Genomic DNA, 57,671 nt, shown 5'->3' with positions numbered 1-57,671 from the left:
CAGTACCAAGGGCAATTATGGGGGATATGAGAGAGTTAATACAAAGGCAGGGATAAAAAATGATGATAAAAAAGGGTGCGTGGGTAAGAATCCATGAAATTATATTAAAGCCAGAGGAGAGATCAGGTAACCTTCCCCAGGATACAAAGCAGGTTCCACTGGAAATGTGGGTGAAGGGATTTTTGGAGGAGCCGGCCGCCGTGGGGGACTTAGTGAAGGTTAGAACGATTACAGGCCGGCAGGTGGCTGGTAGACTCATTGAAGTAAATCCCTTTTATGACCATGACTTTGGTAAATTTGTACCTGAATTGCTTGAAATCGGAATTCAATTAAGGGGAATGCTATGGGAAGGTGACCAAAATGAGTAAAGAGATAAGCTATGAAGCCGTCATGGGAAGACGGGGAGATATAATGAAAAGGGCTGTGGGAATCGACTTCAGTGTTTTTGAATATGACACCATTGCCTTTGATTATGAAAGAATGATGCGAGAAACCGGCTATACTCTTCAGGAAATGCAAAAAATTCAAGGAGAAACGGGAGTGGGCAATACACCGCTACTGGAGCTGAAAAATTTAACCCAGTTGGCCAGAAGGCTCTCCCCCAAGGGAAGGGGAGCCAGAATCTTTATTAAAGATGAAGCGGCCAATCCTTCCGGTAGCTTTAAAGCTCGTCGAGCCGCCAATGCTGTTTATCATGCTAAAAAACTGGGGTATAAAGGGGTAATTGCTGCCACCAGCGGTAATTACGGTGCAGCGGTGGCCAGTCAGGCTGCCATGCATGGCTTAAGAAGCATTATTGTTCAGGAGTGCTATGACAGTCATGGTAAGGGACAGCCTGAAATTATTGAAAAAGCCAGAAAATGTGAGGCCTATGGGGCCGAAGTGGTTCAGTTAACCGTAGGTCCTGAGCTATTTTACGTATTTTTAAGGCTTTTGGAGGAAACTGGGTTTTTCAATGCCTCCCTCTATACACCCTTTGGCATTGCCGGAGTAGAAACCCTAGGGTACGAATTGGCCGTGCAGCTTAGGGAGCGAGAGGGAAGGGACCCCGATGTGGTGGTCTGTACCAATGCAGGGGGCGGAAACCTGACGGGAACTGCCAGGGGGCTTCTAAAGGCTGGAGCAGAAAAGACAGAAATCGTCGGGGCCAGCGTAAATTTAAAGGGGCTTCATATGGCCAGTGATTACGATTTCAATCGAAAATCCTTTACAACAGGCCATACGGGCTTTGGAATTCCTTTCTCCACATGGCCCGATCGGTCAGACGTACCCCGATCTGCCGCAAGGCCCCTGCGGTATATGGATCGATACCTGCTGGTGAACCAAGGGGAGGTCTTTTATATGACAGAAGCCCTGGCCCAATTGGAAGGGCTGGAACGTGGACCCGCAGGCAACACCTCCTTGGCAGCGGCCTTTAGCCTGGCCCAGGAGCTTGACCAGGATCAGATTATTGTGGTTCAGGAAACAGAATATACGGGGGCGGGGAAACATATACAGCCTCAATTGTCCTTTGCCAGAGAGAATGGTGTTGAAATCAGCCTTGGTAACCCTGAAGAGGAAGTACCGGGTAAAAGTATTATTTTACCGGCCCATCCAGGTTTGCTAAAGGCCCGGGAGCTGGATATGAATCAGCTTAGAAAATCCTATCTTAAAAACTGTATAGAACAAAATCAGCTCAAAGAGATAACCAAAGGGGATCTTGACTTTTTGATTATTGACAGTAAATCAGATGAAGCTTTGGTATTGGAAGTGTTGTCGAAGAATGAAGTGGTGGTTAAATAAACCAGAATAACAACGGAGGTGTCGTAATGAAGCGAGGGGATGACTTTCAAAGCAGAAGAAGCCATCTGGCTAATCTCAGTGAAGCGGAGCTGGAAAAGAGGTTTTGGCAGCTGGCAGAGGAAATTGTAAATCCAATGATTGAACTGGCCTATCGGCATACCAGTCCTTCCATTGAACGTTCTATTTTAATGAGAATGGGCTTCTCCAGTATAGAAGCCAAGGCCATTGTAGAGGGCGTTATGGATCGGGGCCTGATGGGAAAGGGAGCAGGTCATGTGGTGTATCGGCTGGCCAGGGAAAAGGCCATGGAAATTCGAGCTGCAGGCCTGGAATTGGCCCAGGGAAGATTGTGGGATGAAGCCTGCACCCTATTTAAAGGAGGTGCCCGGTAATGGAGCTAAAGCACAATGAGAAGCTTGATATAAAAAATCTACTGAAGGATTTAGAAAACTACCGACCCAAACGAAGGGGCTGGGTATGGCGAAAGCATGAAACAAATCAAGAAATGGGGCCCTTTGTCTACCAAAATACCTCAGAGCCTTTAAAAAGTAGTGTCCCGCTGCCGTCAGCCAAATATTTTGGTGATATTGACCCTCAGCCCGATGAGGTCATTACAACCGAGATAGCTTCAGGACGTTTTGAGGATGATATTAGGAGAATGAGGATGGCCGCATGGCATGGGGCTGATCATATTATGGTAATTCGAACCGCCGGCCAAAGCCATTTTGATGGTTTAATAGAGGGTACTCCCCAGGGAATCGGAGGAATTCCCATTACCAGAAAGCAGGTTCGTGCCCAGCGAAAGGCCCTGGATTTGATTGAAGAGGAGGTTGGCAGGCCCATTAACTATCATTCCTATATCAGTGGTGTGGCTGGCCCAGAGATTGCTGTCATGTTTGCGGAAGAAGGGGTTAATGGCGCCCATCAAGACCCACAGTACAATGTACTGTATCGTAATATCAATATGATACGATCCTTTGTTGATGCCGCTGAGGCTAAAAGGGTAATGGTCTGGGCAGATATAGCTCAAATAGATGGGGCCCATAACGCCAATGCCACCGCCCGTGAAGCCTGGAAGGTAATGCCTGAGCTAATGGTGCAGCATGCGATTAACTCGGTATATTCAGCCAAGGTGGGTATGAAAAAGGAAAATATCTGTTTATCGACTGTACCCCCGACAGCCCCCCCGGCTCCATGCTTAACCCTTGACCTTCCCTATGCTGTTGCCCTGAGGGAACTCTTTAGGGAATACAAAATGCGGGCTCAAATGAATACTAAATATATGGAATCATCGACTCGAGAAGCCACTGTAACCCATGTTTTGAATCTTCTGGTATCAAGGCTGACCAGGGCCGATATTCAGTCCACCATTACTCCCGATGAAGGAAGAAATGTACCATGGCATATTTACAACATGGAGGCCATCGATACAGCCAAGCAGGCCCTGGTGGGGATGGATGGTCTGATGGAAATGATTTCTCTGAAGGAGGCCGGACCCCTGCGGGAAAAGGCTAGAGAATTAAAGGAAAGGGCAGTGCTTTTTATGGAAGAGGTTCTGGCCGCCGGAGGCTATTTTAAGGCGGTTGAAGAGGGCTTTTTTGTAGATTCCGGCCATTACCCCGAAAGAAACGGTGACGGGATCGCAAGAAAAATCGATGCTGGAATAGGAGCGGGAACAATTTATGAGCGGGATGAAGATTATTTTGCCCCGGTATCGGCCCACTTTGGATACAATAATAAAGCCCAGTATGGATTAACAGAACAGGATGAGCCGTCAAAGGTAATTGATGGCTGTACCTTTGAGCGACCGGAAAAAATTCCTTATATTGATGAGCTGGATGACAGTGATAATGTAAATGTCAGATTAGAAGAAACCAGAGAATTAAGGGAATCCAGCAAAATAAAGCCAGAGGTAGAATGGGCAGGGGACGGCTATGTGATGTTAAACCTCTTTTTACCAGTGGAAAAACGAACTGCTGAATTTGCCGCCATAGAAATGGCTAAAAAAATGGGACTGGAGGATGTAGAGGTCATTCATCGTGAGGTAATGCACCCTTCAGAAGGGACCCGGATTGAATTGAAGGGAAGAGTGCCCTTTACCATTGATACAGCCAGCCTGGTGATTCCCCCTGAGCCTGTTGAAATGTCAGAGGATGAAATACGGACAGCTATTGAAAATGAACCGATGAAGGTTGTGGCGGGAACCGTTGGCGAGGATGAACATTCCGTAGGCTTAAGGGAGATTATTGATATTAAGCATGGTGGAATTGAAAAATATGGAATTGAATGTCATTACTTAGGTACCTCGGTTCCAATTGAAAAGCTGGTGGATGCAGCCATTGAATTAAATGCCGATGCAATATTGGCTTCTACCATCATTAGTCATGACGATGTTCACTATAAAAACATGAAAAAAATCCATGAATTGGCCATTGAAAAGGGGATTCGAGAAAGGATTATTATTGCCTGCGGCGGTACCCAGGTAACTCCGGAGCTGGCTGTTGAGCAGGGGGTTGACGGAGGCTTTGGTCGAGGAACGAAGGGGAGCCACGTGGCCAGTTTCCTTGTAAAAAGAAGAAGGGAAATAAAAAATGAAAATTGATGTTTTAGTAGCAGAGATTGGCAGTACAACCACAGTGGTAAATGGATTTATGGGAATTCATGGCCCTGAACCGAAGTTTATCGGTCAGGGCCAGGCCCCAACCACCGTCCTGGAAGGGGATGTTACTGTCGGTTTAAAGGGGGCCATTGAAGATTTAAGGCAAGGCCTTAAGGTTGATACCATTGATTATAATGAAATGCTGGCCACCAGCAGTGCTGCCGGAGGACTAAAGATGACTGTCCATGGGCTGGTTTATGATATGACCGTCAGGGCAGCCAAGGAGGCCGCTTTGGGGGCAGGAGCCCTGATTCATCAGATTACCGGGGGAAGGCTGAAAAGAACGGATTTAAAGAAGTTGTTGGAAATTAACCCCAATATTATTTTAATAGCGGGAGGGGTCGATTATGGAGAAAGGGAAACGGCCCTTTACAATGCAGAAAAGATTGCTTCATTAGCCTTAAAGATTCCTGTAATTTATGCTGGGAATATCGAAAATCAAGAGGAAATACGGGAAATTTTTATGGAAACCGGTCAGCAGCTCTACTGCGTAGAAAATGTTTACCCAAAGATTGATTTATTGAATATTGAGCCCACTCGGGCCGTCATTCAAGAGGTATTTGAAGCTCACATTGTTCATGCCCCGGGAATGGCCAAGGTTCGAGAAATGGTAAAGGGCCCCATTATCCCCACTCCGGGAGCCGTCATGGAGGCTTCAAAGCTATTGAAGGAACGAATTGGTGATTTAATCACCTTCGATGTGGGGGGAGCTACGACGGATTTACACTCTGTGACCGAAGGCAGCGAGGAAATCAATCGAATTTTAATTAGTCCTGAACCCCTGGCAAAAAGAACGGTAGAAGGAGACCTGGGGGTTTTTGTAAATATGAACAATATTGTAGAGCGGATCGGGAGAGATAGGCTTCAGCAGGAGCTGGGCTTCGACTTAGAGGGTGTTATGACTGAATACAGGGCGATTCCCAAGTCTGAAGAGGAAATAAAATTTGTAGAACGACTTACCCAAGAAGCGGTAGAAACAGCCCTTCAGCGGCATGGCGGTAAAATCAGGAATTTATATGGTCCTGGGGGAAAAACCACGATAGCAGAAGGGAAAGATCTGTCTAATGTCAAATATATAATAGGAACAGGCGGAGCCCTGACCAGATTGCCCAGGGGTAAAGAAATACTGACACAACTAGTAAAGAAAAAGAGACAAAACCACATGTATCCTACAGAAGAAGCAAGGGTTTTAATAGATCAGCATTATATCATGGCTTCTCTGGGGGTTTTGGCCAAGGCCTATCCTGATCCCGCCTTTAGTCTGTTAAAGAACAGTCTGGGGCTTTAAAACGGGAGTGAGTAAAGTGAATCCACGAATAAACATTAACTTAAGAAAGCTTCAGCATAATGCTGCCACCATGGTAAAGCTGTGTAATCAGTTTGATATCCAAGTGGCTGCCGTTACAAAGGGGGTATGTGCCCATCCAAGGATTGCTGCTGCCTTAGCAGCTGGTGGGGTCCAATATTTGGCTGATTCGAGAATCGAGAATTTTTATAGGCTTCAGGAGCTTCCGGCGGAAAAGATTTTCCTCAGGCTGCCGATGGTTAGCCAGGCCCTGGAGGTGGTAAAATATTCAGATATCAGCTTGAATTCGGAATTAAAAACTATTAAGGCCCTTAACCGGGCCGCTGAGGATCTGGGGAAGGGCCACCGTATTATCATTATGATCGATTTGGGGGATCTTAGGGAAGGTATATTCCATGAGGAGGAGCTAAGGGAGCTTCTTAAGGAAATTAAGTCTTTAAGGCATATTCAAGTGGCCGGTGTGGGGACCAATTTAACCTGTTTCGGAGGGGTAATTCCCGATGAGGTCAACTTAGGGCGGCTGATCGACCTTTCCAGGGTGGCAGAGTCGGTTTTGGGGTACCCGATGGAAATTATCAGTGGAGGTAATTCCAGTAGTATTCATTTGCTGCTGGAAAACCGAGTGCCAAAGGGAATCAATCAATTAAGGCTGGGAGAGGCAATTTTGTTAGGAACTGAAAGTGCCCGGGGAAATTCAATTCAGGATACCTATCAGGATGCTTTGCAATTGGTGGCGGAAATTATAGAAATTAAAGAGAAGCCTTCGGTTCCTATCGGAGTGATCGGCAGGGATGCCTTTGGAAATATTCCTGTGTTCGAGGAGCGGGGTACCTTGAAGCGGGCCATATTGGCCGTTGGAAAGCAGGATACTGCCACCCATCCGGTCTATCCCCTGGATACTTCTATCCAGGTATTGGGGGGCAGCAGTGATCATTTAATTATTGATTTAACCCATTGCCGGCATCCCTATGGGGTGGGGGATGAGGTTGTATTTAACTTGAGCTATGGAGCCATGCTAGCTCTAATGACCAGTGAATATATTACTAAACATTTTATTGAATCAGTTTAGGAACCCTTAAAATTGAATATTTTTTCCCTTTCTGCAATAATCATTTATTGAGGAGGGAAAAAGGCTATGAAGCTAATGTTAGAATTGTCTGATCAAGCCTATGAAATAGTTCATGCCCTTGCAGAGGCTGAAGGTTTAACGGTAGAGGTATATCTTACCAGAGCGATTGAGGGGGGGAGGCTTCAAGGAGAGGAAGCCTTTAGAAGGTTTATGATTATGGAGCTGAAGGGCCTGCTTGAAAAAATTGAGCAGAGAAAAGGGTATTTTAAAAACAATAACAAGCAGAGAGGCCTTCGATTCATTGCCCATAATCAAATCAAAAAGGGAGTCCCCCCTGAAATAGAAAAAATGATAAAGGATTATCAGAAACGAGACTGGCTTGAAGGGGATCATTTTTATCTCATCATGGAAGAAAATCGTTTGGCGGGATATGCAGGCTTTAGTAGCCATAGTGAGGCAATGCCCTATGGAAGCTATTTGTTTATCTATGATCTGTATGTTATGCCGGCTTACCAGCATAAGGCCGGTTTAACTCAGCTTGCCGCCGCACTACAGGCCCTGGTTAAAAAAAATGCCTATCAGTGTATAGATATCAGCAGCCTTTCAACAAATTTAGAGGAGCATCATCTGTCCTTAATGGGTTTTTTACCCTTTGAGCAAACAGTAGTGTTAAAAGGAACCATTCAGCCTGGCAAAACAGCGATTAAGCCAAATGCCCTTAAGAAGGTGTCATTACCTAAAAACTGGATGGCCTTTGAAGACAGCCTAAGCCTTGGCAGATCCTATCCGATAGATTATTGGGTAAAAAAATACCAACGAGATAAGAAAGCAATCAGCTTAAGAGCCTATACCATGGAAAAATCCAAACTGATATTAGCCAGGGAGGAAAAAGAGGAAGGCAAAGCCATAAAGTATACTGTTTTTGTGGAAGCCAACAGACTTTTTGATCAGGCCTATCTGGATTTGTTAAAAAAGAACTTAGTTTCCCTATTGTCTAGGGAAGCCAAGGAGCGGATAATTCAAATTCAATTGCCACAGGAAATGGATTTTCAGCTAGAAAATCAAGAAATTAGAAAAGTTGGCTGGTATCGAAAAATCATTCATTAGCAATAAAAAGCTTTAAAGGAGCAGCGTTGGCTGCTCCTTTTTGTAAGCTTAAAGTATTGCCAGAATCAGCAAAATAAAATATAGCGTCTGAATGTAGTCTTGGTTTTTTTTCAGGTCGTCCTTCAGGGTTTCATTTTCTCTGGCTAATCGCTGAATTTCACTATTTAAACTATCTACTTGGTTGATTTCCTCCTTTAGGACCTCATACCTTCTGAGCTTTTCCTCAAGATCCTTAACTATATTTTTGGAATTTAAAAGCTCGTATTCCATGGTCATAAGCTGTGTTTCAGAATGACTCAATTGTGTCCTTAAGCTCTGAAGCTCCTGGGACTCTACAATGGTGCGTTCAACTACCGGATGTATTTTTCCCTTGACGTCAGGTGAAGGAGCATCAGCAGCCTTATTGGTCTCCTTCGGTATGAAGTTGTGATTTATCAACTGATATTTCATCATAATCCATGTCACCTCCCAAGCCTAAAAACTGAATTCCCGGATACAGGGTACCGTATAAAAATTGTCCCTTGATTTCCTTTTCCTCAGCTAAATTGCTAATATAACGATAGCGTTTAAAATGTTTCAATTTACTTCCTTTAATATTTTCAGGTTTAGACCAGGTTTTCCCATTATCCATTGATATGGCCCTGGTCAGATGATTAAATTGAATCCAAATAAGGTAGAGCTGATTTTGCAACAGAATCAGTTGGGGAAAGGAGCAGTTTAAGGGTTTAGAAAGGGTTTTTCTTTGGGTTTGGGTTTTAATGGAGTCAGATTCCATACGGAGGTATTGAACAGATAGGGTATCCTGTTCATAATCACTCCAGGTTAGGTGCAGGGTTCCACGCTGATCCATCAGGCAATCCATGTAGAGCTTTGTACTTTTGATATCTGTCAGCTGCTTTGGTTTAAACCAGCTATTTTCTGAAATATCATAGCCGGTAAAATAAATCTGCTCGTGTCTTCCTACAAGGGAGCTATAAAACAGGAGCAAAGGACTATTCTCTTTTCCATTCGTCAATAAATTTATCGGGTTGACATATTTATTAAAGCTCAAATCAGTAATGTTGCTTTTAACCCACTCATCTGTATCTGCCTTTAAAAGATAATGATAAAGGGTTGTTTTTTTGCCGTGATTTAGCATAAAAACAAGATGGGTTTGTCCGAGGATAGATTTAATTCTGCAGCTAAGAACTTTTTCTGATAACGGATGCTGAAATACCTCCTTGCTTTTCCACGTACCCTTAAAAAGCCAATGGTAATAGACAAAACCGTTGGTATGGCAGCTTACCGCATGAATGCTGTCATCCGGGGCTAAATCGACATCAAAGCTATGGCAGGCCATGGAAAAAACCTGGTTTTTTTCAGCCCATTGGCGATTTTCATTGGATGAAATGTAGTATAAGTCCTTATGTTGATCTAAATAAAGGTTATATCTTTTTGCTTTCGTGGTTTGTAATAAATACTCATGTCTACCAATTAAGGGCATAGAATCACTTCCTATTAGATTTTAGTAAAATATATGCAATTTCAAAATAAAAATTACTGATAACTAGCACCTAAAAAGCGACCGATACATATTTTACATTAAGCGAAGATGTAGATAAACAAAATAATTTTAATAAAGAAGGAGTTGAGTTTAATGTCTTGCAGAAACAATACAGATGCAGTTGTCCAATCAATAGATGATAAATGTTGTGTAGCTGATACCGGTTGTTATTTTGACGGCTGTCTGGACAAAATTGTTGGTGAATGTATTTTTGTTGACAAGGTTTATGATTCTGTAACCTTTAATCTCTCAGGACTACAGCCTGCTTCCAAGGTTTGCTTTAGCAATCTGCCCGCATCAAAATGCGGTCCTAAATCTAGAATTGTCAGAGTGCTGGATATAAGAAGCAGAAAGTTTTTTAATCCTAACAACATTAACGATCCTAAGAATCTAACCATTACTCCCAAAACCACCTTGTCGGGAGCACAATTTGTTACCGATGAAAGGGGTAATCCGGTTGTCGTACCTGGGCCGGCTGGTTTACTACAATATCTTATTTATACCGACACTGAAGAATGTGACGAAGAAGGTCTGGGAACACCTATCTTTGGTTCTCAGGAAATTACCGTTACCGGATCAGTATTAGTGGAAATTGATGTAGAATTCATCGACGCCTTGGGAAATACGCAAACAGCTACATTAACTGGAAGGGTACCGGTTAAACAAGTCTTAACAAACTTCTTTGAGCTTTGTATGCCTTCAGTATTCGATTCTTCATTCCTGCCTCAGTTTACAGAGTTTTGTAATATTTTATTCCGGGCCAGACTCGCTACCCAGAGTATTACAAGAGATATTAGCTTTAATCCTGTTACCGGTGAAGTACAGGTTAACCTGATTTTGGCCCTGTGCCTTACCTGTGAAAAGAAAATTAAGGTGCCTGTACAGCTATGTGTACTCAGTACAGGATTCTGTAAGCAAACGCCAAGGGAAAGACCGATTTGCGGAGATGAATTCCCACCATTATTCCCGCCGCAGGTCAATGAACCCTTTGTATCGATCAATAGAGAACAAGATTAACTATTATTATTCAAATCTGGTATCTTGGGATGCCAGATTTTTTTGTTTAAAAGAGCAGTCCTACGTAACATTGAACATAGAAAACAAAAGGAGGCCTACCATAAAAGGAGAAGGTAATTTAAAGATAGATATAAATTAATAAATCAAAGCTGAGGGCATTATAAATTGCTTGTAAAATTAAACCATAGAATGATATAATTAAAAATATGTAGGTAAAATAGGTAAAAAGTGATGATGTTTGCTAGTTTTGTATATGCTAATCAAACCTATTACCTCTAAAATTCTGGAAGTATGTGGTAGTAGGTTACGAGTAACAAATTTAATTATAATAACATTAAGACGGATTATGTCTTAGTATTTTTAGGAATTGGATGCTAATTTGGCGAATTGATTTTATATTTCTTAGTCATTAAAAAGAACAGAAGAAAAAGTATAAATACTTAAATAACATTTTATTTTAATTAAAGTAACGCTATATTAGATTATCAAATGTTAGATGGTCAATACTTAAAAAAGTTTGGGGGAGGTATTTTGCTTAAGCTGCTTAGTAGTATAACAAGTTTATTGGTAATTTTCTTTATAGCTAAAGGATTTATTAATTCTAAGAGTAGTGAGAACAAAAAAAAATCTGATAAGAAATGGGTAGATGTAATATTTATTCAATATTTATTAATATTCGTTTTAGGAATATTAGGCATTTTTTTTCTAATATTTCAATTGGTGAAAAATCAATAAAAAAATAATTGACGGGGAAGGTATTCTTTTATATAAAGAATTTGTTATTAATCTCTATATAATATATTTTACATAGAAAGAGTATTTAAAATAAAAATAATGGCAAGTTGAACATAATATAGCTTGATAAAGGAGGAGACTACTTTATGCATTTGATTGGATTAGCTGCAGCTATTGTTGCCTTTATAATATATTCTTATTATTCATATAAGACATCTGAAAACGATAAAGAACGGAAAAAGATAAAAAGAAGTATGATTACTATAGGGGGGGTTTGGATTTTTTTGTTATTCTTACTTAGCATACCCATTTTATTTATAATTATTGTAGGAAAACTTCAAGGTAATTACTAAAAAATGGATGAAATACTGTTCATACATTTTTCGATTACGAGTTGTTATGTCATATGTATGAAGGTTTTATTGATGAAATAATGGTGATTAAGGAGACGTCAGGCCAATGTCATAAAGCCTTCTTTGATAGTTCTTTTAAATATATTTGTAAATCTCCTGTTGTTATTAAAATCACCTCCAGTGATAAATTTCTATTAATACTTTTTTTAGTACTGTACTCATAGAAAATACTCCTTCCTGGTTTAATTTTTATTAGTTAATTATTACCAGAAAAGAGTATTTATTTCACTTAAGTCCAGATTATTTTACACTACCTTTCGAAAAATAAATCGTGTTCAAATCCCATTTTATATAAATATATACATATAAAACTACTGCAACAATGCTACAATGATAATTTTCGTTATTAAAACTTAGACCCTTTTATATACTATATTAAATCTTTAATTTGTTTAAAAATAGCATTACAATTATGAACATTAGCTGATACTACTGCCCCTTTCACTGCAAATGACGAATATGGAATTGCAACGTCAGTAAATGCAAATAGTAAATCAAGAAATGCAGCTTCATAATCGCTAGCATAAAAACTTTGGATACTATTTGCCAATCCAACGGATGTAAGTGCAACAAATGATTGAATCGCAGATAAACTCTTTGTTGTGCCAGCTAACGTCATTGCTTCAGATAAATCAAAATTAAAGTTAGTACCGAAAGTATCAGCATTTTTAACATTATACTTAAAGTCCTCACCTTTATTAATAATATATCTATCTGATGAATTGGAATATAAAAGTCCTCCAGAATATAAACTATCATTTTTTATTGATAAGTCAAGATAAACAAGATGATTTGATGAAGTTACCACATCTCTTCTTTTAAAAATATAGGTACCAAATATGCTACTTCTAAATGTTTCTTCAAATTCTTCCTCTATCGATGTAGGTGTAATAATATTGGAATTGTCTTCAATAGTACTTAAATCTATCTCTATTCGACTATTTGTTATTTTACGAAAAATACCATTGGCTTTTTCTTCTCTTATTAACTTATTGTTTATTTTATCAAATATTGTTACTATTATTCTGCCGTCTGCAGTTGTTCTTTCAACAACTTTTTCATTTCCATTATCGACAACAACCCTTATAATACCCTTATCACCTGCTATTGAATAGCTATAAGTTTCTAAATTATCATTACTTGCAAACGTTGGTAAAATACTAACTAGTAATAATATAACTGTTAATATTGATATACTAGCTTTATTTGTTTTTTTCATTTAAAATTCTCCTTTGCTTTTAATTTTTAAACTATAAGCGCTTATATTTTATTATATAATATCATAAGCATTTAGTGAACTTTGTGAGGGTGTAAGATTATTTGTGTAAAGTAGATTTATGATATAATCTACCTAATTCAAAATGGAGGCTTACACTATGGCTAAGAAAAAACGTAATCCCGCTTCTGACGAAGTAATGAAGTATCTGTTTCAAAACTATGAGATCAAGTCTGCCCTGGACATTCAGGAGGCTCTTAAGGACATGTTTGCTGATACCCTGGAGGCCATGCTCGAAGCAGAGCTGGATGATCACCTTGGCTACGCCAAAAATGCTAACAAACAAGCGACCACCAGTAACCGCCGTAATGGTCACAGTACCAAAACCGTGATCGGTCAGTTGGGAGATACTCAGATTAATGTTCCAAGAGACCGGGAAGCCTCCTTTGATCCTGCCATCGTTCCTAAAGGCCAGAAGGATGTCGCAAGAATTGAAGAAAAAATCCTGGCTATGTACGCAAAAGGACAATCCCAAAGAGATATTGAAGCTACAATCCAAGACATTTATGGCTTTGATATCAGCCATGAAACAGTTTCAAAGATTACAGACAAAATTATTCCCCTTATCAAAGAATTCCGTAATAGAGCGCTACAAAGGTGCTACCCCTTTGTATTTGTAGATGCCATGTACACACCAGTAAAAACAGAGTCAGGTACGGGCCAGAAAGCCCTTTATAACGTGATAGGAATTGATCCAGAGGGTCGTAAAGATGTTCTAGGATTTTGGTTATCCGAAGATGAAAGCAGTAGACACTGGCTACAGATACTAGAAGAAATCAAGAGCCGTGGTGTAGAGGACATAATCTTCATTTCTTTAGATGGGCTTCCAGGGCTAGAAGAAGCCATAGGAGCCATCTATCCTAGTGCAATCCAACAACGGTGCATTGTTCATCTCATGAGAAATAGCACCAGATATATCCCCCGTAAGCACTGGGCTGAATTTGCTAAAGATATCAAAGGAGTCTATCGAGCGGTTAGTTTAGATGAAGCTAACAGCTTATTCCAAGACTTTGAGACTAAGTGGAAAGAATACGCTGCCGCGTTAGCGGTATGGAGAAACAGCTGGGCATCGGTAGAAAATCTCTTTAACTATCCCAGTGATATTAGAAAAATCATCTATACAACCAATACCATAGAAAGCTATCATAACCAATTAAGGAAGGTAACCAATCGAAAAGGAGCCTTTCCCAGTGAGACAGCACTCTTCAAGTTGGTCTATCTTAGAGTCACCGATATTAAGAAAACATGGGATCGACCAGTCCAGAATTGGGCAAAAGTACTCAATCAGCTAGTGGTATTATTTAAAGACAGAATTACCCAACATCTACGATACTAGGCAATAACTTTACACAAATTTCTTGACAGGTCCAACTTTGTCGAAAGTTGATATAATCCACAAAAAATATATTAAATTTTATGATTTTTTAAAACTTACAACATATAATTATTTATTACGTTACATATTTGCTATAATAGTCTTTACTCTCTATTTTTTTGAATTTAACATTACCAGACAACTTAAAATATACCATGATTGAAAATACATTAAATAAGATATTTCCATAGAAGCGCTATTGGAAAAGCAACATCATCATTAAATCTATTATTTCAAGAAACCCCAGAATCAAATGGGAGGATGATGAAGAACTAATAAAGAAGCATTATGGTTTATTTTAAAAAGTTATCCGACTTTTTCAAATACACCAGTGAAAAATCATTAAAGAATAGATTTTTTCGGGATAACTTAAAAGTTTGTATAAGTTCTGTGAGAGGTTTGAGGTGAAATTCCTCTTATCTACTCAACTAACGAGGAATTGTAAATATTATGCAATATTTGTGCCCAAATATAGATGACTGGCGACTCTGGAAAGTTAAAAGAGGTATAAGGAAAATCTAAGAAAGCTTTGTGAACAAAAGGTGTTGAAATAAACGTAACATTGGAAAATAAGCTGTAATCGATTATAATAATAAATAGCACACAGAAAAACAAAAGGAGGCCTTTCATAAATGGAAAAAGTAATCGATTTAAGGAGTGATACAGTTACCCTGCCCACCGAGGAAATGCTGGAGGCCATAGGTCAGGCAAGCCTGGGGGATGATGTTTATCGAGATGATGCCACTGTCATTCGGTTGGAAAAAATGGCGGCAGAGCTGGTGGGGAAGGAGGCGGCCCTGTTTGTTCCCTCCGGCACCATGGGCAACCTAGTGGCCGTTATGACCCATACTACTCCAGGTCAGGAGATTATTCTTGAAGAAAGCTGTCATATCTATCTTTATGAGGTGGCTGGTATTGCTCGTTTGGCCGGGGTACAGGCCAGACCCATTAAAGGGATCGACGGAATCATACCCCTTAAGGAAATTGAAGGGGCCATTAGAAGTGAAAATATACATTTTCCCGAAACCGGATTAATCTGTTTAGAAAACAGCCATAATATGGCGGGAGGAACCGTAGTTCCCCTGGAAAAAATGAAAGAGATCTACGAATTGGCTAAGTCCCATGGAATTCCACTTCATCTCGATGGAGCCAGAATTTTTAATGCAGCCCTCTATCTTTCGGTGGAACCTAGGGAAATAGCCAAGTATTGTGATTCCCTTATGTTTTGTCTTTCCAAGGGATTAAGCGCCCCGGTGGGCAGTTTGCTGGCGGGAACAAAGGATTTCATTGAAAGGGCAAGAAAGAACCGTAAAATGTTGGGTGGTGGCCTGCGCCAGGCGGGTGTTTTAGCTGCACCCGGTATAGTTGCTCTTGAAAAATACCGTCACTGGCTCCAAAAAGATCACGACCATGCCAGGGTATTGGCCCATGGTCTTAAGGCCATTGAGGGAATTCAGGTGGCGGTGGATCAGATCCATACCAATATTGTCAATGCAGATTTTTACCATACCGGATGTTCGGTGGCATCTTTATTGAAGGACATGTACCATAAAGGCATTTGGGCCAATGGTCGAAACGACCGAATGATTCGGTTCGTCACCCACAGGGGAATAACGGAGCAGGACGTTTTGAGGGCAGTTGATATTATAAAAGAGATATTAGAAGAAAAGTCGGGTGAGTAACATGGATTTATTTGATATGGCCAAAGAGAATCTTATGGAAAAACAGGCCCCCCTGGCCGAACGGATGAGGCCAAAAAAAATTGAAGAAATTATGGGACAAGGACAAATTTTAGAAAAGGGAAGGTTCTTACATCGTTGTATTCGATCGAAGCGACTGCCGTCAATTATCCTGTATGGTCCTCCTGGCACAGGAAAAACTACTATTGCCAAGGCGATTGCCAATGAAATGGAATCAGAATTTTTTCAGTTAAATGCTGTGACATCGGGAGTAAAGGAAATAAGAGAGGTAGTCGATAAGGCCAACAGTCTGTTGGGAATGTATCAGAAAAGCAGTATATTGTTCATCGATGAAATTCACCGTTTTTCAAAAAATCAACAGGATGCGCTGCTGCCCCATGTAGAAAAGGGACTATTGACATTGATTGGTGCTACAACTGAAAATCCCTATTTTCAGGTCAATGGGGCCCTGTTGTCCAGAACAACTGTTTTGAAGCTGGAGCTGTTGGATAAGGAGGAAATTATTAAACTATTAAAACGAGCCCTGGCAGATGCTAAGCAGGGTTTGGGAGCTTATCCTGTAGAGATTACAGAGGAGGCTCTGGACCATATTGCAGATATTGCCGGTGGTGATGTACGCAGGGCCTATAATGCCTTAGAGGTGGCAGTCCTTAGTACACCCTATAATGAAAACATGAAGATCCTTGTTGATCTTGAGGTGGCTGAGGAATCTATTCAAAAAAGGGCTTTACAGTACGATAAGAACGGCGATCAGCACTATGATGTAATTTCGGCCTTCATTAAAAGTATTCGAGGCAGTGATCCCGATGCGGCCCTTCACTATCTGGCAAAAATGCTCTATGGCGGGGAAGATCCTGAATTTATTGGTAGAAGACTCATTATTTCTGCTGCTGAAGATGTGGGCAATGCTGATCCCTACGCCTTGCAGGTGGCCTTGGCCGCCCATGAGGCCGTCACAATTCTCGGTCTGCCTGAGGGAAGAATTCCCCTCTCCCAGGCAACGGCCTATTTGGCATCGGCACCTAAAAGCAATGCTGCTATCATGGGAATTGATGCTGCCATGAGGGATGTAGAGACTTATAAGACCACCGTACCCAATCATCTGAAGGATGCCCATTATGGAGGGGCTAAAAAGCTGGGACACGGAAAGGGTTATTTGTATGCCCATGATTATGAAAACAACTATGTTGTCCAGCAGTATTTACCCGATGAGCTTCTGGGAAAAAAATATTATCACCCTACGGAAAACGGTTACGAAAAAACAATCAGGCTGCATTTAGCCTCACTAAAAAAAGAGTAGAGGATACAGATATCTGTCACTAAAGAGAAAGATGTGGGAAAAACCACATCTTTCTCTTTAGTTTATCATATAAATTTAACATAATTTGAAAAACCTCCCCCTAAAGCTGTAACCGAGTTTGCCGATTTCTCATATAGTAATAGTAAAATTGCATTTCATCTTGCAATAGGGGGAATCATTTAATGGAAACAAAATACTATTTAGCAGTTTTTGATTCTAAAAACCATGCAATTTATGTTCATCAGCTCTTAAGGAAAAAGAAAATTGAAGGTTTTGAATTGGTCTCAACTCCGTGTAAGATCAAGTCAGGCTGCAGCTATTCCATTAAATTCAGTGACTTTGAGCTGCATAGGGTATTGACAGAAGAGGCGGCTTCAATCAATAAAAAAATAGCTGCCTTTTACGAAGTAAATCGCAGCTATGGAAGAAGGAGCATAGAAAAAATTAATATATAGATCATTTAAATAGATTCTTTATACGGCTCATAAAGCCTGGACTTAGGTCATTAAGGTGGGTGAGGCGACTTTCTATTTCCATGATATGTTTTTTAAAGAATACCATACGGTCTTCAATTTCATAAATTCTTTTTTGATAGTTGTTCAGTTCTTTTTGGAGCAATAATTGTTGGCTTTCTATTTCTAAAAGCTCTTGATTAAGATCTGCCAGCTCTGAATAGAATCCTTCAATTTTATTGGTGTCAGTTTCAATATCCTTTTCTTCGGAATGAATAGCTGGAATATGAATTTTCTTTGCCTCAAGCTTTTCTACCTCCAGCATCATCTGATTGATATATTGCTGTACTCCCTGTACCAAATCCTTTAGGCTGGCATCCACCTCGATTTGTGAGACAGACTTCGGTTCCTCCAATGGAGGTTCGGCAGGTTCAGCTTCTAAGGATGATTCAGTTAAAGGGGTATTAATGATATTTACTTCTGTTTCAGCTTGATCATCGGTTACTTCAACGGTCAAATTACTGTTTGTATCAGATGAACCCCCTGAATCATCTTCATTTTGTAAATCAGAAGAGGCAGGCAGACTTTGGGGCGGTTCAATGGGATCGATTGACTTGAACAGCTTGGTACCAATAATTTTAATCTGATCGGTAATTTCACAATAGCACTGACTAATGGCGATGCTGATTTTTTCAAAATCATTATTGGTAATATATTTAACCATTATTGGATTATCGATTTTGTGGTAACGATGGTTGGTGGAAGGAGACCAATGGGTGCCAAAATCTCCTGAATATATTTCAACAATTTGATTGGTTTGTCTGGTTAATACCATTAAAGTCGATCCATCCTGAATTAAAACAGGAGAAAGGCTGTTGGAATTAGGGTCAGACAAGGTTTTGGTGGTACCCCATTTTGACTTGTAGTTAACAACATTCAGCTTTCTTTTATATTTGACAGTAAAATTGTTTTCCTCAATGGTACACCAAACCAGGTGCAAATTGTCCTTATTGTCAATTAATATATGGGGGTGACTATGGTCCTCCTGGAGGCTGGTTACCATCTCAGGGCTGCTCCATTTTTTATTAAAGGCATTGAAAAAATTATAGTAGAGCTGATGATTATTCTTATAAAGCACCTTATAAATTAAATGCACATTCCCCTGACTATCAAAATCAATTTGAAGCGGAGAGGGGTATTTTCCAGGAAGATAATTAGAAACGGTTTTTTTATTGATATTTTTATCATTCCAATACATGTGCTCGATAGAGGCTACCATAGGATTTGTAAGGTTTGTCTTATTGCAAAATACATGGGTTTCCTTATTTTTGATTAAAATAAGCAAATTTTTATAGTGGTTAGATTTAATGTCAAGTTTCGAAATTTGTCTATGGGACCACTGGTTTTTTTGCCGAATATAGTATAAAAGCGCACCATCTTGATCAATACAGATCAAGTGAATGTAATCATTTAAGTCAATTGTGACTGAAAAGTCCAGCATTCCTTTGGGGGTGATGATCTCTTCATCCATTACTTGATTATCTTCTGAAAAAAGCTTGGCAGATATTGTCCTATCTTTATTCATGTAAAACAGATATGCTAAATTTGCCCTTGTCTTGAGAAGGTAATTTTGAGGAATGGGTAATTGCATCTTATTCACTTCCTTTAATCAGATTTTAAATAAATTATCACCAATATCAACTTACTCCATATTATGATATCACTAGCAAATTTATTATTGATTTGTATTTTCTGGAATGAAAGTAAGGGGGGTAAAACATGTCATTAATTTTTGATCCAAGTCCAGGAAGTGAAATTTCACTGCAACAGGATCCGTATTTTCCAGATTTTAAAGCAGAATGTGTAATTGTTGACAAGGTGTATTTCAGTTGTCAACAACGTGAATGCTTTGATGAAGTATTTGTATCTATACCAGAGGGAAAGTTCCAATTTGTAGAGATTATCTTTAATCCAGGAACAATTGTTCCTAACACTTTAGTAATTACGCCGATACCTAACAGACCTAATTTCAGCAGAGTTCGATTTCGGGTCTCTATAACCTTCTTATTAAAAATTAGAGATTGTGAAACTGGAAAAGTCATTACGGTTGAGGGTGAATTGCCAGAAATTCTTAAAGATGTTATTTTATTTGTACCGGAAGCCCGGGATGAATTTACATTCCAAATTGTCATTGAAACAGCTTCCCAGGTCCTTAGCGAGCCAGTTCAGGATAATTGCTTCTTTTCTTTTGCAGTTGGTACATTTATTATCATCAAGGTTGTAGGAAAGGTACAGCTGCTGATTCCTGCCTTTGGCTTCTGCCCAGAGCCACCAGAATGTGAGGAATTCCAGCCAGACGATATTTGTGTTATCTTTGAGACAGCACCATTCCCAGAGTTTTTCCCACGACAGCTTGAGGATATTGACAGCGAAGACTTTTTCTAAAGAAAAAAGAAAAAAAGTGATAAAAAGCTACCAAAATTGGTAGCTTTTATTTGTAACACATTTATTGCCAATACATATATTGATACTGTATAGAAAATTAAATCGATTATAGCAAGGGGGTACTACGATGTCATTAATTTTTGATCCTAGCCCAGGGAGCCCGGTAACGCTTCAACAGGATCCATATTTCCCCGAATTTAAGGCGGAATGTATTATTGTTGACAAGGTATATTTTAGCTGTCAACAAAGGGAATGCTTTGATGAAGTGTTTGTACCAATTCCCGAGGGTGATTTCCAGTTTTTAGACATTACATTCAACCCAGGAGAAATAGTTAAAGAAAGCTTGGTAATTACACCAATACCTAATCGGCCTAACTTTAGCAGAGTTCGATTTAGAGCTAAGATTACCTTTACATTAAAGGTAAAGGACTGTAAAACAGGCCACGTACTTAATATTGAGGGAGAATTACCCGAAATTCACAAGGACATAATTCTCTTTATTCCAGAGGCAAGGGATGAGTTTACATTCCAAATCGTTATAGAAACTGCCTCGCAGGCTTTAACTGAGCCAATACAGGATAAATGCTTCTTTATCTTCGCTGTAGGCATATTTTTCATCGTGAAGGTAGTAGGAGAAGTACAATTGCTGATTCCTGCCTTTGGCTTCTGCCCAGAGCCACCAGAATGCGAAGAATTCCAGCCCGACGACATTTGTATTATCTTTGAAACGGCTCCGTTCCCAGAATTTTTCCCTCGTCAGCTTGAGGATATTGACACCGATGCTAACTTTCTATAATTAAAAGAATCAATAAAAAACTGCCCTATTTCAGGCAGTTTTTTATAATTCATAGGAAAATTCTCACTTGTATTTTTACTATTTAGTGATAAACATTTGAGTGTAGTAGCCGTTGTAAATTCCAATTCCAATATGAGTGAAGTTTGGATTTAAAATGTTATTTCGATGACCTTCAGAATTCATTAAGCTGGTATGGGCATCCTGTACGCTGTAATTTTTAGCAATATTTTCTCCAGCTGCACGATATTGAATACCAAAGTCACGCATCATATCAAAGGGGGACCCATAGGTTGGAGAGGTATGGGAGAAATATTTGTTATCATGCATGTCTTTAGATTTAATTCTGGCTACGTTTGCCAGGCTCACATCTACAGTTAAAGGCTTTACACCTGCTTGAGCTCTTGCTTGATTAACAAGTTCAACCATTTGGGCTTCTTCAGCAGAAAGGCCTTGGGTATTAGTTTCAGGCTGTTTAGCTTGCTCTTTCGGTTGTTCTAAAGCAGGCTCTTCAACGGGCTTGCTTGGAGCAGCAGGTTGTGATGGCGCTTCAACTTTATTTTCCGTTACTTTTTCGGGCTTTGCAGTTTCTACTTCAGTAGTTTCTTCAGCGGGGGTAATGGTGGGATTTAAATTACCTAATGTAATTTGATAACCATTTCCGGATTTTACAATATTACAAGTATTAGATTTTGACGAGTTGTTTAGGGGGATTGTAGTTAATTGGGCATTGTTGTCCTTAATAAGGGACTCTAGGTTTGTTTTGGAAAGATTAGAAACAACGTTGTTTGCATTTGTGTTGTTGCAAACAGTGGCTGCACTGGCTGTTGCCGCTGTACCTACTAATAGGGCAGTCACCATGGCAGGGACGATTACCTTTCTTGATAGTTTGTTAATTAACATTCTATCTCCTCCTTTATTTAAGCTTGTACTAAATGATACAGTAATATAGCACTCCATTCAATGCATAAAATATGGTATCGGGGTGAAATAAAGGAAAGGGAGTAAGGGCATGTATAAAATCATTTGTCTTTCCTCAGTTGATTATGATTGGATGTTTCAAAGGCCGCAGCAGTTAATGCGGGAGCTGGCCAGGCAGGGGAAGGAGGTTATCTATTGTAATAAAACCCAGCGGAAGGATCGCATATTGGAATTTCGTGAACCTAATCTGACTATATGCCATGATCTAAAGGGGCTTTTAAATCAAGGAATGACAGCAGATGTGGTTTGGGTGGTTGATCCCCAATATAACAAGTATAAAGGCTATTTTAAAGAAAAACTATTTATTTACGATTGTGTTGATGACTTTCCCTATTTGATATTGCACCATCATCGAATGCTAAAGGCAGCAGACTTAGTCATTACCACCTCAGGTCCTCTTTTTAAGCAGATTCAACGCTATCGAAGGGATGTACATTTGGTTCCGAATGGCTGTGACTACTATTATTTTAACGAGGAGGCAGGTCGGCTCAAGGAAAAGCGAGCCAGTGACGAGCCAAGGAAAATCGGCTATATTGGAGCCATTGCCCCCTGGGTTGATATGGAGCTATTACAGGAGGCAGCAGATTATTATCACCATGCCTGCTTTGTACTAATCGGAGCGCAGCTTAATGGCAGTAAGATTCCCGAAAGGAAGAATATACAATATTTAGGTCATCAGCTCTATGAAACGATTCCCGGTCATTTACAGGCCATGGATGTGGTCTTAATACCATTTAAAAACAATCAAACGACCCGGGCTACTAATCCGGTGAAGCTATATGAATATTTGTCTTTGGGTAAGGCCATCGTCAGTGTTTCATTGCCAGAAATTGCCCCTTACCGCCAATACTTGTATATGTCAAGGTCACGCCAGGAGTTTATCCATAACATTCAATTGGCATTGGATGAAAACAATCCAAACCTGGTTCAAGGGCGAAAAGAAATTGCGAAGCAGAATTCCTGGCAGAAAAGGGCGGATTACATAGACGAAATCATTGAACAATACCTTGAATAGTAGGTGAGGTAATGAAAATATTATTTTGTATAAGGGATGATTACTTAAGTAATATGGCTGGGGATACCATTCAATTTCTTAAAACCCGCGAATATTTAAGTAAATTAGGGCTATCCGTCGATGTATCCCATAATCCCTATGAAAACCTTGAAGCATATGATTTAATTCACCTGTTTAATACCATCCGAATTGCAGATACCTATCGTTTTTATCGAAATGGAATCAAATATAAAAAGAAGATTGTTTTAACCCCAATCTATTGGAACTACTTCAGACATATGCCCTCAAAGGAAAAAGGAGAGGTGGAGCAGGTTTATTGGAATGAGGGCAATAGACAGCGAAAGGAGGTTTTTCTTGGGGTTAATTATATCCTTCCCAGTGCTGAAGCAGAAATGCGCCAGATAGAGATTGATTTTAATGTACAAAAAGATTATTCAGTCATTCCCAATGGAGTAGATCAACAATTTATTAAGGGTGACGGAAAGGCCTTTTTAGGAAGGTATTCCATTGATTATTTTGTGCTTTGTGTCGGAAGGGTCTGCAAGCACAAAAATCAGTTGAGCTTAGCTAAAATCACCCATCGTTTAAAGGTGCCCTTTGTTATGGTAGGGCCGGTTAATCATTTAGGCTACTACTACGAATGTATGAAGGCAAACCCAGATATTATTTATCTTCCCTCCATTGCTCATGAAAATTTGGCTGAAATTTACCATGGAGCAAGGGTCCACTGCCTGGTGAGCTGGTATGAAATTCCAGGATTGGTTAATCTGGAGGCAGGGCTGGCGGGCTGCCATGTATTAACCACATGGGAAGGAAGCACAAGGGAATACTTTCAAGATTTGGTCAGCTATGCCGACCCTCACAATATAGACGAGATAGAAGCCAAATTAGTTCCATTGTTAAAAAATGAGAATAAGAACATCCCTTTGCAAAATCATATTCAAAGAAATTATCTTTGGGAAGATGTTGCAAAGGGTATCTTAAAAGTCTATGAGAGGCTTATAAAAGCTTAACCAAATATCCCTTCACGGCATAATCTATAACAGAACAGTATGAGAGGAGCTTGTTCATGAAGGGATTAATATTAAGCGGTGGAACAGGAAGTCGTATGATGCCCTTGACAGCACAGTGTCCTAAGCAGATGCTGCCAATTAATAATAAGCCAATCCTGTGTTATTTAATAGAGATGTTTAAGGATGTCGGTATTGACGAAATTGTTATCGTCGTTGGTGATACCTACCCTAAAATACAAAAAATTATTGGCGATGGAAGCCAATGGGGGGTAAAGGTCCAATACAAATACCAGTCCTTACCCTTGGGCCTGGCCCACTGTGTGAAGATTTCTCAGGAGCTGTTGGGGGCTGAGGATTTTGTCATGGCCCTTGGCGATAACTTTTTAAACAGCTTAAACCTAAGGGAGGTTATTGCTTCCCACTATGAAAATCAAAACCAGGCAACACTGCTTTTAAAGTCTGTCAAGGAACCTCAGCGTTATGGGATTGCCTATTTGGAAAATCAGAGAATTATAAAGGTAGTTGAGAAGCCCCAACAATCCACCAGTAACCTGGCAATCTTGGGGCTATATGTCTTCGACCATAGAAAAATTTATGGAGCCATTGAAAGAATTAAACCGTCGAAGAGAAATGAGCTGGAGATTACCGATGCTATTCAGCAGCTTATGTTGGAGGGGGGAGCTGTGGGCTATTACCAGATGCATGAACCATGGCTCGATATAGGGACCCCCATCGACCTGTTTGAAGCCAATGTTCAACAGTTACAGTTGCTGAAGCCACAGGTCTTGGCCGAGGTTGGTGAAGATAGTCAAATATCTGGAAGGGTTAGAATTGACCAAGGGGTCAAAATTTCTAACAGCCATATTGCCGGTCCTGCATTAATTGGTCAGGGGGCGGTAATTATCAACAGTACCATAGGAAGCAATACGGTCATAGGTGCTGGATGCCATGTAGTTAATAGTCATATTGGGGATTCTTTATTATTGGAGAATACCTACATTTATGATCAATCAACTGACATGGCAGGTTATATTTTCGGTGAAAACAGCATTATTCAAGTAAAAGATAAAAGTGAGCTAAAAAAATAAAAGACTATTCCAGTGGAAGGGGGCATATAATGAATCTAATTCATGGCGTTGAAATAAAAGAGCTTGATTACCGGTGTGATGAACGGGGACGTCTAATAGAGATTTTGAGAAATGATGAAGCTATGTTCAATGGTTTTGGTCAGGTTTACTTGACTACTGTTTATCCTGGAGTGGTGAAGGCTTGGCATTATCATAAATTACAGGAGGATCATTTTTTTGTTGTAAAAGGAATGCTGAAGCTGGTGTTATACGATGATCGACCTGACTCAGAAACAAAGGGAATGGTAAATGAGATTTTTATGGGGGAATATAAGACCATTCTGGTTAAAATTCCTCCTATGGTTTATCACGGCTTTAAGGGGATAGGCATTGGAGAGACCCTTGTACTCAATATTCCCACCAAGGCCTACAATCATCAGCAGCCCGATGAGTATCGAATTGATCCCCACGAAAATCACATACCATACCAATGGGAAAGGAAAGATGGTTAATGAAAATTGTAGTAACTGGCGGAATGGGCTTTATAGGAAGTCATTTTGTCAAGAAGCTGGTGAAGGAAGAATCCCAATGGGAAATCATTAATCTTGACAAATTAACCTATGCAGCCAACCCCCAAAATGTAGAAGAAATTTCGAAATCAGCCAATTATCAATTTGTTAAGGGAGACATAGGTGATGTAGCCCTGTTAAATGAGATCATTACCCCAGAGGTTGATGCAATTGTCAATTTTGCTGCCGAATCCCATGTTGACAGAAGCATAACAAATCCATCGGTTTTTATTAGAACAAATGTATTAGGAACCCAAGCGCTGTTGGAGGCTGCTGTGGAAAAAAAGGTTAAACGCTTTGTTCAGATCTCCACCGATGAGGTCTATGGCTCCATTAAAGAGGGGAGCTTTTCAGAAAAATCCTTTTTGAATCCCAGCAGTCCCTATTCGGCCAGTAAGGCAGCAGGGGACCTGTTGGTTTTAGCATACTATAAGACCTATGGTATTCACAGTAACATTGTTAGGGGGGCCAATAATTATGGACCCTGCCAGTTTCCGGAAAAGCTGATTCCCAAAACAATTCTTAAGGCAGCGGAGAATGAGAAAATACCCATGTATGGGGACGGCCAACAGGAAAGAGAGTGGATTTTTGTAGAAGATTTCTGCCATGCAATTAAAACTGTTTTAATGGGAGGAGCGGCAGGTCAGGTTTATAATGCCGGCAGTGGCTTAAGGCTAAAAAATATTGACTTAATTAAAATGATTCTTAATAAGTTAGGTAAAAGTGAAGCGCTGATACAGTCAACGGCCGATCGACTTGGCCATGATTACAGATATGCAATGAATAATAAGAAAATTAAACAGGAGCTTGGCTGGGCACCACAGTATGATTTTGACAAAGGCCTTACTAAGACCATTGAATGGTATATAAGCAACACACGATGGTGGGGTGAGGTAAAATGAAGCTCTGCGTATTGGGTGGCACCGGCCAGCTGGGAAATGAAATCAACAAGCTTTTTCAAAATTACGAGATCATTAACCTGGGGAAAGGTGATTTTGATATTTCCAATATGGATGAAACCTATCGAAACCTTAAAGACATTGGCCCCGACACAATTATCCATGCAGCAGCCTTTACTAATGTGGATCGATGTGAAGAACGACAGGAAATTGCTTATCAGGTTAATGGTCAGGGAACAGAAAATGTAGCAAAGGCGGCGGCTGCCCTAAAAAGCAGAGTGATTTATATTAGTTCTGATTATGTATTTGACGGTAAAAAGGGAAGCCCCTATAATGAGCAGGACAGGCAAAACCCCATCAATATTTATGGAAAATCAAAATATATGGGAGAGATTGCTATACAAAAACACCTCGATAATTATCATATTGTCCGATCTGCCTGGTTATATGGCTACAAAGGGATGAATTTTGTGAAAACCATTATCAAGCTGGCCAACGACAATTCCCTTGTTAAGGTGGTAAATGATCAGAGGGGGTGTCCGACCTTTTCCTATGACCTGGCCATGGCCCTGAAGGAATTAATAGAAAACAGGGCAGCGCCTGGTATTTACCATTTGGTCAATGAGGGAAATTGCACCTGGTATGAGTTTGCGGAAGCAATTTTAACGCTAAGTAATATTCAGGCTAAAATTATACCAATCACTACCGCAGAGATCCATCGAAAGGCGCCTCGTCCCGAAAATTCCAGCTTGGACAATAATTCTACCATTAAGCTGCGACACTGGGAAGCGGCACTAAAAGAATTTTTAAAGGAATATCAAAAAATAAGGTAGGGGCTTCCCTATCTTATTTTTTGGTGGAATTTCTGTATATTCGGATCTCATCCAACGAATTTTATGAGAAATGGTACCTTGAATTGGGGGGCGTCATAAACTGTAGTGAAGTATAGCGAAGTTGCTGGTAACCTTAACCATATATTCACAATAAAAATTTCAAGAAGGTGATGTGTTTGAGATTACTTTATTTATCTACAGGTATAGGATGGCCCTTTCAATGGCTTGATACAGCAGTTAATCATGGAATTATAGAAGGAAAGATAGATGGTCATGCATTGGATATCAGAAATCTGCCAAATCAACAGGAAATTGTCAATTTTGCCAATGCACATCAGCCTAAATTGATTATTACTATGAATTCCAGTGCTTTATCCTTGGATATTGTCACCCAGCTTAGACGTTCAGGCTTCCGTGTGGCACTATGGTGTACGGACGATCCCTATGACAATGATTCAAGTATTAGGCGGGCAAGGTTTTTTGACTTGGTTTTCACCACTGAAATTGCGGCGGTTCCCCATTATCGATCGGTTGGATGCCGCATTGTTCATTATGTACCCCTGGGAGCCGATACAATGCATTACAAGCCTATGTCGGTGGAACCCAAGTATCAAAGTGAAATTTGTATATTAGGAACTGCCTTTGATGTGCGTCTGGCGGCAGTTGACTATATGGCTTCTTATTTAAACAGTAGAAATACCTTAATAGTAGGCAATATGTGGGAAAGGCTTAACCACTACCCTATGCTTCAGAACAAGGTCAGAAGCGGTGTATTTGACCCCAATGAGGCGGCCAAATACTATGCGGGGGCCCAAATTGTCATTAATATTCATCGGGCCTTTGACTGCCGTTATTTAAATCGTAATAGCAGAAGAATTCAAGGGCTGTCTCCCAATAACCGGGTTTTTGATGTGGCTGCCACGAAGACCTTCCAGATTATCAGCTATCGTAGAGATATATCCAAATATTTAAAAAATCATGTTGAATGTGAAGTCGCCATGAACAGTAACGAAATTATCGCTCTGTGTGACAAATATCTGAGAAATAACCGAATTCGTGATATCGCTGCAGAAAAGGCCTATAAAAAGGTTATGACCCATTATAAGATGAGCGATAGTCTGCACAATATATTGAATTTAGCCGGTGTGTAGACACAAGAATGAATAAAAGCAGAGATCTTATTCTCTGCTTTTATCTTATTTTATTTCTATAGCGATTTAGGCGCCATTCTATGGTGGCCTGGGGCAGGTGATTTACATTAAAGCCCGGTGTCACAATATCATTAATTGCATGACCAAAATCGAGGGCAATTTTACGACATTCACTGGCAACCTTGACACAAAGGGGAACCGCCGGAATGCCTGTTGAGGCCAGCATGACATCAAAATGATGTTTTTTAGATTGAATGAGATAATAGATTTGATTTAATTGTGAGATTCCGTCTAAGTTATAGGTAGCTACAACATTTAGACCTAAGGATTTCATAATAGGTGCCGCCTGCCTGGCAACTCTGCCTACAACAATTACCCGCTGGTTTTTAAAAATTTGATATAGGGGCCCCTTGCCTTGATCGTGAAGGTCCCAGTTAATTCGTGCATTACAAATGAGGGGCAGATGAATTTGGTGTTTTTCCAGTATTTTTTCTATTAAAGGAGCACAAAGAGGTACTTCCCGATTATCTGAAAGACCGACAATATTAGCCATTTTTATGGACTTTAGCATTAAATCCCTTATCTTAGGATTCACCTTAGGAACTCCGGCATAATCATAGGTAGATATGCTTGATTGATAGTTTGGAATCATTTCATAGCCCATTGTAAAAGCCTCACCATCGCCGATCCTTACCAGAGAGAATCCTCGCCTTGTTGCCAGTGCATTCTGAATATGTGCCAACACCTCATCCAATGAAAGAAAATTCTTCTCATACTGATGCAATGTATTCCCTCCTTTTTTACTTTCTACTGGTATAATATTCAAAAAAAAGAAAATGGCACTCTAGGTTATTAAAGAATATGATAAACAAAAAAGAAATTTAAGGGGGAATAGGCTTGGTTAGCATTATTATACCTGTATATAATCAATTGCATTTAACTAGAAATTGCATCAATCTTATTCAACAGCATACTGAAGGAGAATATGAAATTATTGTTGTTAATAATGGCTCTACCGATAGAACGAAAAAGGTTTTAGATCGTATACGAAATATTAGAGTAATCCACAACCAATACAATGAGGGCTTTGCAAAGGCCTGTAACAAAGGTATTACCAGGGCAAGGGGAGATTTACTGCTGCTTTTGAACAATGATACCCTGGTTGGGCCCAAATGGCTTAGCAATATGAAAAAATGTATTTTAAGTGATCCCATAATTGGAATGGTGGGGCCACGTTCTAACTTTGTGGGGGGGCTGCAATTGATCAGAGGGCCAAGGCTGGAGCATCAGCTGGAATTTACCAGGCGTTTTAATCAACATAATCCTGAAAAGTGGTTTGATTTAGATTTTCTGTCTGGCTTTTGTCTTTTAATAAAAAGGGAGGTAATTAATCAAATTGGGCTGCTGGATGAACGATTTGGAATTGGCTCCTATGAAGATAACGACTATTGTACCCGGGCCCGAAGAGCAGGCTTTCGCCTGGTATGCGCCGGCGATACCTTTGTTTATCACCTTGGGAGCCAGACCTTTAAGGGGAATCGATTAAATGATGTTAAGATTGGAGCAGAGAATCATAAAAAATATATAGATAAATGGGGTTCGATTTAAGCCATTTAAAAAGGGGGATCTAGCTTTGAAAATTGAGGATAGAGGCTTACTGTCTGCCGATGAAGTGATCGCTTATATAATGGAAGCCTATAGGGCCAAACGTGGGCTTTCGATTGTCAGACTGGGAGATGGAGAAGCTTTAACATTAGCCCAGGATATTGTACTGCCCAGTAAAGAAGTGGCTGAAAGGGGTTTTTTAGCGTATGCAGGTGTCAAGGTTCCTGATCTTAAGGCAAGGGATGAGCTGGCAGCGGCGGTAAAAAGGGCAGATGTGGTAGGGGTAGCCATGAACGAATTGCCGGATTTTACCCCCCTTTTGAATCAAGTCTTTGAGGCCCATCTAATAAACCCGGAAAAGATGACCCTAACCAATGCCTGCATTAATTATTTTTTGTTGGAAAAGGATCGCTTAAAGCATTTCCTAATGACGGAGCCAAGGCCCAGGGTTTTACTAATAGGCAATGTCATGCAGTTTTTATTGCCGATACTTAAACGGAATCAAATACCGGTGGCAGGATTAATTCGGCCTGTCAGGGGAGTAAAGGATTGGGAACGGGTTGCTGACCTTGCTGTGCGCCATAGATTTGATGTTGCTCTGGTTTCTGCTGGAATTGGAGCGGTCATGATTTGCGAAAGAATTGCCAGGGAAACAGGGAAAATTGCCCTTGACTTTGGCCATGCAGCCAATGAGGTTGGAAAGCGAAAATTCTTATAAGCCTGAAATCACCCTTTGAGTCCGTAAAGCATAGAGTAATAGCGGAAGGAGAAAAAGGATAAATAATACAGGGTTATAAAAGATGATTCCTTTACAACTACATACATGTAAAGGAGGTGAAAAGAGATGGCAATTTATCGGTTTGTAAGTGATGAGTTTAACACCTATGTTAGAATTCCTCCTGCTGCCTTTGTGGCAGGAAAGCTAGCTGAAGATATTGGCAAAGCATTTTCATTTTGGCCACAAATCGTCAGTGAAAACCTGGGTCCAGGAAGTCAACCACAGTATATTTGGGCAACTGATCCAATCAGCCAGCTTGGGGCTCTCAACGGGGAGCAGCAAAACTTTGGCAGGGCAGCAACCCTAACTGGCCTAACATTATCGGCAGATAGAAATCTTCCCTTCAACATAATGGTTTTTGCTGATAATGCCTATATTGGTAAACTTAAAATTAGTGCCATGATTTCAAATGCGTTGACAACTATTACATTAATAGATATACCTGATGAAGGTTTCTCATTGAATACTAGCTTTAAAGAGGAGGAAGCACCATATAAATGGCATAATATTACTGCATTTTCAGGGGAAGTTATAATTCCATCGAAGGCCACTGGGGTAAGATTTGATTTGGAAATTGAAGCTCTAAATTATGCCCAGGTAAATGGTACACCAGCCTCCAATCCGGCGGGTGTTCAGTTTTTACTAGAATTATATAATCTTCCTGAAAATCTTACAGTAAATAATGTAATACCCAAATCATTGTATCTTTAATGGCTATACCGATTTTTATTAAATTATTTTTTCAGACGATCAATTGCCCTTACCCCCTAATGGGGTAGGGGCAGATTTATGCAATGATTTGCTGAAATTTAAAGGAAAAACAGCCGGAATATAGAATATAGTTAGTAGCAAAATCGAGGCGGAATAAACCAAGGCTTAATAAAATCAACAGAACAGGTTAAAAAGGTTACTCTGTGGAAAAATTAACCAATAGAGGAGAAGCGATATGGAGGAAATTTTAATTGACAGGCCTAAATTACAGGATAGGGAGCTAATAATTGATTTTTTTCAAAGAGTACTTCAAGATACCTTTGAAGCAAATGGAATTACAGATTTAATAGAGACCTTTGAGCAGGAAATTAAAAATAAAACAAGATTTTTAGATCAAGATTTTGAAAGCGGTGGTAAGGAAAGATATTTTTTGATTGCCAAAGAAGGCGAAAAGCTTATTGGCTCTATTGAATACGGTAAACCCAATGAGCTTATCATTTCTGGCAGCAATGGAGTATTAGAGAACACCGTTGAAATAGGAACTGTGTTTGTACAACCGACCTATCAAAGAAGGGGAATTGGCAGTCTTTTGCTGGATTCAATTTTTGTGGAATTAAAAGAGGCGGGTATAACAGAATTTTGCTTCGACAGTGGATACAAAATTGCCCAGCGTGTATGGCTTAATAAGTTTGGAAGGCCTCAATATCATTTAAAGGACTATTGGGGAAAAGGAAGTGACCACATGATATGGAAAATGAAACTAGAAGATGTACTAAAAAAGGAACAGTCATAATATCATTTTAAGTATAGATTCAGAAGAATTGGAGGAGGTAGCGATGAATTATAAGAATATTGTATTTGATCTTGGGAATGTATTAATTGATTTTAATCCTGAAAAGTATCTGATGAGCAAAATTCAAGAGGCTGAAAGGGTTTCTACCCTCCATAAGCTGATTTATTTAGGGGAAGAATGGCAGATGCTTGATAGAGGAACCTTGACAGAGGAGGAGGCTATCAATGTCCTTATTCAAAAGAGCAGCCAGCATCGTCATTTAATAGAGCTGGCTTTCGACAATTGGTACGAGATGCTGACTCCCATACAGGATACTGTGGAAATAGTAAGGCAGCTAAAGGAGGCCGGCTTCCAAATTTATTATCTGTCTAACTTTCAAATGCTGGCTTTTGAAAATATAAGAGAAAAGTATGACTTCTTTGAACTTTTTAATGGAGGGATCGTGTCTTATAAGGAAAAACAATTAAAGCCAGAGGAGGGTATCTATAGAAGGCTTATGGAAGAATATGATATTAAACCAGAGGAATCAATATTTATTGACGATCTAAAGGCAAATATTGAGGGAGCCAGGAGGCTTAACTTTGAAACAATCCTATTTCAAGGCCCCCGGAACCTAAAGGATGAATTAGCGAAGCTGGGTATTATTTAGGTTCAATAGATCGGCAGTAAATTAAACGTCAGGTATATACTTAATTTTGGCTGAAGGGATATGTTGTCTATGGGAGCATATCCCTATTGTTATGCAAAATAGATAAATTTAAAAATGAATAAATATTTAAAAGTAATGTTGACAAAAATAGTAGGGTATAATATACTAAAATCGAATTCCAATCAATTTACTTGGGATTAAATTAAGGGAGTGTTTAAATGAGACTTTCAACAAAGGGTAGATATGGATTAAAGGCAATGTACGATCTTGCTATTCATTATGGTGATGGTCCCATTGCTTTAAAGAATATAGCAGAGCGACAGCGAATTTCTGATCATTACCTGGAGCAGCTAGTAGCTGTTTTACGCAAATCAGGTTTAGTTAAAAGTGTTCGTGGAGCCCAGGGAGGCTATATGCTTGCCAGTCACCCCGAAAAGATCACGGTAGGAGAGATCATTAGGGCACTGGAGGGACCCCTTGGTCCATCGGAATGTGTGTTAGAAGAGGATGCGGCGGTCTGTGAGAATGCAGAATGCTGTGTCACCCGTGTTGTATGGGAAAAGATTAGAATCAGTATAAGTGATGTAATTGATTCAATCTCCCTGCAGGATATGGTAGATGATTATCATAAGATGAACAGCAATCGAGATCATCAAATGTTCTATATATAAAAAAACCATCGATGAAAAAGCTTAAGGAGAGGATATTCATGAAAAAAAGAGTTTACCTTGATTACGCTGCCACAACACCAATGAAGCAGGAAGTACTGGATGCAATGATGCCCTATTTTAATGTGAATTATGGGAATCCATCCAGCATTCATGGCTATGGCAGAGAAAACAAGGCCGCAGTGGCTAATGCCAGAGAAACAATTGCAAAAACCATAAATGCAGGTGTTGATGAAGTGTTTTTCACCGGTGGGGGATCAGAGTCAGATAACTGGGCAATAAAAGGCGTTGCCAAGGCCCTTGAAAATAAAGGTAAGCACATTATTACAACCAGTATTGAGCACCATGCGGTACTACATACATGCCAGTACTTGGAAAAGGAAGGGTACGATGTAACCTATTTAAAGGTAGACCAGTATGGGCTGATTGATTTGGAAGAACTTAAAAGTGCCATTCGACCCGATACCATCTTAATCACCATTATGTTTGCCAATAATGAGATTGGTACCATTCAACCAATTAAAGAAATTGGTGAAATAGCCAGGGCTAATAAAATTACCTTTCATACCGATGCGGTTCAAGCCTATGGAAATGTAGCCATCGATGTAAATGAGCTGGGAATTGATTTAATGTCACTTTCTGCCCATAAAATATACGGGCCAAAGGGGATTGGTCTGCTTTATATTCGAAAGGGTACTAAAATACACCCGTTGATCCACGGCGGTGCCCAGGAAAGAAAGAGAAGGGCCGGAACAGAAAATGTACCCGCCATTGTGGGCTTTGGGAAAGCGGCAGAATTGGCCTTTGAAAATTTTGAAGCCCATATTGAGCGCCTTACAGGATTAAGAGATCGGCTAGAGGCTGGGTTGATGGAAAAAATACCCTATACCCATTTGAATGGTCATCCCACAAAACGCTTACCCGGTAATTTGAATTTATCTGTACAATACATTGAGGGGGAAGCACTGCTATTAAGTCTTGATATGGTAGGAATTGCCTGCTCAAGTGGGTCAGCTTGTACCTCGGGGTCTTTAGATCCTTCCCATGTATTAATGTCTATAGGATTAACCCATGAGGTAGCCCATGGTTCACTGAGATTTACTTTAGGTGACTTTACAACTAAAGAAGATGTTGATTATGTAATCCAGCAATTACCGCCTATTGTTGATAGATTAAGACAAATGTCACCCCTATATGAGTCAATTAAAGGAGGAATTTAATATGTACAGTGATAAAGTAATGGATCATTTTATGAATCCTAGAAATGTAGGGGAGATTGAAGATGCCAATGCAGTTGGGCAGGTAGGAAACCCCAAATGTGGTGACATTATGAAAATGTACCTTAAAATTGAAAACGACAAAATTGTTGATGTAAAATTTAAAACCTTTGGATGTGGATCTGCCATTGCCACCTCCAGTATGGCAACAGAAATGATAAAGGGAAAGACAGTGAAGGAGGCATTACAATTAAGTAATCGGGCTGTGGCCGATGCCTTGGATGGACTTCCTCCTGTAAAAATGCACTGCTCAGTTTTGGCGGAACAGGCGGTTAAATCAGCCATCTACCATTATGCAAAGGAAAATAATTTGTATTTTGAAGAATTAGAGGGCTTCGACCCGGATGAAGATCATGATCACCATGATGATTTCGCTGAAGAGCATTAGAAAAATGAAAATGCTAGTTTAAAATGCAAGGATTCCCTTGCATTTTTTTTATAATATAAATTAAAAATAAAATAAGGGTTAGAAAAGAGGGATTAAGGTGAAAATTACAGGACAGCTTATCGGTTTACCAATTTTAAACGAGGAAATAGAAGCTCAATATTTAATAAAGGAGCCAATTTATTTTACCAGTCCGTTAAAGCTATGGGGTTTTTTGATCCAGGGCGCCGAGGGGGGAAAGAAAAAATGGGCTGTCAATATAAACCATATTAAAAAGATCACAAAGGACGGCATATGGATTCAGCATAGAGATGATATTATTAATGTAAAGGGGTACCCCGAAATATTGGCAGCCTGTAATAACAACCATGGAATCATTGGATATGATATAAGGGATCAGTATGGTGAGCTGGTGGGGCTGGTTAAGGATACCATTATAGATGAGGAAAATGGCGTGATAAAGGCCTTTATTATCAGTCAGGGTATCATTTCCGATTTATCGGAGGGATATTCTATTCTGCCCTTGGTGCCGGAAATCAAATTAGAAGATAGTTATGTTCAAATAGAAGCCTTTACCCTAGAGGAACTGCTTTTAAACCAAGAGGGAGGCTTGAAAAAAATGCTTGGTATATATCATAAAAACTGACAAAGAATAAAGTCAATAAGAAAAAGGAGGGGATACAGTGAATCGAGGAACAGTAGTTGGTTTTATAACAGGTGGAATTCTTGGAGCCACAGCAGCCATGTATGCGACTTCGAATATGAGCCCTAGAGAAAGAAAGAAGGCCATGCGACAAACAAGAAGGATGCTGATGAAGGCAACGGGCTTAATGGGGATGAACTTATTCTAGTTAAAAGCAGCTGAAGGGCTGCTTTTAAAATATTTACAATTACCTTTCCAGATTGTAGTAATAGGCAGAATATGCTATGATGGTAATAAGTGCTATCTTTGTAGGCGGGGAGGGATTTTAATGAATGAATCTGCTTTAGAAGCGATATCAAAGGGCGTTAAGGAAATAACGGGAAGCAGTTATTTTGTAAATTTGATAGAGTTAATTACTCAGATTGCTATGTTAATTTTGCTATTGGCCGGAATTTACTACTTAGTTCACATAGGAAACCGCTACGTAGAGAGCAAGCAAAGAATAATACTAAAGCGTAAACAGCTCCTGTCTTTTATGCTAACCCTAGCAGGGATATTTGCCCTATTAATGATCATTAGCATGAGAAGTCTGCTGTTCAATTTATTAACTCCCTTTATCGTTGCCATTGTACTGGCTTACATACTAAATCCCCTGGTTAAATATTTAAATCAATATGGAATAAAGCGATTTTGGGGAGTATTAATTGTTTATTTGGCTATTTCTGTTTTATTATTAACCTTATCCCTTACAATTTTTCCAAAAATGGGAGCAGAGCTAAGAGGCCTTTTGGAAATGCTTCCTGAATTCAGCCATCAAGCCTATGAGTACTTCAATCGTTTTTACCAGAGCCTGAATAGAAACCTTCAAAGTCTACCTCCAGAATTTGGAATACGGGATCTACAGCCTATCAATGCCGATTGGATTCAACAGGTTGTATTAAATGCCTTAACCAGTATAACAAATTCACTTTTGTCGATTTTTTCAAGTATTTTCAGCCTGGTTTTAATTCCGGTATTAACCTTCTATTTCCTGAAGGATGCTGAAATGTTTAAAAAAACAGCAATTCTTATGATTCCAATAAAAAGACGTAAAGGCGTATTGGCAATTTTTAGGGAATTTGATGAGGTGCTGGGGGGATTTATTCGAGGCCAGCTGATTATTGCCTCCTTCGTCGGCATTATGACTACCATTGCACTGTTTGCCTTAAGGGTTAACTTTGCAGTAATTGTAGGAATTATTGTGGCCATTGCCAATGTCATTCCCTATTTTGGTCCAGTGATCGGCATTATTCCAGGCGTATTTTTTGCCCTGCTGGATGGCCCCATGAAGGCCCTTTGGGTAATTGTTATCTTTACAATTATACAACAGATTGAAAGCGGTATACTTTCCCCTAAAATCGTTGGGGCAAGTGTGGGAATCCATCCAGTTTGGGTAATCCTTGCCCTGGTGGTGGGCGGCAAATTCTTTGGTCTTTTGGGGTTGATTTTCGCTGTTCCGGCAGCGGGTGTCATTAAGGTTTTGGGAAAGCATACGATTAATTATATCGTAAGCTTTAAGTAGCTTTGATAAAAAAACTTTGACAAAATTTCATAAGTTTATTATAATTCAAATAAACTAAATATGCCATCGGCAATGACGAGAAGGAGTAATATGGTCATCTTTCTTTTAGAGAGGGGGTTCTGGGCTGAAAAACCCCTAGAAAAGCCATATGAAGCAGTCTCAGAGCTATAATCTTGAAGATAAGTAAAGATTATCGGTAATTCCGTTAACATGTAAATGAAGTCGACCTTTTCAGGTAATTAGGGTGGTACCGCGGGCAATGCTCGTCCCTATATTATTAAATGATAAGGCGGCTTTTTATTTTGCAATTTTTATTAAGGAGGAAAAAAACCATGGAAAAGATGAGCTTGAATGAAATTAGAAAATCCTTTCTGGAATTTTTTGAAGCAAAGGGACACCTGGTAGCCGATAGCTATCCACTAGTACCAATCAATGACAACAGTCTGTTGTTGATTAATGCCGGTATGGCTCCCCTTAAGCCCTATTTTTCTGGGGCGGAGGTCCCTCCCCGGAAGCGAATGGCTACCTGTCAGAAGTGTATCCGTACAGGGGACATAGAAAACGTTGGAAAAACCGCTCGACATGCTACTTTTTTTGAAATGCTGGGTAACTTTTCCTTTGGTGATTATTTCAAAAGAGAGTCAATTCAATGGGGCTGGGAGTTTGTTAGAGATTATTTAAAGCTGCCCCTTGACAGACTTTGGGTAAGTGTCTATTTAGAGGATGATGAGGCCTATCGAATCTGGATCGAGGAGGTAGGAATACCTGCTGAGCGGGTTGTTAAGCTGGGAAAAGAGGATAATTTCTGGGAAATTGACCTGGGACCCTGTGGCCCCTGTTCTGAAATTTACTATGACCGTGGCGAAAAGTATGGCTGCGGACATGACGATTGTAAGCCCGGCTGTGAATGTGACCGATACATCGAATTTTGGAATCATGTTTTCACCCAATATAATAAGGATGCTGAAGGCAATTATAATCCACTGCCCAATCCCAACATCGATACGGGAATGGGACTTGAGCGAATAGCCTGTATTATGCAGCAGGTGGATTCTATTTTCGATATCGATACAATGAAGCACATTTTAGAGAGGGTCTGTGAAGCGACAGGAAGTCAATATCTTGTTAATGGAAAGGATGATACCTCCCTTAGAATTATTACCGACCATATACGGTCCATTACCTTTATGGTGGGAGATGGGATTATTCCCAGTAATGAAGGTAGAGGATACGTTCTGAGAAGAATTATCAGAAGGGCTGCCCGTCATGGAAAGCTATTGGGTAGAAATGAAGCCTTCCTGTATAATCTGGTGGATGCCGTAATCGAAATGTACGGTGAAACCTATCGAGAGCTGGTTGAAAAAAGGGATTATATTCAAAAAGTGTTAAGGATTGAAGAAGAGCGTTTTCAAGAAACCATTCATCAGGGAGTAGATATATTAAATCAATATATTGAAGACCTGGAGAAATCAGGGGGTTCTGTATTAAATGGAGAGGAAGCCTTTAAGCTGTACGACACCTTTGGATTCCCATTGGATTTAACCAAGGAGATCCTAGAAGAAAAGGGAATGACTGTTGACGAGGCAGGCTTTAGTGAAGAAATGGATAAGCAGCGCCATCGGGCCAGAACCGCCCGGCTAGGCAACGATATAGAGGGCTGGAAAAAAGAAAGCTTTGAAGGCTTAGATAAATCCATTGAAACCTCCTTTGTGGGTTATCATCAGCTTTCAATTCCAGGGAGCGTATTGGCCATCCTTAAAAATCAAGAAGCAGTCAATTCGGTAGCTGCGGGAGAGGAAGCCCTGGTAATACTTGATAAGACCTCCTTCTATGGTGAAAGTGGCGGACAGGTTGGCGATAGGGGATATCTTGCAAATGACACCTTTAAAGGAAGGGTTATGGATACCAAAAAGGGGCCCAATAATCGAATTCATCTTATGGTCGCCGTCGAAACAGGAAATCTGGCGGTGGGGGATGAGGTGAAGGGCTCTGTAGACGAGGCCTTAAGACGAAATACAAGTAAAAATCATACAGCAACCCATTTACTCCATCGAATTTTAAAGGATGTAGTGGGCGATCACGTACAGCAGGCGGGTTCCCTGGTGACTCCAGAGCGTCTGCGATTTGACTTTACCCATTTTGAAGGATTAAGCCAGGAGCAGTTGAAGGAAATTGAAGCCTTAATGAACGAGAAAATTATGGCAGCCTTAAAAGTAGATATTTTTGAGACCTCAATTAAAGAGGCAAAGAATATGGGAGCTGAAGCCCTCTTCGGAGAAAAATATGGCGAATTCGTGAGGGTCGTTAAGACAGGGGATTTTAGTATTGAGCTATGCGGCGGCTGCCATGTAAAAAATACAAGTGAAATCGGCATGTTTATTCTTTTAAGCGAGGCGGGAATTGCATCTGGTACAAGGAGAATTGAGGCCCTAACTGGTGATGAGGCCTACCGATATGTAAGAAATCAAAGGGAGGTACTATCAAGGGCCGCTGAAATTGTTAAAACCCAGGAAAACGCCCTGTTAAACCGTTTGGAAGCAATGGTTAATGAACTGAAGGAAAAGGATCGGGAAATTGAGAAGCTAAAGAGTCAATTGGCCAGTGGGGCAACGGATGAACTGCTTCAGCAGGCAGAAGAAATCCAGGGAGCTAAGCTAATTATAAACAACATCGACGGCGCCTCCATGGACGATCTGAGAAAAATTATTGATAAGCTCAAGGAAAAAATCACCTCGGGAGTTATTGTGCTCGGGGCGGAGAATGATGGCAAAGCCAGCTTTGTGGCTGCTGTTACAGCAGATTTGACAAAAAGAGGCCTCCATGCTGGGAATCTGGTGAAGGAGGCAGCCAAAATCACTGGCGGAGGCGGTGGTGGAAGACCTGATATGGCCCAGGCCGGCGGGAAACAGCCAGAAAAAATCCGAGAGGCCCTGGCTGCAGTGAAGGAAATATTAATAAACCAACTATAACTTTTTAGGGGGGACTAATGCCCCCCTTTTTTAGAAATAAAAATTCAACGCTGCCAGGTTAAAGAAATATCTTATTTTCAGGGGATTTTATTCAATTCATTGAGTATATCTGTAATCATGTGGTAAAATAATAGTATTGAATGAAGGGAGTGTTTTAATATGTCTGACAAAATGAATTTCACCATGAAGTTTAATCTTGATAAAGAAAAGGAAGACAAGGCTCGGGAGATCATTACAACGGTCTACAGGGCCCTGGAGGAAAAGGGCTATAATCCTATTAATCAATTTATTGGATACATATTATCCGGCGATCCTACATATATTACAAATCATAATGATGCCAGAAGTATTATCCGTAAAATTGAAAGAGATGAACTATTGGAGGAGCTACTCAAAACATATCTGGAAAAATAGGAGCGATTTTTCTTGAGAAATAAACAAGCCGCCATTTTTATTTTGATTTTCCTGTTACAATTCTTTAATACTGTCAGTCCCGGTGAGGCAATTTCTGAGGATTCAATTGACAAGCAGGTTATTATTGTGATTGTCAACCGGGCAGGCTACAATGATTTTTTGGAAATGGAACAGGTCAGCAAAATAATGGACAAGGGCTACTTAGGCCTTATGAATATTCGAGCTTCGGGAAGCTACAGTGAATTTAAATCCTATGCCACCATAGGATGGGGAACAAGGGCCGAAGCCAGCTCAGAAACATCAATATTCTATAATGCTGATGAAGAAAATACCTCAGTTTATCAACGCAGAACGGGCCATGCAGCGGTAGAGGACAGTATCATTACCTTAACTCTGAATAAATTGGTACAACAAAATCTTAAGGGTGAATATGGTGCGGTTCCCGGTATTTTAGGCGAAGCCTTGACAGAGGCGGGGCTTAAGGCATCGGTATTGGGAAACAGTGATGGAGACGACTATCAAAATCGAGCTGCAGCCCTTATCACTATGAATCAGGCAGGCCTTACCGCCCTTGGGGATGTCAGCGGCAGAATGCTAATAGAGGATGATGATTGGCCCTTTGGACTGCGAACCAATTATCAATTGCTATATCAGGAAATGAGCCGTCTTTATCAGAAAAGTAGTCTTGTCGTGGTGGAAACAGGGGATTTTTCCAGGCTTGAGGCATATAAAAACAATCTCAACTCGGAAATGTATGAGCGACATCGTAAAAGGATTTTAACGGAAATTGACCAGTTCGTCGGGTCGGTTGTTAAAGAAATGAATGATCAGACGCTATTGATGATTTTATCACCATATCCTTCGGGACAGGCCATTGAAAAGGGTGATCGATTAACTCCCGTCGTATTATTTGAAAAAAATCAGACCGAGGGAGGGCTGGTAACCTCTGGTACCACAAGGCGTCTTGGAATAATAGGTAATGTCGATATTGCTCCAACCATATTAAGCTATTTAGACTTACCTATTCCAGCTGAAATGGCCGGTAGAGTTATTAGTTCGGTGGCCCATCAGAACCAGCTGGAGTACATCAGCACCATGGGCAGTGCTGTGCTGAATACTTCTCAACAAAGGTATCGGGTGTTATACAGCTTTGCAGTATACGAAATGCTGGCAACGATTTTGGCACTTTTCTTGATTATATTTAGAAAAAAACTAAGCGCTCGAGGTCGGCGCTGGGGGTCTAGGCTGGTATTGGCCACCATGATCGGGCCCATGGGCCTGTTGGTATTACCTATTTTTGGCGAAGTGAGCCTGTTACTGACCTATACTTTACTGATTGGCATTACCCTGCTTTTAACATTGCTGATAGACGTCCTGGCAAGGGAGCCCCTCCAGGCGATTTTATATGCTACAGGTATACTGGTGTTGAGCCTTTCTGTAGATTTATTACTGGGCCAAAGGCTGATCAGCAATTCCATACTGGGCTACGACCCCATCATTGGGGCCCGTTATTATGGAATAGGCAATGAATTTGCTGGGGTGCTGCTGGGCAGCAGCCTGGTTTTTAGTGGTGCCATGATTGAAAAATTTAAAATTTCAAAGTCTGTCATAGTATTTTTTTATGGTTTTCTGATTATTCTTATTGGGTTTCCTGCCCTGGGGGCCAATGTAGGGGCCACCATTACATCCATTTTTGCCTATCTCTTTACCTATTTAAGGCTTAAAGGAACCAAAGTGAGCTTGAAGACACTGGTCTATATTGTATCAGCCATCATAGCAGGGGTTTTCCTGTTGGCTGTCGCTGACATACTATTCCTTAGCAATGAGTCTCATTTAGCCGGAGCCGTTAAGCAGCTCTATTATAGTGGACCTCAGGTGCTTCCCCAGATTATCACACGAAAAATCGCCATGAATATACGTGTAATGGGAGTTACCATATGGAGCCGTGTACTGCTTTTGGCCCTGGCAGTGGTAGGCATACTTTTTTATAAGCCGATCGGAATTTTAAAGAGGCTTGCCGCCGCCTATCCCAGCCTGGCCATAGGCTGGACGGGAATTGTGGCGGCCTGTATTGTAGGCTTTGCTGTGAACGACAGCGGGGTTGTGCTGGCAGCTACGGCCGCCATCTTTTTATCAGCATCAATGCTATATCTGGTGCTACAGGATATACATCAATTATTTAGTGAATCACAAAAATAAGGGGGAGATTTAACTGAAAAGGCAAAGGCTTGGGAACACCAGCCTTCTGGTTTCGCAGCTATGCTTCGGAACCTTGACCATGGGGCCTCTGCAGGCCAATCTTTCTCCAAGGGAAGGGGCTGAGCTTTTGGTGTATGGTTATGAAAAGGGAATTAATTTCCTTGATACAGCAGAGCTGTATGATAACTATGCCCATATTGGCGAGGCCTTGAAAATCATAGGACGGGACAATATGATTATTGCAACCAAGTCCTATGCCTATTCCAGAGAAACAGCAGAAGCCAGCCTGAGCAAGGCCATGACGGAATTGAAGGTTGATGTTCTGGATATTTTCTTGCTTCATGAACAGGAAAGCCAGCATACCCTTAAGGGCCATTATGAAGCGTTGGAATATTTTATAGAAATGAAAAACAAAGGGTATATAAAAGCTCTGGGCATCTCTACCCATCACATTGCTGCAATCAAGGCGAGTTTGTCCTATGACGAAATTGAGGTGCTGCACCCGATTGTTAACAAAAGCGGATTGGGAATTCAGGACGGCACCATTGATGAAATGCTTTACAGCCTGGAATTGGCGGCTGAGAAAGGAAAGGGAATCTACGGTATGAAGCCCCTGGGAGGGGGTAATCTTCTGAGAAGCTTTAAGGAATCCATGGATTTTGTTTTAAAAATCCCGCTTCTTCATTCCATTGCCACAGGCATGCAAAGCAAGGAAGAAATTGATATTAATACCGCCATATTCAATGGGAATCCTATGGACGAAGCCCTTTTAGGGAAGGTGAGCTTAAAAAATAAAAAACTACAGATTGCCGATTGGTGTCAGGCCTGCGGTAGTTGTATTACTGGCTGCAGCCATGGGGCCCTTGCCATGAAGGCAGGTAAATTGGCAGTTGACCATGAAAGGTGTGTTCTTTGCGGATACTGCAGCAAGCGCTGTCCGCATTTTTGTATTAAGGTTGTGTAAGGAGGGCTCATAATGCCAAGAACATTAGGACTCGATGTGGGGGATAAGACCATAGGCGTTGCGGCCAGCGATTTAATGGGCTGGACAGCCCAGGGAATTGAAACCATCCGTCGGGTGGGAATTAAAAAAGACCTGCAGCGGCTGGAAGAGATCATTAAGCAGTATGAAATAAATAAGATCGTGGTAGGCTTACCTAAAAATATGAATGGAACCATTGGCCCCCAGGGGGAAAAGGTATTGGAATTTATTGAAAGGCTGAAAAGGAGATTTCAAATAGAGGTCATTCAATGGGATGAAAGACTTTCAACGGTTTCTGCCGAACGGGCTTTGATTCAGGCCGATGTCAGTCGGAAAAAACGCAAGGAGGTCATTGATAAAATGGCTGCCGTTTATATATTGCAGGGCTATTTGGATAGCCAAAGGTAAAACGAATTTGGGTACCGATTAGAATCGTCTTAAAAAATTATTGTACCTAAAGGAGAAGGCCGGAATAATAATAAGTGAATAGTTATTAATTAAACATTTGTTTAAAAACCTAGTGATATATTTTGTAGAATGGTATATAATACAAATATGGCATGGACCATAAGGAAAGGAGAATAAATTCATGGAAGAAAAAGACAATATAATTACACTAGTTGATGAAGAGGGAAAAGAAGAGGATTTTGAAGTATTAATGACATTAGAGGTTGAAGACAAGGAGTATGCTATCTTGGTTTCCCTTGAAGCTGATGAAGAGGAAGATGCATATATTTTCAGAATTGCTAATGAAAATGATGATGAATATACATTAGTTGCCATCGAAGATGACAATGAATATGAAACAGTAGTAGCTGCCTATGAGGCGATTTTGGAGGAAGAAGGCCAAGAGGAGTAAAAAAAGAGATGGACGCTACCAGGTCCATCTCTTCTTTTTATTAATGGAATGGCTTGATATAAAGGCCGCCACAAAGGTTAATGACAGAATAAAGGCTAAGATATAGGTGCTTAGTTGGGTATTCATTCCCGCTAAACCAAAGCCTTCTTTAAAAACAATGGGTGGCAGGGCCAGTAATCTGTCAAAGCCAATTAAAAAATAAAGTACAGAAATCGAAATAATGGGTAAAAGTATAGTACCTGGGGTAGAAAATAAAGGGAAAAGTAAACCAGAAAGATTGTTATAACCCTTTATCAACCCCAATAGCCCGAAAAATACCACCAGTGCCGGTATCAGATACACTAGTAAAGGGGAATTTTTAAGCTCGGTAATTAATTCGCTTCCCCCAATGGCCAGGGTAAGTCCAAGAACAAGGCCAATAAAAATCCCATGTAAGGTATTTAAAAAAAGTAGTGTTGATGGTTTCATTTGGTACCCCCTTCTTCCACAGCGCATGACATTATTAATACTAGTATAGCATAAGTAGGTGAGAATTATGAAAATATTTATTGAAGGGGAAAAGACCCTGGCAACCTTCAGGTGCCGATTAAATCGTTTTGTGGCAGAAATTGAAATAGATGGAAAAGTACATCTATCCCATGTACCCAATACAGGCAGAATGGCAGAACTATTGGTGCCCGGAGCAAAGGTCATCGTACGCAGGATTGACGGCCCCCTGCGGAAAACTTCCTTTGATTTACTTTTTGTTTATTATAAGAAGCTGCTGGTTGCAATTGATTCAAAGCTCCCTAATCAGCTGCTGAGGGTAGCCTTTGAAAACAAGGAAATACCGTATTTTAAAGCCTATGACCAAATAAAAAGAGAGGTAAATTATCGAAAAAGCAGATTTGATTTTTCTTTGAATAACCTGACGGAAAATGTTTTAATTGAAGCCAAGTGTGTGACTTTGGTGAAGGAGGGAGGAATTGCCTCTTTCCCCGATGCCCCAACAGAACGGGGGACAAGGCATGTATTAGAGCTAATTCAAGGGGTACAAGAAGGAATTAGGGGAGCTGTTATTTTTATTATACAAAGGAGCGATGCTACCTGCTTTACCCCTAATCAAGCAATGGATCCGCTCTTTGCCGATGCCGTGAAAAGGGCCAGTGCTGCCGGAATTGAATTTTACGCCTACAGCTGTACAGTTACAGAAAATTATGTTTCAATTGATCGGGAATTGGAAATAATTATATAAAATGGGCATTGACAAAAAATATAAAATTCATTATACTATTAATTGAAAAGTGTTATTATTTGAGAAGAAGTGGGTGAAGCCGATGGAAAGTTTAATGGAGAATCTAAAGGAAAGGTTAAAGGATTTGGGGTTAAAGCTAACCCCCCAAAGAAGAGCTACCCTAGAGGTAATTTTTAATAATCAGGGGGAGCATCTTAATACAGAAGAAATCTATGACCTGGTAAAGGAAAAATGTCCTGAAATTGGCCTTGCTACAGTCTATCGTACACTGCAGCTCCTTGATGAAATGGGGTTAATTTCAAAAATTAATTTGGATGATGGCTGTAGCCGATATGAATTTAACCATCATGAAGACGATCATCAGCATCACCATTTAATTTGCCAAAACTGTGGTGCCATCATCGAAGTGAAAATTGACCTGCTTGATCAGTTAGAGGAAGAAATCGAAAAGGTTTATCACTTTAAAATTAAAGATCATAAGGTAAAGTTTTTCGGAACCTGTTCTCAATGTAACTAGCCTTGCGAGCTGTGTAAGGCTAGTTTTCTTTTAGATGTCGTAAGCATTAGCAGCAATAAAGATAAGATTTCTAGGAAGAACTTTAAACATTTAATTTAATAATTTATAAAGTGAGAACCTTTCTAATAGATTATAAAAATTATCCATTGGGTTAAAATACAAATAGGCACAATTCTTTAAAATTTGTTTCAGGTGTTAAAAACCAAATTCATTACATTTTCAAAATATGTTTTTATAAAGATGATAAATGTGGTAAAATAACTTAGGTATATTTGTTCGGCGGGTCATTTATATAAATATAAGATAACAAGGGCGGAATTTTTTAATAATTAAAGGAGTGAAACGTATTGGGGAGAAAACCTTCAAAATTAAAAGTTATTCCTCTTGGAGGATTGAGCGAGATTGGCAAAAATATGACTGCCATTGAATATCGAGATGAGATTATTATCATCGATTGCGGCTTGAGCTTTCCAGAGGACGAAATGTTGGGTATTGATATTGTTATACCTGATATTTCTTATATACTCAAAAATAAGGATAAGGTAAAGGCCATTGTCCTAACCCATGGTCATGAGGATCATATCGGTGCCTTACCCTATGTTTTGAAAAAGATTAATATTCCAGTGTATGGAACCAGCCTTACATTGGGGTTAGTAGAAAATAAACTAAAGGAGCACAAATTAAGCAGTGTCCATTTACAGCGGGTAAATGCAGGAGATAGCATTAAATTGGGTATATTCACCGTTGAATTTATTCAATCCTGCCACAGTATTCCTGATGCCTGCGCCATTGCCATTCATACCCCTGTGGGGATCGTTTTCCATACAGGCGACTTTAAAATTGATTATACCCCTATTGATGGTCAATTGATGGACCTTCATAAAATTGCAGAGCTGGGGCAAAAAGGTGTCCTGGTGATGTTAGCCGACAGTACCAATGCCGAAAGAAGAGGAGCCACCATGTCTGAAAAAAATGTGGGAGCTACCTTTGAAAACATCTTTAGAAATACTGATAAACGAATTATTGTTGCCACATTTTCCTCTAATGTCCATCGAGTACAACAGGTTATGGAAGCCGCCCAAAAATATAACCGTAAAGTTGTGATTTCAGGACGCAGTATGGTTAATGTAGTAGGAGTAGCCGTGGATTTGGGCATACTGACCCTACCTGAAAACTTGATTATTGATATTGATGAAATGGATCGATATAACGATAATGAGATTGTGATAATTACCACAGGAAGCCAAGGAGAACCCATGTCGGCCCTTTCAAGGATGGCCAGCAACGAACATAAAAAGGTGGAAATACGCCAAGGTGATTTGGTGGTATTTTCCTCATCGCCTATACCAGGAAATGAAAAGCTCATCAGCAGGGTGATTAATCAGCTTTTTGAAAAGGGTGCTGAGGTCATCTATGAAAGCCTGGCGGAGGTCCATGTTTCAGGACATGCCTGCCAGGAGGAATTAAAGCTGATGCATCGTCTGGTAAAGCCTAAATATTTTATACCCGTTCATGGAGAATACAGACACTTGATGAAGCATGCAAATCTTGCAGAGGATTTGGGAATGCCAAAGGAGAATATCTTTACCATTAATAATGGTACTATTGTGGAATTCACTAAGGATTATGCTAAAATCAATGGTTCTGTACCTGCAGGCAGGGTCTTGGTAGATGGATTAGGTGTCGGAGACGTTGGAAATATTGTCCTGAGAGACCGAAAGCATTTAGCTGAGGACGGCCTTATGGTAGTAGTGGTATCCTTATCAAGGGAGACAGGTAAAATTGTTGCTGGGCCTGATATTATTTCCCGTGGATTTGTTTATGTAAGAGAGTCAGAGGTTTTAATGGTTGAAGCCAGGGAGGTTGTAAAGAATGCCCTGGTGGCTTGCGAAAATCAAAAACGTAAGGGAATGGGCCGCCCTTAAAAATGCCATCAGAGACGGTCTAAAGGATTTCCTATACGAAAAAACGAAACGAAGACCGATGATACTTCCCGTAATTATGGAAGTATAAAATGTAAAATGCACCCGGGTAGCCGGGTGCATTTTTTATGGGGCTTTAATGAAGATAGCTGTTATTTAACAGTTAAATATAGTATAATGGGTTGGAATGGAGGTTGGAGGATGAATATTTTATTCTATTTAATTATTTTAATGATTGGTGCCATGATAGGAAGTAAAATAAAGTCGAATAAGCAGGAGGGCTTTGTAAAGCATATTGGCCTAATTCAAAATCTAGCCCTTTATTTTTTACTTTTTATGATGGGAACAAAGATTGGTTTAGATAAGGAAATACTCAGGTCCTTTGGTACAATTGGTTTACAAGGTTTTCTTTTAGCCTTGGCCACCGTTATCTTTAGTATTATTGGCGTTCGCATGGTTTCTAAGGGACTTTTAACAGAATCGGCAGAGGAGCAGATAGAGCATGACCTTTAAAATTTTAGTTTCGGTTATTTTAGGTATCGGTTTTGGTCTGTGGTTTTTTCCAGAGGCCCTGGTGGGACATACGGATATTTTAATTAATATAGGTCTTTGTGTACTTTTATTCTTTGTAGGAATTGATATTGGCAGGCAGGGTGAAATATTCCAACAAATCAAGAAGATGGGTCTGAAGGTATTGCTGGTTCCAATTATGATTGCCTTGGGAAGCATCGTGGGGGCCATTGGCATGGGGCTTTTGATGAAAATGCCCCTTCAGGAGGCCGGAGCCATCGGAGCAGGCTTTGGTTGGTATTCATTGTCGGCTATTGAGCTTTCAAAGCATAGTGCCCAATTGGGGGCATTGGCCTTTATTACCAACGTTTGGCGAGAAGTCATTGCTTTAGTTAGCATTCCGCTGATCGCAAAATATATTGGCAAGCTCGAAGCAATTGCCCCTGCCGGTGCCACTTCCATGGATACGACACTTCCTGTTATTTCTAAATCCACCGATGGAACCGTGGCCGTAGTTTCCTTTGTTTCAGGAGTGGTTTTATCTTCGATGGTACCAATTCTTGTGCCTTTAATCATGTCTTTATAGATTAGGGTGTCTGAATACTCCGAAGGGTGCAGATTTTACTGAATTTTTGTTCCAAGCAAGGCGCTTTTTTGAAGGCATACCAGGAGTACGTCAAGGAAAAGCAACGCTGCGTGGGACAAAAAAGCGGTGAAAGATGCCCTTGAGTGGGTTTTCAGACACGCCCTAGTACTCGAGCACATAAGTTTAAGGGATTACTGGTTAAATTTTCAAATAGCTTCGTTGCCATCAGTGACCATATTGGCCCAAGTGGCTTCCTCCTCCGCCTTGCTCTTGGAAAATTTGTATTAGGTCTTATTTGTTATTTAAATGATGATAGGTACTAGGATTGATTTTTTCTCTTTAATTATATACAATATAAATGATAGTTTGCATGGACAAACTTTATTTCACCATATTAAGGGGGCTTTATAATGAATGTATATGATCAAGCACATCAATTGGCCAAGGCCCTGAAGGAAAGTGAAGAATATAAAACCTTTAAGGAATTAGATCTTAAGCTTAAAGCCAACCCTGAAATCAAGGGGTTGATGAATGATTTCAGAAAGAGGCAATTTGAGGTGCAAAGCGCACAAATGATGGGCCAAAGGGTAGCGGATGACAAGCTTGAAAGGCTGAAGGAGCTGGATGGGATTTTAATGCAGGACCCTGTTGTTAGTGAATATATGCATGCAGAGCTTCGATTTACCCGAATGATGACAGATGTCTATAAGATTTTAGGGGAGTCCATGGATTTGGATGAGATTTTTGGTCATGATATTGAGGCCTAGTCTATTCAAGACTGTATAAATAATCCTATTGATGTCAAACTATGAATACGTGGCTAATGCCACGTATTCAGCCTGTATAGGGCTTTGTTATCTATTGTTGAAAATTGCTTTTTAAGGAAATAAGTTATTCAATGTACGACTCAGCTTTCTATTTACGGGTTTGCTAGCACGATAGCATAATATTAAATTAAGATTATATTAATTGGGCAAAGAATTGATTTTAAGGAGCTGTATCGATTTGAGCAATATTACGAATGAATTTGTTGAAGAATATATACGAGGGCTGCTGCCTGATGAGGCGGGCCTTTTTAAGGATATGGCAGAGTATGCAGCCGTCCACCATGTTCCTATTGTTCATAAGGAGGTGGCCAGCCTGTTATTGGTATTAACCCAGGCAATGCAGGCAAAACGAATTTTAGAGGTAGGTACCGCCATCGCCTACTCTACCCTTCTATTTTGTAAGGGGATGGGGCCTGAGGGACATATTACCACCATTGAGCGAAATGAAGAGATGATTAGCCTGGCCCGGGCCAATATAAAAAGGGCTGATCGAGACAAGCAGGTCAGGTTGCTTCAGGGGAATGCAGAGGAGATTCTCAAATTTCTTGAAGGAGAATATGATTTAATCTTTTTAGACGGTGCCAAGGGGCAATATAATGAATTTTTAAACGATTGCTTAGTTCGCCTTAGACCAGGAGGACTTCTTATATCAGACAATATACTTTATAAGGGCATGATTGCTGCCGATGAATTGGTAGTAAGAAGAAAGCGAACAATTGTTAATCGTATGCGGCAATATTTAGAGACCATCTGTAATCATCCTCAACTTGATACAAGTATTATTCCCATTGGTGACGGCTTGGCCATAAGCTATAAAAAGCAGGAGGAAAAAGCATGAGAAAAATTGAATTACTGGCCCCCGCAGGGGACCTGGAAAGATTAAAAATTGCAGTTCTTTACGGAGCAGATGCAATCTATGTGGGAGGACAGATTTTTGGCCTGCGGGCAGCGGCTAAAAATTTCACCTTGGAAGAGCTGGCTGAAGGGGTACAATTTGCCCATGAAAGGGGCGTTAAGATATTTGTTACGGCCAACATCATCCCCCATAACGAGGACCTTCAAGGACTGCCTAATTATTTAAGGGAGCTGAAGGGAATTGGTGTTGATGCGGTGATTGTTTCAGACCCTGGTACCTTTATGATTGTAAAGGATACCGTACCCGATATGGAAGTACACATTAGTACCCAGGCAAACAATACCAACTATATGACGGTTAATTTCTGGCACCAACAGGGGGCCAAGCGGGTGGTCATGGCCCGGGAGCTATCGCTGGATGAAATAAAGGAAATACGGGAAAAAACCCCGGCAGATTTGGAGATTGAAGCCTTTGTTCATGGGGCCATGTGTATATCCTATTCCGGCAGATGTCTTCTAAGCAACTATATGGCCAACCGGGATGCCAACCGGGGAGAATGTGCCCAGCCCTGTCGATGGAAATATCATCTGGTCGAGGAAAAACGCCCGGGTGAATATATGCCTGTTTATGAAGATCAAGGGGGTACCTATATTATGAATTCCAAGGATTTATGTATGATTGAATACATTCCCCAATTGATTGAGGCAGGCATCGACAGCTTAAAAATAGAAGGCAGAATGAAGACCACCTATTATGTGGCAACAGTGGTACGGGCCTACCGAATGGCCCTTGACAGCTATCTAAAAGACCCTGAGGATTGGCATTGTAAAGAAGAATGGCTGGAGGAAATCAGAAAGGCCAGCCACCGGGACTTTACTACAGGCTTTTATCATCAACGGCCTGATCATAACGAGCATCTTTATTCTAATAAATCCTATGTAAGGAATTATGATTTTATTGCCCTGGTGAAGGAATATGATGAAGAAACGGGCATAACCACCGTAGAACAGCGAAACCGCTTCTTTAAAGGAGATCAGGTTGAAATCATCGGCCCCCATCGGGAGGTTATTCAAGCAATTATTGAAGAGATGTGGGATGAGGAAGGAAATCTCATCGAGGTGGCACCCCATCCCAAGCAGATTATCAAATTAAAGCTCAATCACCCTACAGCCCCTTTTTACCTAATTCGAAAGGAAAGGGCTGAAGAGTAGATGCGTTTACATCCCTATGTATTTGGAGATACTAATAAAAAAATACATAGGGGTTTTTTTTATGAGGAGAGAAAATAAGTTAGATCAAGAAAAAATAAAAACAAGCCGGATTTTGATTCTGGGGGTTGTATCCAGCCTTATCATCATGGCCCTGGGGGTGAGGCTTTTTTACATACAATTTTTTAAGCACGAGCTCTATACAACCGAAGTCAATAAGCAACGCAGCCTGACGATTCCCCTTTCCAGCGGCAGGGGCTTAATTTATGATCGAAATTTAATCCCATTGACAGATCGAACCGAGGAAACTGTTATTATTGTTTTTCCACAGCTATTTACCGAAAGTGAAGAAAATATGAGCTTTCTTTCGGAAATTACGGGTATTTCCATTGCCAATTTGAAGCTTAGACTGCCTCAAGGGGGATATCCGGTGGAGTTTACCCCTAGGGAGGCGCTTGATTGGCAGGATCAGAGGATTGTTAACACCAGAGGACTCTTTATTATTAATAAACGAAAACGCTACGATCAGCATCATGTATTGAGCCATGTGATCGGTTATATCAGCGGAGTTGACAGAAGAGGAATCTCGGGGCTGGAAAAATCAATGGAAGAAATCTTACAAGGCCAGGAAAGCCGGGCCGTTGCAGCCATACTTGATGGAAGAAAACGCCTGCTCCCCGGTGAGGGCTATCGATTAATAGATGCTTCAACAAAGGAGCAGCACGTCAAACTAACAGTCGATTACCATATTCAAAAAATTATTGAGTCAGCCCTTGATCAAAAGCATTACCAGGGGGCCATTGTGGTATCGGAGGTAGCAACGGGTAAAATCTTGGCCATGGCCAGTCGACCTAATTTTGATCCCAACCAAATTAATCAGCATCTAAACAGCCAGGGGGATGAGCTCTACAATAAGGCCGTACAAATGACCTTTCCTCCGGGGTCAATCTTTAAAATTATTGTGGCTGCTGCTGCCCTGGAAGATCATCAGGTGACACTGGAGGAGGAGTTCACCTGCACTGGAATGGAAACCGTTGGTAATATTGAAATCAGATGTAATTCCTTCGAAAAGGGGGGAAATGGTACTTTGAGCTTCCAAGAGGCTTTTGCGAAATCCTGCAACTCCACCTTTATTCAGGTAGGCCAAAGACTGGGGGCCAACCGGATCATGGAAATGGCCAGGGCCTTTGGACTTGGTCAGCGGGTCGACATTAACCTGGTAGAGGAGGAAGCAGGGTATTTACCCCAAGGCGACCAATTAATCGGGCCGGCCATTGGAAATATTTCCATTGGTCAGGGTGAAATAGAGGTAACGCCCCTGCAGATAAACCAGCTTACCCAAATAATTGCCAACGATGGTGTCAAAAAGCCTCTGACCATTGTAGAGGGAATTATTGATGGACAATATCGCACCCTTCAATCCTTTGACAGAGAGGAAGAGGCCCCATTTTTAAGGGCAGCTACGATTAAACAGCTACAGCATTTAATGGGTCAGGTGATGGAGTATGGAACAGGTAAGGGAGTGGGAAGTCAGCTAGGGGCCATTACAGCAGGAAAAACTGGCACGGCCCAGTCCAGCTCCAGAGGAAAAACTGTGCTTCATGCCTGGTTTTCAGGGTATTACCCTAAAGAAAACCCCCAATATGCCATTACGATTTTCATTCAAGACGGACAATCCGGAGGAGGAATAGCCGTTCCTCTCTTTAAAGAAATTGTTGAAGCGATAGGGGAGCTAGGTTTATAAAATTGATTTAAAAGAGCTATATCAGGGGCCTGTACCCCGGTATAGCTCTTTTATTCATCTAAAAAGTTTCAAAATATTATAAGAATTTGGGCTAAAACAATTCAAAATGTGGTATAATGTTTCACAAATCATCTAATTCATTGACACTAAATTTCATGATGATAAAATTAAAGTAGAAAAGGGGTTCATTGATGAAAATAGCCACGATAAGATTGAAGGAGTATTTTAATCAGGCCAGTGACACCGAAAAGGGAATTATTAAATTCATACTAAGTCATCCAGAGGAAACCGCCAGGATGACAATTCACAGCCTTGCTGAAAAAACGTTTTCCTCCGCCTCCTCCATTATTAGGATGTGCAAGAAAAATGGATTTGATGGCTACAAGGACTTCACAAAGGCACTGATTTACGAACTGGCAGCAAGAAAAAATCATCAGGCCAAGGTGAAAGGGGTCATCAACAAGGCCGACAGCATTCGTGATATTGTCGACAAGGTAACCAACATGAATATTCTTTCCTTAGAGGATACTAGAAATTTAATAGATTTTGAGGTGCTGAATGAATGCTTGAGGCTAATTGATGAAAGTGAAAACCTATGTTTATTTGGCATCGGTTCTTCTCTACTGGTGGCAAGGGATGCCCAGCTAAAATTTCTGAGGGTTAAAAAAAAGAGTTATGTTAGCGATGACTGGCATTCACAGCTTTTAACGGCTAAAAACATGACACCCAGGGATGTTGGAATTGTCATTTCCTACTCAGGGCAAACCCATGAAATGATTGAATGTGCCAAGGCCATGAAGGAATCAGGGGCCAACACCATTTCCATTACACGATATGCTGCCAATCCCATCAAGGCCCTTTGCGATTATAATCTCTATGTAGCGGCCAATGAGGCTTTGTTTCGAAGCGGAGCCATGTCTTCAAGAATGTCACAGTTAAATATAATTGATATTTTATATACTGCCTACACCAACCGACAGTATGACGAATCCTTGGAGCTGCTGGTTAAGACCCACATTAGAAAGGAGACTAAAGGTGATTAATTTAGAAAATATGTCAACAGAGCAACAGAATATAAAAAGTATTAATTTAGACAGCATGTCCTATTTAGAGGCCTTAAAGCTGATGAATGAGGAGGATGCTAAGGTGGCTTCGGCCATTTCAGAGGTGATCGAGCCCATTGAAAGAACCGTTAGGGTTACTGTTGAGGCCCTGAAGCAGGGAGGAAGGCTGATTTACGTAGGGGCTGGCACCAGTGGCAGGCTTGGTGTGCTGGATGCGGCAGAGTGTCCTCCTACCTTTGGCACACCGCCTGATATGGTATTGGGCCTGATTGCCGGTGGAGAAGAGGCTTTCATAAAGGCCGTTGAGGGGGCTGAAGATAGTATTGCTATGGGAATTGAGGATTTAAAAAGGATCAACCTCAATCAGCGGGATGTGGTGATTGGTATTGCCGCCAGCGGACGAACCCCCTATGTGGTGGGTGCACTGAAATATGCCAAGGAAGTGGGGGCGGCCACAGCAGCCATCGCCTGTAACAGACCCTCTGAGGTGGGAAAGGTTGCTGACATTGCCATTGAAATTGTCGTAGGGCCTGAAATATTAACCGGTTCGACCCGACTAAAGGCAGGCACGGCCCAAAAAATGGTTTTAAATATGATCTCTACCATTTCCATGGTGGGAATTGGTAAGGTTTATAAAAATTTAATGGTGGATGTACAGCAAACCAATCTAAAGCTGGAATCAAGGGCCCTTAACATTGTTATGAGTGCCACCGGGGTGGATTATGATACTGCTAAAAATAGGCTGACAGAAGCTGAAGGCAGTGTTAAGCTGGCCATTACTATGATTTTATTAGGCTGTGATCTTAAAGGCGCCCGGGAAAGGCTAGATGCAGCAGGGGGGCATATACGTAAAACCGTTGAAGGCCGTTAAAGTCAAATGTTACACCTAGCAAGTCAACAGGATGGAAGGCTTAAGCCTCCATTTTGAAGAACTCATATATATCATTTTTAAATTTATAAGAGAAAGAGGTGCTTAAAAATGGCTAGTAATCAAGAATTAGCTAGAAAAATTGTTGAACTGGTTGGCGGTAAGGGAAACATCAAATCTGCAACCAATTGTATGACAAGGCTACGGCTGCAAATTAAAGATATGGCCAGGGTTCAGATGAAGGAGCTGAAGGAAACAGAAGGTGTAATGGGTGTAGTGGAGGCCGAAACCCTTCAGGTAGTTGTCGGACCCGGTAAGGCTAAAAAAATGGCTGATATACTGGTGGATGAGCTGGGAATTGCCCCAAATTCAGCCGTAACCGAGGACTGGAAGAGCAATAAGGAGAATATTAAAAAGGGCCAAAAGCAAAGCAATCTAAAGCGGGCCTTGGAAACCATTTCTGGTATATTTATTCCAATGATTCCTGCCATCATTGCAGCAGGGATATTCAATGGTTTGGCCAGCTTGATCGGAACACTGATACTGGAGGGTAACCTGGGCGGTCAATTATGGGAAGCCATCAGACTGCTGTTCTCCCTCATTGGAACAGGATTTTTAGGTTATTTTGCCATCTTTACAGGGGTTAATGCCGCCAAACGCTTCGGTGCCACAGAGGCCCTGGGAGGTATGGTGGGGGCCATGTCAATTGCCGCACCCATTGTTGAAATATCACAGCTCTTTGGTCTATATGATGCAGAGGTACCGTTAAACTCAATTTTGACCACCGGTAAGGGAGGAATTATTGGTGTCATCATTGGTGTTTATCTACTGTCAAAGATCGAGAAGGCCGTTAGAAAAAGAGTACCTGATGTATTAGATTTAATCCTGACACCCATTTTGACACTGTTAATTACAGCTGTTGCCTTTGTATTTATTATCATGCCAGCTTCCGGGTTAATCTCTGACTGGTTGGTTAGCGGTTTAAGCGTTATTATTGGTTCAGATAATACAATTGTCAGCATTATTTCCGGCTATATTTTATCGGCACTGTTCCTGCCAATGGTACTGTTGGGGCTGCATCACGGATTAATTCCGATCTATGCTATTCAATTGGAGGCCCTGGGCGGTGTATCATTGTTCCCTGTGCTGGCCATGGCCGGAGCCGGTCAGGTGGGAGCAGCCATCGCCATTTATATGATCAGTAAAAAGGTTAAAAATGATCGAATGAGGCAAGTAATTGCCGGTGCTTTGCCAGCGGGAATTTTAGGGATTGGTGAGCCATTGATTTACGGTGTAACCCTTCCCCTGGGAAAACCCTTTGTTACAGCAGGCTTAGGAGCAG

The 57,671-nt window shown here is 40.6% G+C and carries 59 protein-coding genes, 1 pseudogene and 1 other annotated feature (2 of these 61 only partly in view); of the genes and pseudogenes, 53 read left to right on the top strand and 7 right to left on the bottom strand.

The genetic code is table 11. The features are described from left to right. The 8 genes from ord to ACYQ1I_RS16705 form a co-directional block, all read left to right on the top strand. Positions 1 to 56, top strand: partial view of a 2,4-diaminopentanoate dehydrogenase gene (gene ord, locus ACYQ1I_RS16740; protein WP_459767351.1) — the final stretch only. Its footprint begins 997 nt before the window's first position; only the last 56 of its 1,053 coding nucleotides appear in the window; its start codon lies off the left edge, out of view; it ends in the stop codon at positions 54 to 56. A 3-nt stretch (positions 57 to 59) separates the two neighbouring features. Next, positions 60 to 368, top strand: a complete 309-nt coding sequence (gene ortA / locus ACYQ1I_RS16735) for a 2-amino-4-oxopentanoate thiolase subunit OrtA (protein WP_459767350.1) — start codon at positions 60 to 62, stop codon at positions 366 to 368. Then, positions 361 to 1,782 carry a 2-amino-4-oxopentanoate thiolase subunit OrtB gene (ortB, locus tag ACYQ1I_RS16730; protein WP_459767348.1) on the top strand — a complete coding sequence of 474 codons (1,422 nt, stop codon included), beginning with the start codon at positions 361 to 363 and terminating at the stop codon, positions 1,780 to 1,782. Before ortA ends, ortB begins: the two co-directional genes overlap by 8 nt. 26 nt (positions 1,783 to 1,808) lie before the next feature. Further along, positions 1,809 to 2,174: an ornithine aminomutase subunit alpha gene (locus tag ACYQ1I_RS16725; RefSeq protein WP_459767346.1), complete on the top strand. Its 366-nt coding sequence runs from the start codon at positions 1,809 to 1,811 to the stop codon at positions 2,172 to 2,174. Next, positions 2,174 to 4,384, top strand: a complete 2,211-nt coding sequence (oraE, locus tag ACYQ1I_RS16720) for a D-ornithine 4,5-aminomutase subunit OraE (protein WP_459767344.1) — start codon at positions 2,174 to 2,176, stop codon at positions 4,382 to 4,384. Before ACYQ1I_RS16725 ends, oraE begins: the two co-directional genes overlap by 1 nt. Continuing rightward, on the top strand, positions 4,374 to 5,729 hold the full coding sequence (locus tag ACYQ1I_RS16715) for a GlmL-related ornithine degradation protein (RefSeq protein ID WP_459767343.1): 1,356 nt from the start codon (positions 4,374 to 4,376) through the stop codon (positions 5,727 to 5,729). The genes oraE and ACYQ1I_RS16715 overlap by 11 nt, the downstream gene beginning before the upstream one ends. Positions 5,730 to 5,745: 16 nt before the next feature. Then, complete coding sequence (gene orr / locus ACYQ1I_RS16710; protein ID WP_459767342.1) at positions 5,746 to 6,816, top strand: ornithine racemase Orr; 1,071 nt, start codon at positions 5,746 to 5,748, stop codon at positions 6,814 to 6,816. Between the two features lie 66 nt (positions 6,817 to 6,882). Next, the gene (locus ACYQ1I_RS16705; RefSeq protein ID WP_459767340.1) at positions 6,883 to 7,923 is read left to right on the top strand and encodes a GNAT family N-acetyltransferase; all 1,041 of its coding nucleotides are present in this window, start codon (positions 6,883 to 6,885) and stop codon (positions 7,921 to 7,923) included. A 48-nt stretch (positions 7,924 to 7,971) separates the two neighbouring features. Here ACYQ1I_RS16705 and ACYQ1I_RS16700 read toward each other — a convergent pair whose 3' ends face one another. Both ACYQ1I_RS16700 and ACYQ1I_RS16695 read right to left on the bottom strand, forming a co-directional pair. Next, entirely contained in the window at positions 7,972 to 8,376 is a 405-nt protein-coding gene (locus ACYQ1I_RS16700; RefSeq protein WP_459767338.1) for a hypothetical protein, read from the bottom strand. After that, complete coding sequence (locus ACYQ1I_RS16695; protein WP_459767337.1) at positions 8,324 to 9,406, bottom strand: hypothetical protein; 1,083 nt, start codon at positions 9,404 to 9,406, stop codon at positions 8,324 to 8,326. The genes ACYQ1I_RS16700 and ACYQ1I_RS16695 overlap by 53 nt, the downstream gene beginning before the upstream one ends. A gap of 153 nt (positions 9,407 to 9,559) precedes the next feature. On the opposite strand from ACYQ1I_RS16695, the gene ACYQ1I_RS16690 reads away from it, so the two are divergent. From ACYQ1I_RS16690 to ACYQ1I_RS16680, 3 genes are all read left to right on the top strand, one after another. After that, the gene (locus tag ACYQ1I_RS16690) at positions 9,560 to 10,483 is read left to right on the top strand and encodes a hypothetical protein (protein WP_459767336.1); all 924 of its coding nucleotides are present in this window, start codon (positions 9,560 to 9,562) and stop codon (positions 10,481 to 10,483) included. A 489-nt stretch (positions 10,484 to 10,972) separates the two neighbouring features. Continuing rightward, positions 10,973 to 11,218 (top strand): hypothetical protein, encoded by a 246-nt coding sequence (locus ACYQ1I_RS16685; protein WP_459767335.1) that lies wholly within the window; start codon positions 10,973 to 10,975, stop codon positions 11,216 to 11,218. Between the two features lie 146 nt (positions 11,219 to 11,364). Further along, positions 11,365 to 11,571 (top strand): hypothetical protein, encoded by a 207-nt coding sequence (locus tag ACYQ1I_RS16680; protein ID WP_459767333.1) that lies wholly within the window; start codon positions 11,365 to 11,367, stop codon positions 11,569 to 11,571. A 430-nt stretch (positions 11,572 to 12,001) separates the two neighbouring features. Here the strand turns inward: ACYQ1I_RS16680 and ACYQ1I_RS16675 are convergent, their stop codons facing one another. After that, a complete protein-coding gene (locus ACYQ1I_RS16675; protein WP_459767332.1) occupies positions 12,002 to 12,850 on the bottom strand; it encodes a hypothetical protein in 849 nt (282 codons plus the stop codon). Between the two features lie 157 nt (positions 12,851 to 13,007). Here ACYQ1I_RS16675 and ACYQ1I_RS16670 point away from each other — a divergent pair, with 157 nt between their 5' ends. From ACYQ1I_RS16670 to ACYQ1I_RS16655, 4 genes are all read left to right on the top strand, one after another. Next, entirely contained in the window at positions 13,008 to 14,243 is a 1,236-nt protein-coding gene (locus tag ACYQ1I_RS16670) for an IS256 family transposase (protein ID WP_459767330.1), read from the top strand. Between the two features lie 671 nt (positions 14,244 to 14,914). Next, on the top strand, positions 14,915 to 15,964 hold the full coding sequence (gene ltaE / locus ACYQ1I_RS16665; protein ID WP_459767328.1) for a low-specificity L-threonine aldolase: 1,050 nt from the start codon (positions 14,915 to 14,917) through the stop codon (positions 15,962 to 15,964). Position 15,965: 1 nt separating this feature from the next. Beyond that, positions 15,966 to 17,282 carry a replication-associated recombination protein A gene (locus tag ACYQ1I_RS16660; protein WP_459767326.1) on the top strand — a complete coding sequence of 439 codons (1,317 nt, stop codon included), beginning with the start codon at positions 15,966 to 15,968 and terminating at the stop codon, positions 17,280 to 17,282. A 182-nt stretch (positions 17,283 to 17,464) separates the two neighbouring features. Continuing rightward, the gene (locus ACYQ1I_RS16655; protein ID WP_459767324.1) at positions 17,465 to 17,737 is read left to right on the top strand and encodes a putative Se/S carrier protein; all 273 of its coding nucleotides are present in this window, start codon (positions 17,465 to 17,467) and stop codon (positions 17,735 to 17,737) included. A gap of 1 nt (position 17,738) precedes the next feature. On the opposite strand, the gene ACYQ1I_RS16650 is transcribed toward ACYQ1I_RS16655, so the two are convergent. Then, a complete protein-coding gene (locus tag ACYQ1I_RS16650; RefSeq protein WP_459767323.1) occupies positions 17,739 to 19,394 on the bottom strand; it encodes a hypothetical protein in 1,656 nt (551 codons plus the stop codon). 119 nt (positions 19,395 to 19,513) lie between these two features. On the opposite strand from ACYQ1I_RS16650, the gene ACYQ1I_RS16645 reads away from it, so the two are divergent. Together ACYQ1I_RS16645 and ACYQ1I_RS16640 are read left to right on the top strand one after the other, a co-directional pair. Further along, positions 19,514 to 20,179: a hypothetical protein gene (locus ACYQ1I_RS16645; RefSeq protein WP_459767321.1), complete on the top strand. Its 666-nt coding sequence runs from the start codon at positions 19,514 to 19,516 to the stop codon at positions 20,177 to 20,179. A 127-nt stretch (positions 20,180 to 20,306) separates the two neighbouring features. Continuing rightward, on the top strand, positions 20,307 to 20,975 hold the full coding sequence (locus tag ACYQ1I_RS16640) for a hypothetical protein (protein ID WP_459767319.1): 669 nt from the start codon (positions 20,307 to 20,309) through the stop codon (positions 20,973 to 20,975). Between the two features lie 78 nt (positions 20,976 to 21,053). Here the strand turns inward: ACYQ1I_RS16640 and ACYQ1I_RS16635 are convergent, their stop codons facing one another. Further along, the gene (locus ACYQ1I_RS16635; RefSeq protein ID WP_459767318.1) at positions 21,054 to 21,875 is read right to left on the bottom strand and encodes a CAP domain-containing protein; all 822 of its coding nucleotides are present in this window, start codon (positions 21,873 to 21,875) and stop codon (positions 21,054 to 21,056) included. Between the two features lie 109 nt (positions 21,876 to 21,984). Between ACYQ1I_RS16635 and ACYQ1I_RS16630 the strand changes: the two genes are divergently transcribed. From ACYQ1I_RS16630 to ACYQ1I_RS16600, 7 genes are all read left to right on the top strand, one after another. Continuing rightward, the gene (locus tag ACYQ1I_RS16630; RefSeq protein ID WP_459767316.1) at positions 21,985 to 22,968 is read left to right on the top strand and encodes a glycosyltransferase; all 984 of its coding nucleotides are present in this window, start codon (positions 21,985 to 21,987) and stop codon (positions 22,966 to 22,968) included. A gap of 11 nt (positions 22,969 to 22,979) precedes the next feature. Then, positions 22,980 to 23,981 carry a glycosyltransferase family 4 protein gene (locus ACYQ1I_RS16625; RefSeq protein ID WP_459767314.1) on the top strand — a complete coding sequence of 334 codons (1,002 nt, stop codon included), beginning with the start codon at positions 22,980 to 22,982 and terminating at the stop codon, positions 23,979 to 23,981. 56 nt (positions 23,982 to 24,037) lie between these two features. After that, positions 24,038 to 25,069, top strand: coding sequence for a sugar phosphate nucleotidyltransferase (locus tag ACYQ1I_RS16620; protein WP_459767312.1), 1,032 nt, complete (start codon positions 24,038 to 24,040; stop codon positions 25,067 to 25,069). Positions 25,070 to 25,098: 29 nt separating this feature from the next. Beyond that, complete coding sequence (locus tag ACYQ1I_RS16615; protein ID WP_459767311.1) at positions 25,099 to 25,560, top strand: polysaccharide biosynthesis C-terminal domain-containing protein; 462 nt, start codon at positions 25,099 to 25,101, stop codon at positions 25,558 to 25,560. Continuing rightward, the gene (gene rfbB / locus ACYQ1I_RS16610) at positions 25,560 to 26,519 is read left to right on the top strand and encodes a dTDP-glucose 4,6-dehydratase (RefSeq protein ID WP_459767309.1); all 960 of its coding nucleotides are present in this window, start codon (positions 25,560 to 25,562) and stop codon (positions 26,517 to 26,519) included. Before ACYQ1I_RS16615 ends, rfbB begins: the two co-directional genes overlap by 1 nt. Next, positions 26,516 to 27,349 carry a dTDP-4-dehydrorhamnose reductase gene (gene rfbD / locus ACYQ1I_RS16605; protein WP_459767307.1) on the top strand — a complete coding sequence of 278 codons (834 nt, stop codon included), beginning with the start codon at positions 26,516 to 26,518 and terminating at the stop codon, positions 27,347 to 27,349. The genes rfbB and rfbD overlap by 4 nt, the downstream gene beginning before the upstream one ends. Positions 27,350 to 27,525: 176 nt before the next feature. Further along, a complete protein-coding gene (locus ACYQ1I_RS16600) occupies positions 27,526 to 28,500 on the top strand; it encodes a CgeB family protein (protein ID WP_459767306.1) in 975 nt (324 codons plus the stop codon). A 40-nt stretch (positions 28,501 to 28,540) separates the two neighbouring features. Here ACYQ1I_RS16600 and ACYQ1I_RS16595 read toward each other — a convergent pair whose 3' ends face one another. Continuing rightward, positions 28,541 to 29,284: a GT-D fold domain-containing protein gene (locus ACYQ1I_RS16595; RefSeq protein WP_459767304.1), complete on the bottom strand. Its 744-nt coding sequence runs from the start codon at positions 29,282 to 29,284 to the stop codon at positions 28,541 to 28,543. 113 nt (positions 29,285 to 29,397) lie between these two features. On the opposite strand from ACYQ1I_RS16595, the gene ACYQ1I_RS16590 reads away from it, so the two are divergent. From ACYQ1I_RS16590 to ACYQ1I_RS16510, 17 genes are all read left to right on the top strand, one after another. Then, entirely contained in the window at positions 29,398 to 30,108 is a 711-nt protein-coding gene (locus tag ACYQ1I_RS16590) for a glycosyltransferase family 2 protein (RefSeq protein ID WP_459767303.1), read from the top strand. Positions 30,109 to 30,133: 25 nt separating this feature from the next. Then, positions 30,134 to 30,823, top strand: a complete 690-nt coding sequence (locus tag ACYQ1I_RS16585; RefSeq protein ID WP_459767302.1) for a GT-D fold domain-containing protein — start codon at positions 30,134 to 30,136, stop codon at positions 30,821 to 30,823. Between the two features lie 126 nt (positions 30,824 to 30,949). Beyond that, positions 30,950 to 31,594 carry a hypothetical protein gene (locus ACYQ1I_RS16580; RefSeq protein ID WP_459767300.1) on the top strand — a complete coding sequence of 215 codons (645 nt, stop codon included), beginning with the start codon at positions 30,950 to 30,952 and terminating at the stop codon, positions 31,592 to 31,594. 235 nt (positions 31,595 to 31,829) lie between these two features. Beyond that, positions 31,830 to 32,387, top strand: coding sequence for a GNAT family N-acetyltransferase (locus tag ACYQ1I_RS16575; RefSeq protein ID WP_459767298.1), 558 nt, complete (start codon positions 31,830 to 31,832; stop codon positions 32,385 to 32,387). Between the two features lie 43 nt (positions 32,388 to 32,430). Next, entirely contained in the window at positions 32,431 to 33,036 is a 606-nt protein-coding gene (locus tag ACYQ1I_RS16570; protein ID WP_459767297.1) for an HAD family hydrolase, read from the top strand. Positions 33,037 to 33,254: 218 nt separating this feature from the next. Beyond that, a complete protein-coding gene (locus ACYQ1I_RS16565) occupies positions 33,255 to 33,707 on the top strand; it encodes an RrF2 family transcriptional regulator (RefSeq protein ID WP_459767295.1) in 453 nt (150 codons plus the stop codon). A 38-nt stretch (positions 33,708 to 33,745) separates the two neighbouring features. Next, a complete protein-coding gene (gene nifS, locus ACYQ1I_RS16560) occupies positions 33,746 to 34,924 on the top strand; it encodes a cysteine desulfurase NifS (RefSeq protein ID WP_459767293.1) in 1,179 nt (392 codons plus the stop codon). A gap of 1 nt (position 34,925) precedes the next feature. Continuing rightward, the gene (gene nifU / locus ACYQ1I_RS16555; protein WP_459767291.1) at positions 34,926 to 35,369 is read left to right on the top strand and encodes a Fe-S cluster assembly scaffold protein NifU; all 444 of its coding nucleotides are present in this window, start codon (positions 34,926 to 34,928) and stop codon (positions 35,367 to 35,369) included. A 97-nt stretch (positions 35,370 to 35,466) separates the two neighbouring features. Next, on the top strand, positions 35,467 to 36,012 hold the full coding sequence (locus ACYQ1I_RS16550; protein WP_459767289.1) for a PRC-barrel domain-containing protein: 546 nt from the start codon (positions 35,467 to 35,469) through the stop codon (positions 36,010 to 36,012). 37 nt (positions 36,013 to 36,049) lie between these two features. Beyond that, on the top strand, positions 36,050 to 36,217 hold the full coding sequence (locus ACYQ1I_RS16545) for a hypothetical protein (protein WP_459767288.1): 168 nt from the start codon (positions 36,050 to 36,052) through the stop codon (positions 36,215 to 36,217). Positions 36,218 to 36,337: 120 nt separating this feature from the next. Then, positions 36,338 to 37,570 carry an AI-2E family transporter gene (locus ACYQ1I_RS16540; protein ID WP_459767286.1) on the top strand — a complete coding sequence of 411 codons (1,233 nt, stop codon included), beginning with the start codon at positions 36,338 to 36,340 and terminating at the stop codon, positions 37,568 to 37,570. 63 nt (positions 37,571 to 37,633) lie between these two features. After that, positions 37,634 to 37,844 (top strand) — a binding site (T-box leader). Positions 37,845 to 37,902: 58 nt separating this feature from the next. Next, positions 37,903 to 40,539: an alanine--tRNA ligase gene (gene alaS / locus ACYQ1I_RS16535; protein ID WP_459767284.1), complete on the top strand. Its 2,637-nt coding sequence runs from the start codon at positions 37,903 to 37,905 to the stop codon at positions 40,537 to 40,539. Positions 40,540 to 40,698: 159 nt separating this feature from the next. Further along, the gene (locus ACYQ1I_RS16530) at positions 40,699 to 40,953 is read left to right on the top strand and encodes an IreB family regulatory phosphoprotein (RefSeq protein WP_459767282.1); all 255 of its coding nucleotides are present in this window, start codon (positions 40,699 to 40,701) and stop codon (positions 40,951 to 40,953) included. A 12-nt stretch (positions 40,954 to 40,965) separates the two neighbouring features. Further along, on the top strand, positions 40,966 to 43,152 hold the full coding sequence (locus ACYQ1I_RS16525) for an alkaline phosphatase family protein (RefSeq protein ID WP_459767280.1): 2,187 nt from the start codon (positions 40,966 to 40,968) through the stop codon (positions 43,150 to 43,152). A gap of 13 nt (positions 43,153 to 43,165) precedes the next feature. After that, positions 43,166 to 44,116, top strand: coding sequence for an aldo/keto reductase (locus ACYQ1I_RS16520; protein ID WP_459768195.1), 951 nt, complete (start codon positions 43,166 to 43,168; stop codon positions 44,114 to 44,116). A 12-nt stretch (positions 44,117 to 44,128) separates the two neighbouring features. Then, on the top strand, positions 44,129 to 44,542 hold the full coding sequence (gene ruvX, locus ACYQ1I_RS16515) for a Holliday junction resolvase RuvX (protein ID WP_459767278.1): 414 nt from the start codon (positions 44,129 to 44,131) through the stop codon (positions 44,540 to 44,542). Between the two features lie 181 nt (positions 44,543 to 44,723). After that, positions 44,724 to 44,993: a DUF1292 domain-containing protein gene (locus ACYQ1I_RS16510; protein WP_459767276.1), complete on the top strand. Its 270-nt coding sequence runs from the start codon at positions 44,724 to 44,726 to the stop codon at positions 44,991 to 44,993. Between the two features lie 15 nt (positions 44,994 to 45,008). Here the strand turns inward: ACYQ1I_RS16510 and ACYQ1I_RS16505 are convergent, their stop codons facing one another. Beyond that, on the bottom strand, positions 45,009 to 45,461 hold the full coding sequence (locus ACYQ1I_RS16505; RefSeq protein WP_459767274.1) for a hypothetical protein: 453 nt from the start codon (positions 45,459 to 45,461) through the stop codon (positions 45,009 to 45,011). Between the two features lie 67 nt (positions 45,462 to 45,528). Between ACYQ1I_RS16505 and sfsA the strand changes: the two genes are divergently transcribed. The 12 genes and pseudogenes from sfsA to ACYQ1I_RS16445 all read left to right on the top strand — a co-directional run. Next, positions 45,529 to 46,227: a DNA/RNA nuclease SfsA gene (gene sfsA, locus ACYQ1I_RS16500; RefSeq protein WP_459767273.1), complete on the top strand. Its 699-nt coding sequence runs from the start codon at positions 45,529 to 45,531 to the stop codon at positions 46,225 to 46,227. 82 nt (positions 46,228 to 46,309) lie between these two features. Continuing rightward, complete coding sequence (locus tag ACYQ1I_RS16495; protein WP_459767271.1) at positions 46,310 to 46,744, top strand: Fur family transcriptional regulator; 435 nt, start codon at positions 46,310 to 46,312, stop codon at positions 46,742 to 46,744. 347 nt (positions 46,745 to 47,091) lie between these two features. After that, positions 47,092 to 48,757 (top strand): annotated as a pseudogene (locus tag ACYQ1I_RS16490) (ribonuclease J). A gap of 110 nt (positions 48,758 to 48,867) precedes the next feature. Further along, on the top strand, positions 48,868 to 49,179 hold the full coding sequence (locus tag ACYQ1I_RS16485) for a LysO family transporter (protein WP_459767270.1): 312 nt from the start codon (positions 48,868 to 48,870) through the stop codon (positions 49,177 to 49,179). Next, the gene (locus ACYQ1I_RS16480) at positions 49,169 to 49,762 is read left to right on the top strand and encodes a LysO family transporter (RefSeq protein WP_459767269.1); all 594 of its coding nucleotides are present in this window, start codon (positions 49,169 to 49,171) and stop codon (positions 49,760 to 49,762) included. Before ACYQ1I_RS16485 ends, ACYQ1I_RS16480 begins: the two co-directional genes overlap by 11 nt. A gap of 410 nt (positions 49,763 to 50,172) precedes the next feature. After that, positions 50,173 to 50,529: a YlbF/YmcA family competence regulator gene (locus tag ACYQ1I_RS16475; protein ID WP_459767268.1), complete on the top strand. Its 357-nt coding sequence runs from the start codon at positions 50,173 to 50,175 to the stop codon at positions 50,527 to 50,529. Positions 50,530 to 50,767: 238 nt separating this feature from the next. Further along, positions 50,768 to 51,427 carry an O-methyltransferase gene (locus tag ACYQ1I_RS16470; RefSeq protein WP_459767267.1) on the top strand — a complete coding sequence of 220 codons (660 nt, stop codon included), beginning with the start codon at positions 50,768 to 50,770 and terminating at the stop codon, positions 51,425 to 51,427. Then, complete coding sequence (locus tag ACYQ1I_RS16465) at positions 51,424 to 52,656, top strand: peptidase U32 family protein (RefSeq protein WP_459767266.1); 1,233 nt, start codon at positions 51,424 to 51,426, stop codon at positions 52,654 to 52,656. The genes ACYQ1I_RS16470 and ACYQ1I_RS16465 overlap by 4 nt, the downstream gene beginning before the upstream one ends. A 61-nt stretch (positions 52,657 to 52,717) precedes the next feature. Beyond that, positions 52,718 to 54,397 (top strand): peptidoglycan D,D-transpeptidase FtsI family protein, encoded by a 1,680-nt coding sequence (locus ACYQ1I_RS16460; protein ID WP_459767264.1) that lies wholly within the window; start codon positions 52,718 to 52,720, stop codon positions 54,395 to 54,397. A gap of 191 nt (positions 54,398 to 54,588) precedes the next feature. Then, positions 54,589 to 55,440: a MurR/RpiR family transcriptional regulator gene (locus ACYQ1I_RS16455; protein WP_459767262.1), complete on the top strand. Its 852-nt coding sequence runs from the start codon at positions 54,589 to 54,591 to the stop codon at positions 55,438 to 55,440. Continuing rightward, positions 55,433 to 56,332 carry an N-acetylmuramic acid 6-phosphate etherase gene (murQ, locus tag ACYQ1I_RS16450; protein ID WP_459767260.1) on the top strand — a complete coding sequence of 300 codons (900 nt, stop codon included), beginning with the start codon at positions 55,433 to 55,435 and terminating at the stop codon, positions 56,330 to 56,332. The genes ACYQ1I_RS16455 and murQ overlap by 8 nt, the downstream gene beginning before the upstream one ends. 108 nt (positions 56,333 to 56,440) lie before the next feature. Next, on the top strand, positions 56,441 to 57,671 hold the 5' portion of the coding sequence (locus tag ACYQ1I_RS16445; protein WP_459767258.1) for a PTS transporter subunit EIIC. Its footprint extends 191 nt past the window's final position; 1,231 of the gene's 1,422 nt are visible here — the first part of the coding sequence; the start codon lies at positions 56,441 to 56,443; its stop codon lies beyond the right edge, outside the window.

This window comes from Alkaliphilus crotonatoxidans (genome assembly GCF_054658015.1).
Note: the sequence above shows the minus strand (reverse complement) of the source record. Positions and strands in the feature narration are given on the sequence as shown.

Excerpts from the sequence above, each read along its gene's own strand:
- ACYQ1I_RS16475 (WP_459767268.1), top strand. The coding sequence starts at position 50,173 with ATGAATGTATATGATCAAGCACATCAATTGGCCAAGGCCCTGAAGGAA.
- ACYQ1I_RS16615 (WP_459767311.1), top strand. The coding sequence starts at position 25,099 with ATGAATCTAATTCATGGCGTTGAAATAAAAGAGCTTGATTACCGGTGT.
- ortA (WP_459767350.1), top strand. The coding sequence starts at position 60 with ATGATGATAAAAAAGGGTGCGTGGGTAAGAATCCATGAAATTATATTA.
- ACYQ1I_RS16620 (WP_459767312.1), top strand. The coding sequence starts at position 24,038 with ATGAAGGGATTAATATTAAGCGGTGGAACAGGAAGTCGTATGATGCCC.
- rfbB (WP_459767309.1), top strand. The coding sequence starts at position 25,560 with ATGAAAATTGTAGTAACTGGCGGAATGGGCTTTATAGGAAGTCATTTT.
- ACYQ1I_RS16570 (WP_459767297.1), top strand. The coding sequence starts at position 32,431 with ATGAATTATAAGAATATTGTATTTGATCTTGGGAATGTATTAATTGAT.
- ACYQ1I_RS16565 (WP_459767295.1), top strand. The coding sequence starts at position 33,255 with ATGAGACTTTCAACAAAGGGTAGATATGGATTAAAGGCAATGTACGAT.
- ACYQ1I_RS16575 (WP_459767298.1), top strand. The coding sequence starts at position 31,830 with ATGGAGGAAATTTTAATTGACAGGCCTAAATTACAGGATAGGGAGCTA.
- ACYQ1I_RS16495 (WP_459767271.1), top strand. The coding sequence starts at position 46,310 with ATGGAAAGTTTAATGGAGAATCTAAAGGAAAGGTTAAAGGATTTGGGG.
- ACYQ1I_RS16485 (WP_459767270.1), top strand. The coding sequence starts at position 48,868 with ATGAATATTTTATTCTATTTAATTATTTTAATGATTGGTGCCATGATA.
- alaS (WP_459767284.1), top strand. The coding sequence starts at position 37,903 with ATGGAAAAGATGAGCTTGAATGAAATTAGAAAATCCTTTCTGGAATTT.
- ACYQ1I_RS16700 (WP_459767338.1), bottom strand. The coding sequence starts at position 8,376 with ATGATGAAATATCAGTTGATAAATCACAACTTCATACCGAAGGAGACC.
- ACYQ1I_RS16540 (WP_459767286.1), top strand. The coding sequence starts at position 36,338 with ATGAATGAATCTGCTTTAGAAGCGATATCAAAGGGCGTTAAGGAAATA.
- sfsA (WP_459767273.1), top strand. The coding sequence starts at position 45,529 with ATGAAAATATTTATTGAAGGGGAAAAGACCCTGGCAACCTTCAGGTGC.
- ACYQ1I_RS16725 (WP_459767346.1), top strand. The coding sequence starts at position 1,809 with ATGAAGCGAGGGGATGACTTTCAAAGCAGAAGAAGCCATCTGGCTAAT.
- ACYQ1I_RS16635 (WP_459767318.1), bottom strand. The coding sequence starts at position 21,875 with ATGTTAATTAACAAACTATCAAGAAAGGTAATCGTCCCTGCCATGGTG.
- nifU (WP_459767291.1), top strand. The coding sequence starts at position 34,926 with ATGTACAGTGATAAAGTAATGGATCATTTTATGAATCCTAGAAATGTA.
- ACYQ1I_RS16630 (WP_459767316.1), top strand. The coding sequence starts at position 21,985 with ATGTATAAAATCATTTGTCTTTCCTCAGTTGATTATGATTGGATGTTT.
- ortB (WP_459767348.1), top strand. The coding sequence starts at position 361 with ATGAGTAAAGAGATAAGCTATGAAGCCGTCATGGGAAGACGGGGAGAT.
- ACYQ1I_RS16510 (WP_459767276.1), top strand. The coding sequence starts at position 44,724 with ATGGAAGAAAAAGACAATATAATTACACTAGTTGATGAAGAGGGAAAA.
- ACYQ1I_RS16580 (WP_459767300.1), top strand. The coding sequence starts at position 30,950 with ATGGCAATTTATCGGTTTGTAAGTGATGAGTTTAACACCTATGTTAGA.
- oraE (WP_459767344.1), top strand. The coding sequence starts at position 2,174 with ATGGAGCTAAAGCACAATGAGAAGCTTGATATAAAAAATCTACTGAAG.
- ACYQ1I_RS16690 (WP_459767336.1), top strand. The coding sequence starts at position 9,560 with ATGTCTTGCAGAAACAATACAGATGCAGTTGTCCAATCAATAGATGAT.
- ruvX (WP_459767278.1), top strand. The coding sequence starts at position 44,129 with ATGCCAAGAACATTAGGACTCGATGTGGGGGATAAGACCATAGGCGTT.
- ACYQ1I_RS16680 (WP_459767333.1), top strand. The coding sequence starts at position 11,365 with ATGCATTTGATTGGATTAGCTGCAGCTATTGTTGCCTTTATAATATAT.
- ACYQ1I_RS16675 (WP_459767332.1), bottom strand. The coding sequence starts at position 12,850 with ATGAAAAAAACAAATAAAGCTAGTATATCAATATTAACAGTTATATTA.
- nifS (WP_459767293.1), top strand. The coding sequence starts at position 33,746 with ATGAAAAAAAGAGTTTACCTTGATTACGCTGCCACAACACCAATGAAG.
- ACYQ1I_RS16465 (WP_459767266.1), top strand. The coding sequence starts at position 51,424 with ATGAGAAAAATTGAATTACTGGCCCCCGCAGGGGACCTGGAAAGATTA.
- ACYQ1I_RS16645 (WP_459767321.1), top strand. The coding sequence starts at position 19,514 with ATGTCATTAATTTTTGATCCAAGTCCAGGAAGTGAAATTTCACTGCAA.
- ACYQ1I_RS16685 (WP_459767335.1), top strand. The coding sequence starts at position 10,973 with ATGTTAGATGGTCAATACTTAAAAAAGTTTGGGGGAGGTATTTTGCTT.
- ACYQ1I_RS16655 (WP_459767324.1), top strand. The coding sequence starts at position 17,465 with ATGGAAACAAAATACTATTTAGCAGTTTTTGATTCTAAAAACCATGCA.
- ACYQ1I_RS16480 (WP_459767269.1), top strand. The coding sequence starts at position 49,169 with ATGACCTTTAAAATTTTAGTTTCGGTTATTTTAGGTATCGGTTTTGGT.
- ACYQ1I_RS16455 (WP_459767262.1), top strand. The coding sequence starts at position 54,589 with ATGAAAATAGCCACGATAAGATTGAAGGAGTATTTTAATCAGGCCAGT.
- ACYQ1I_RS16460 (WP_459767264.1), top strand. The coding sequence starts at position 52,718 with ATGAGGAGAGAAAATAAGTTAGATCAAGAAAAAATAAAAACAAGCCGG.
- ACYQ1I_RS16640 (WP_459767319.1), top strand. The coding sequence starts at position 20,307 with ATGTCATTAATTTTTGATCCTAGCCCAGGGAGCCCGGTAACGCTTCAA.
- rfbD (WP_459767307.1), top strand. The coding sequence starts at position 26,516 with ATGAAGCTCTGCGTATTGGGTGGCACCGGCCAGCTGGGAAATGAAATC.
- ACYQ1I_RS16705 (WP_459767340.1), top strand. The coding sequence starts at position 6,883 with ATGAAGCTAATGTTAGAATTGTCTGATCAAGCCTATGAAATAGTTCAT.
- ACYQ1I_RS16625 (WP_459767314.1), top strand. The coding sequence starts at position 22,980 with ATGAAAATATTATTTTGTATAAGGGATGATTACTTAAGTAATATGGCT.
- ACYQ1I_RS16530 (WP_459767282.1), top strand. The coding sequence starts at position 40,699 with ATGTCTGACAAAATGAATTTCACCATGAAGTTTAATCTTGATAAAGAA.
- ACYQ1I_RS16695 (WP_459767337.1), bottom strand. The coding sequence starts at position 9,406 with ATGCCCTTAATTGGTAGACATGAGTATTTATTACAAACCACGAAAGCA.
- ACYQ1I_RS16670 (WP_459767330.1), top strand. The coding sequence starts at position 13,008 with ATGGCTAAGAAAAAACGTAATCCCGCTTCTGACGAAGTAATGAAGTAT.
- ltaE (WP_459767328.1), top strand. The coding sequence starts at position 14,915 with ATGGAAAAAGTAATCGATTTAAGGAGTGATACAGTTACCCTGCCCACC.
- ACYQ1I_RS16715 (WP_459767343.1), top strand. The coding sequence starts at position 4,374 with ATGAAAATTGATGTTTTAGTAGCAGAGATTGGCAGTACAACCACAGTG.
- ACYQ1I_RS16505 (WP_459767274.1), bottom strand. The coding sequence starts at position 45,461 with ATGAAACCATCAACACTACTTTTTTTAAATACCTTACATGGGATTTTT.
- ACYQ1I_RS16660 (WP_459767326.1), top strand. The coding sequence starts at position 15,966 with ATGGATTTATTTGATATGGCCAAAGAGAATCTTATGGAAAAACAGGCC.